This window comes from Pseudomonas sp. TH32, assembly GCF_016650855.1.
In the GTDB taxonomy this organism is placed as follows: domain Bacteria; phylum Pseudomonadota; class Gammaproteobacteria; order Pseudomonadales; family Pseudomonadaceae; genus Aquipseudomonas.
Map to the genome: position 1 here is coordinate 457,344 of NZ_JAEKFA010000001.1, position 57,671 is coordinate 515,014.

The following is a 57,671-nucleotide window of genomic DNA, read 5'->3' on the forward strand; positions in this document are numbered from 1 at the left end:
CCCCGCAGGCGCAGGCGGGTCAGCGGCGCCCGCAGGTCATGGGAAATCGCGGCAAGCATCTGGGTACGGTCCTGGATGAAGTGCTGCAACTGCGCCTGCATGCCGTTGAACGCGAGGATCGCCTGGCGGATTTCGTGGGGGCCGACCGGTTCGATGGGCGGCGCACGAAAGTCGGCGCCGAAGCGCCGCACACCCTGGGCGAAATGTTGAAGCGGCCGAGCCAGGCGCCGGGTGGCGATCAGCGTGACCAACGCAGTGGAGACCAGCACCAGCATCAGCACCACCAGGCTTCGCGGGCCTTCCGCCAGGCCCCAACTGCGCGACGGTGCACTGAACATCAGCCAGGACTGGTCAACCAGTTGCACCACCAGCGCATAGTGCCCGCCGGGGCCTGGCCAGTCGGACGGTTCGTAGGCTTCCATTCGCCGTTCCGGTCCCTTGAGCAGTTGTTTGAACACCTGATCGGAATGAAAACCCGGGTCTTCCAGAATCGGCACATCAATGCCCCCACGGGTGGCCGACCAACTCACACTGAAACTGTCATCGCCCACGGCCTGCGTCAGCTGTGCTCGCTGTGATGGCTCTGCCGCCTCAATCATCCGCACGATCACCGCCACTTTTTCCAGCAGGCCGGTCTCACCCAGCGGCGGCCTGGCCCAAACGCCCGCCAGTTGCACAAACAGCGCGTTGAAGGCCAGCGCCGTGAGCATCGCAATCAGGATGGTCAGGGCGATCCAGCGGGCCACGGTGTCCCGGGGTTTGAAGCGACTCATGAGCGGGTCACGGCGACGGTGAACTGGTAACCACCGTTGCGCACCGTGCGAATCATCGCCGGGCGCTTGGTGTCAAACTCCAGCTTGCGTCGCAGGCGGCTGACTTGCACGTCGATGCTGCGGTCGAACGCGTCATGGCTATGACCCCGCGCCAGGTTGAGCAATTGCTCGCGGGTCAGCACCCGTTGCGGGTGCTCGACGAACACCAGCAACAGGTCAAACTCCCCGGACGACAACGGGATCATCACCTGATCCGGCGAGCGCAGCTCCCGGCGCGTCAGGTCCAGTTGCCAGCCGGCAAAGCGGATCAGCGGGCGCGAAGCGTCACCCAGGGTTGGCCGGTTTTCTCCGGCCCGGCGCAGTACTGCGCGCACCCGGGCGAGTAACTCACGGGCGTCGAAGGGCTTGCTCAAGTAATCGTCGGCGCCCATTTCCAGGCCCACCACGCGATCACTCAACTCGCCCATGGCGGTCAGCATGATCACCGGCGTTGCGTATTGCTGGCGCAGGCGTTGGCACAGCAACAGGCCGTTATCCCCCGGCAGCATCAGGTCGAGGATGATCAGGTCGGCAGGCGTACGCTCCATGGCCGCCCACAGTTCGGTGCCATTGGCGGCGGTCTCGACCGTGTAGCCATGTTGCAGAAAAAATTTCTTCAGCAGGGCGAGGACCTCAAGGTCATCGTCCACGATTAAAAGATGGCTCACCGGCGGGCATCACTTGGTCTTGTCGATGCGCCATCTAAAACCATTCGACGCGGCCCGTCATATATTTCAATCGTGCAATAAAGCGTCAACGGCGCAATAAAGCAGACATCTTTGCGCAAGCTGCGGCTGCCAGCATCGGCCTCCTTTTCCCGGAGACTGACCCTATGCGCTCGCTGACGTATCCCCAGCACCTGGCTCGCCAGGCCGTGTTGCTGCTGACCGTGTCTTACCTCACAGGCTGCGCGAGCCCGGCCAACGTGACGAGTACGACACGCTGCGCACAGGTTTCCTACCCGGTGTATGACCCCGCCGAGCCGGTCAACCGGGGCGTGTTCGCCTTCAACCGCGCCGTCGATGACTATGCCCTGGCGCCTGTGGCTCGTGGTTACCGATACCTGCCGGATTTTTTCCAGCAGGGTGTGCATAACTTCGCCAGCAACTTCAGCGAGCCCAAGGTATTTATCAACGACCTGCTGCAAGGCAACCCACGGCGTTCGATCAATACCCTGGGGCGCTTTGCGGTGAACACCACTGTGGGGATTGTCGGGCTGATCGATGTCTCGGACCCGCTGGGCATCCCTCGCCACACCGCCGACTTCGGCCAGACCTTTGGCGTGTGGGGGATTGGCAACGGGCCGATTGTCGAGCTGCCGTTGCTGGGCACCGGCAACAGCCGCGATGCGGCAGGCAAAGTCCTGAACTTCCTGGTGGCGCCGCTGGGCGACAGCGACACCGTGCAGACCCTGGGCACCATCAGCCTGGTGGGCGGTACCGTCGATACCCGGGCGTCGTTGCTGCCACTGACCGACAGCCTGCAAAAGTTGCCGGACTACTACAGCGCCCTGCGTAATGTGGTGGCCGAACACCGTGCGGCCTTTGTACTGGAAGGCAAGCAGGGAGCGACGTCGCCCCAGGCCGATAGTTGCGCACAGGGAGCCGGCGATGATTTCTGAGTCAGGCTCACTGGTTTTGCAACATCAGGTGCGTAAGCGTGGGGCCCACGCCCTGCTCTGCCGGGAAACCCGCCTGAGCCTGTCGTCGGAACAGGGCCGCCTGGTACTCAGACGCTACGTCGAACAGTACAGCCCGCAGGGCGTGCGCTGGGTTGAGCGGCAGCACAGCGTGGCGCTGGGCGAAGTACTGCGCTGGATGATCGCTGAAGGTGAAACCACAGCCAGCCGGTCATGATTTGAGATGAAAGGTTTATAGCCCGGGCTCGCAGGTGCCGGGTAATTTGCGGCTCGCCCGGGTATCGCGCCTTAACAAAACGCTGACATTCAATGCGTTACCTTTTCGGCCCAACCCTGCCCAGAGCCGTTGCCTTGATGCCGCACCCCGACACACTTCCCGCTGTACTCGCCGGCCCGTTGCTGCGACGCCTGGAACCCCGGCGCCTGGTGATGTGGCTGGTGGGAAGTCGCGCCCTGGCATTGACCCTGAGGCTGCAACCCGCCCACGGCGAGGCGTTCGACATCGAACTGGACGCCAGCCGCTGCCAGGTCGTGCCCGTCGGGCGCCAGGCGTTTATCCACCTGATCGACGTTGAACTGGCGCACGCCCTGCCCCAGGATGTGAGCATCGGCTACGACCTGCTGGTCGAGAGTGCCGGTATCGCCGAGTGGGCGCCCCATCTGCTGTACCCCGGCGCCCAAGGCCCGAACGTTGTCCTGCACAGCCGCATCCACCAGTTGGTACACGGTTCGTGTCGCAAACCCCACCACAGCGCCGACGAAGGGTTGTTGTGTGTCGACCGGCTGCTGGCCGAGTCGACCACGGTCGAAGACCGCCCGGCCCTGTTGATGATGAGCGGCGACCAGGTCTACGCCGACGATGTCGCGGGGCCGATGCTGAGGGCCATTCATGCGTTGATCAGCCGCCTCGGCCTGTTCGACGAACACCTCGACGGTGCCGTCGTCGACAACAGTGCAGCACTCTACGAGCACGCCGCCAGCTACTACCATCGGGCCGATCTGTTGCCCGCCCTGGAAAGCAACGAGACCCTGCGCGAGCGTTTTTTTGGCGGCGTGAAGAAGCCGATTTTTACCAGCAGCAGCGCCGACAACCACCTGGTGACCTTCGCCGAAGTCATGGCGATGTACCTGCTGGCCTGGTCACCCACACCGTGGCAACTGATCACCCCGCAAGCACCGCAACTGCGTGCCGAAGAGCACGTACGCTATGCACACGAGCAGGTGCAGATCGACAAGTTTCGTGACGGCCTGGGCGGCGTGGCCCGGGTGTTCGCTCACCTTTCCTGCCTGATGATATTCGATGATCACGACATCACCGACGACTGGAACCTCAGCGCCCAGTGGGAAGAAACCGCCTATGGCCACCCGTTCTCCAAGCGCATCATCGGCAACGCCCTGCTGGCCTACATGCTCTGCCAGGGCTGGGGCAACAACCCGGATGCGTTTGGCACCGTGTTGGGCGACACCCTGGCGCTGACTACGCAAGCCCATGGCAACTCTCTGGATGCCGTGGCCCAGGATGAACTGGTGGATGAACTGCTGAAGTTCCAGCACTGGCATTACGTGCTGCCCACCACACCCGCGCTGGTGGTGATCGACACCCGCACCCGACGCTGGCGCAGTGAATTCACCCTCAAGCAACCGTCCGGCCTGCTGGACTGGGAAGGCTTGAGCGAACTGCAACAGGAACTGCTGGATCACCCATCGGCAATCATCGTGTCGCCGGCACCGATCTTCGGCGTCAAGCTGATCGAGACCGTACAGAAAGCCTTCAGCTGGTGCGGCTACCCGCTGCTGGTGGACGCGGAAAACTGGATGGCCCACCGCGGCGCGGCACAGGTGATCCTCAACATCTTTCGCCACTCCCGCACCCCGGGTAACTACGTGATCCTGTCGGGGGACGTGCACTACTCGTTCGTCTACGAAGTGCTGATCCGCCACCGCAACGCGGGCCCGAAGATCTGGCAGATCACCAGCAGCGGCATCAAGAACGAATTCCCTCCGCGCCTGCTGGAATGGTTCGATCGCCTCAATCGCTGGCTCTATTCGCCGCGCTCCCCCCTGAACTGGCTGACTCGACGCCGTCCCATGCAGGTGGTGCCGCATATTCCGGAACACGCCGAAGCGGGTGAGCGGTTGTGGAATTCTGCCGGTATCGGGCAGGTGTTTTTTAATCAGCAAGGGCAGCCTGAGGCGATTTATCAGCACAATGCGAATGGGGCGCCACGGACGAGGATGGTGGCACCCAATAAAAGTCCGAGCCCTGGAAGGTAGTGGCTCATAGCCACCTTCCAGCCTAGACCAAAGCCCCCCTTCTAAGCGCCAAAGCGCCGTTGTACAGTACCGCCAGCCACGGAGTATCGGCGTCAACTTAGGCTGGCCATGGGGGCCAGTCCACGCAGGGAGTGCGCAATGGACGATACATCCGCCAGCGAACCGTCAAGGAAGGACTTTTGCGACCTTAACGCCGACATGCTGCACGCGATCATGGAGCTGGTCAGCGACGGGATCTGGGACTGGAACGCCAACACCGGGTTCGTCTACCGCAACCCCGGCTGGTACGAAATGCTCGGCTACGCCCATCATTCCCTGGAAAACAGCGTGTTTACCTGGGAAAACGTGATTCACCCCGAGGACTATCCGAATGTGATGGTGCTGTTTGATGACTACATCAACCGCCGCACCACTCACTATCAAGCCGAATATCGCTGCCGCAAGAAAGACGGCTCCTACCTGTGGATAGAAGACCGGGGCTACGTGATTGCACGTAACGATGATGGCTCGGTGGCCCGTATGCTCGGCGCCCACCGCAGCATCCAGGCACGCAAGCAGTCCATCGAACAGCTGGAGCGACGTAACCAATCCCTGGAAGCCCTGGTGGCCGAGCGCACGCGCGAGCTGTCGCGGGTCAATCAACAACTGCAGTTGCAACTGGATGAAAACCGCTCCCTGGCCGAACGCGACGCCCTGACCCGTGTGGCCAATCGTTACCGCCTGGAGCGGGCCCTGGTGGAAGAATGCGATCGGGCCCAACGGTTTCGCCTGCCGCTGTCGCTGATCGCCATGGACATTGATGACTTCAAACCCATCAACGATCAGCACGGCCATGCCGTCGGCGATGAAGCCCTGGTGCATGTGGTGGAATGCCTCGAAGCCTGCCTGCGTCCCGGCGACTTGCTGGCACGCTGGGGAGGCGATGAGTTTATGGTGATCGCCCCCAAAAGCACGCTGGAAACTGCCCGGGAACTGGCCGAGCAGTTGCGCACGGCACTCAAGGCGCTGCCCGCCGTGGGCGGTTTCAAGGTGACGTTGAGCCAGGGCGTGGTGGAACGGCGCACCGATGAGTCACCCACAAGCCTGATGGCCAGGGCCGATCAGGCGTTGTATCGCTCCAAGGCGGCGGGTAAGGACACTGTGTCTTCGTGACGCCTCAACGAACCGGCGGCGCGTACTGGATCCCGCCGTTGCTCCACAAGGCGTTCAGACCACGCTTGATCTTCAGCACGCTGCCCTGGCCGATATTGCGCTCGAACACTTCGCTGTAGTTGCCCACTTGCTTGACGATCTGCACCACCCAGTCCTTGCGCAGTTTCAGGTCCTTGCCGTAGTCACCGTCTGCACCCAGCAGGCGGGCGACGTCCGGGTTCTTGCTGGACTTGGCCTGCTCCTCGACGTTCTGCGAGGTGATGCCCATTTCCTCGGCATTGAGCATGGCGAACAGGGTCCACTTGACGATGCTGAACCACTCGTCATCGCCTTTACGTACCAGTGGCCCCAGGGGCTCCTTGGAAATGACTTCCGGCAATACGACGAACTCATCCGGGTGAGCCATCTTGATCCGCTGGGCATACAGGCCCGACTGGTCGGTGGTGAGCACGTCGCAGCGGCCGGCTTCGAGGCCCTTGGCGCTTTCGTCGGCGGTGTCGAAGGTGATCGGCGTGTACTTCAGGCCGTTGGAGCGGAAGTAGTCCGAGACGTTCAGCTCGGTGGTGGTACCGGCCTGGATGCAGATGGTCGCGCCGTCCAGGTCCTTGGCACTCTTCACGCCGAGTTTGGTGTTCACCAGAAACCCGATGCCGTCGTAGTAGGTTACGCCGGTGAACACCATGCCCATGCCGGCGTCGCGGGAACTGGTCCAGGTGGTGTTGCGGGAAATCAGGTCGATCTCGCCGGACTGCAACGCGGTGAAACGCTCCTTGGCGGTCAACTGGCTGAACTTCACTTTCGACGCATCACCGAACAGCGCGGCGGCGACGGCGTGGCACACATCCACATCGATGCCGGTCATCTTGCCATTGGCGTCCGGCACGCCGAAGCCCGGCAAGCCGTCGCTGACGCCGCACTGGATAAACCCTTTCTTCTGGATCGCGTCCAGGGTCGCCCCTGCGTGAGCGGTCCCGGCCAGGCCCAATACGGCGGCGGCGGTGAATGCCGCCAAAGTGGATTTCACGTTCTTCATTCAAGGCACTCCCTGTCGATCTTTATTATTCGGCGCCAAAAACCCGCGCCGGTTTATAGTGTTGCCGGTCAGTATCAACGGCTTTACACCTTGGCCACAAACGACGTTTAGGCTTAGGCTCCTTCCGATTTGGAATGAACTCGGCTATTTAAAAGGATCTGCGATCCCGTGATATCCAAACGCTTGACCCCTTCGATGACGGCCCTGCAGTGCTTCGAAGCCGCCGCCCGCCACCTGAGTTTCACCCGCGCCGCCGAAGAACTGCACCTGACCCAGAGTGCGGTGAGCAAGCAGGTGGCGCAGCTGGAAGAGATGCTCTGCCATCCGCTGTTCCAGCGGGTTCGCCAGCGTTTGTACCTGTCGCCGGCGGGCTCGCTGTACCTGGAAGAAGTGCGCAAGATCCTCAACCAGGTGGATATTTCCAGCCGCTACATCCTGACCTACGGTGGCGAGACCGAAGTGCTGCGGATCGCCACCCAGCCGACCTTCGGTGACCGCTGGCTGGTGCCCAAGCTCAAGGACTTTGCTGCGCGCCATCCCACTATCCACCTGGACGTGCGCAACGAACTGGAGCCCTTCGACGTGTTGCAGGCCAAGGCGGATATCGCGTTTTTCTTCGGCCAGGGATCGTGGCCGGGGGCGACCTGCATCGAGTTGTTTCGCGAAGCCGTGGTGCCGGTGTGCGCACCCGGGTTTGTCGCCGCCGGCAGCGACGCCTCCTCCCGCCACACGTTGCTGCAATGCACCTCGCGTCCCGAGGCCTGGCACGCATGGTTTCTGGAACAGGGCCTGCACTCGCAAAACAGTTACCACGGGCCGCGTTTTGACACGTTCTACATGTGCATCCGCGCGGCGCAATCAGGGTATGGCGTGGCGCTGGTGCCGCAGTACCTGGTGGCCGAGGAATTGGCGAACGGCAGCCTGATGATCCCCTGGGACTACACGATGCCCAGTGCCGGTGCGCACTTTATCGCCCACGCCGAACATGCCGGGGAGATCCCGAAAGTGAAGGCGTTTTTGAACTGGATGGTGGAGTACGCCACAGCACATCCCGACTTTTAATAATGACCCGGCGACTTTATTTCGTTTGCGGGGCGAGGCGGCTCACGGCTTAGATAAAAGGACGCATCCCCTTCTTGAGTCCCGGATCCATGAGCCGCGAAACCATCAGCCAGTCGATTTCCATCGTCCACCCCATCAGCCTCAGCCATGGCAAGAACGCCGAAGTCTGGGACACCACCGGCAAGCGCTTCATCGATTTCATCGGCGGCATCGGCGTGCTCAACCTGGGCCACTGCAACCCGCGTGTGGTCGAGGCGATTCTCGAGCAGGCGACAAAGCTCACCCACTACGCCTTCAACGCTGTGCCTCACGCGCCGTACATCGAACTGATGGACCGCCTCACTGCCTTCATCCCGGTGGATTACCCGGTCAGCGGCATGCTCACCAACAGTGGTGCGGAAGCCGCGGAAAACGCCTTGAAAATCGTTCGGGGCGCCACGGGCCGCACCGCTGTGATTGCGTTTGACGGTGCGTTTCACGGGCGCACACTGGCCACCTTGAACCTCAATGGCAAGGTCGCGCCCTACAAGCAGAAAGTCGGCGTGCTACCGGGGCCGGTGTTCCATCTGCCCTACCCCAGCCGCGACAACGGCGTGACCTGCAGCGAAGCACTCAAGGCGATGGACCGGCTGTTCAGCGTCGAAATCGACGTCAACGATGTGGCGTGTTTCATTATCGAGCCGGTGCAGGGTGAAGGCGGCTTCCTGACCCTGGACGTGGAATTCGCCCAGGCCCTGCGACGCTTCTGCGACGAAAAAAACATCCTGCTGATTGCCGATGAAATCCAGTCCGGCTTCGGCCGTACCGGCGAGCGTTTTGCCTTCTCTCGCCTGGGCATCGAGCCGGACCTGATCCTGTTGGGCAAAAGCATCGCTGGCGGCGTACCGCTGGGCGCGGTGGTCGGGCGCAAATCGTTGCTCGACAACCTGCCCAAAGGCGGCCTGGGCGGCACCTACTCCGGCAACCCGATCGCCTGCGCGGCGGCGTTGGCCACCCTGGATGAAATGACTGACGAGCACCTGCAAAATTGGGGCGCGCAACAGGAAGAAGCCATCGTCAGCCGATATGAAGCGTGGCGTTCGAAAAAACTCTCCCCGTATCTCGGTCGATTGACGGGTGTCGGTGCCATGCGCGGCATCGAGCTGGCCAATGCCGACGGCAGCCCGGCGCCACAACAACTCACCCAACTGCTGGCCCTCGCTCGCGACGCGGGTTTGCTGCTGATGCCCAGTGGCAAATCGCGGCACATCATTCGGCTGCTGGCGCCGTTGACCATTGAGGCGGCAGTGCTGGAGGAAGGGCTGGATATTCTTGAGAGTTGTTTGGTGAAGTTGGCTTAGCAACCAAAAAGCCCGGCAGGGAGCCGGGCTTCAAACGCGAGCCGATGAACAGTTTGATACCAAATCCAACGACCCAGCCCACTATTACCAAATCCGAAAGAATCCATCTTCCGTTTAGCCCTTTCTCTCCCCGCGTCAGGGCATTATCCTTGTCAGTAACAAACTGAAACGTTTCATCATTTTCATCCAACCATCGACTGCCCGCGTCCAGCGCCTTTGTGCGAACGCGCCAGGCCGCTGTTTGCGTTTCAAAACCATAAAATATTAAGACCCCATTTTGCCTATGCCTGCTTTCCAAAATCTGCGCCTGTGCGCTGCGCTGCTGCCTTTCAGTCTGGCCACCTGTGCCCAGGCTGCACCTGCCTTTGACGCTGAATCACCGTGGATGCTGGGTGATTTCGGCGGCACTCGGACAGCGCTGTCTCAACAGGGCTACGACTTCAAGTTTGACTACACCGGCGAGATGGGCAGCAACCTGCACGGCGGCTCAAACCATGACCGCACCGCACGCTACAGCGATCAGTTCGGCCTGGGCACGCACCTGGACCTGCAGAAAATCCTCGGCTGGCACGACGCCGAATTCCAGTTGACGGTGACCGAGCGCAGCGGCAACAACATCACCAATGACCGGGTCAACGATCCACGTGTGGGCGGGTTCACCTCGTCCCAGGAAGTCTGGGGCCGCGGCCAGACCTGGCGCCTGACGCAGATGTGGTACCAGCAGAAATTCTTCGACCAGAAGCTCGACATCAAGGCCGGCCGTTTTGGCGAAGGCGAAGACTTCAACAGCTTCCCCTGCGACTTCCAGAACCTGGCGTTCTGCGGCTCGCAGGTCGGCAACTGGGTGGGCAGCATCTGGTACAACTGGCCGGTGAGCCAGTGGGCACTGCGGGTCAAATATCACCTGACGCCCGAGCTTTACGCCCAGGTCGGCGCCTATGAACAGAACCCGTCCAACCTGGATCGCGGCAATGGCTTCAAGCTCAGTGGCAGCGGCACCCAGGGCACCCTGCTCCCGGTTGAACTGGTGTGGACCCCCACGCTCAACGGGCTGCCCGGCGAATACCGCGCCGGTTACTACTACAGCAGCGCCAAGGCCAGCGATGTCTATAAAGACCGCAACGACCAGCCGGCGGCCCTCAGCGGCGAAGCCTACCGCAGCGCCTCCAGCAAGCACGGGGTGTGGCTGGGCGTGCAGCAGCAAGTCACCAGCCTGGCCAGCGACCACTCGCGGGGCCTGAGCGTGTTCGCCAACGGCACGATGCACGACAAGAAAACCAACGCTGTGGATAACTACGTGCAGGCCGGCGTGGTCTACAAGGGCCTGTTCGACGCCCGCGCGAAGGACGATATCGGCTTTGCCGTGGCCCGGGTGCACGTCAACCCGGCCTATCGCAAGAACGCCGAGGCCAGCAACCAGGCCCGCGCCGTCTTCGACTTCGATGACCCGGCCTACCTGCCCCTGCAACACACCGAATACAGCGCCGAACTCTATTACGGCGTGCACGTCACGAACTGGCTGACGGTGCGCCCGAACCTGCAATACATCCGTCATCCCGGGGCCGTGGCCCAGGTGGATGACGCGCTGATCGGCGGGATCAAGCTGCAAAGTTCCTTCTGATTTCTGAATAAACCTTATTTGCCCTGAACCATGCCTGCGCCGGAACGTCATCTACAGTGAACTGTGCGCAATCAATTCAAAACGTAACGGAGAACCACACTATGAGCACTGATGGTGCTTCAAGTCCAAGTCGCCTGCTGCCCAGGCTGCTGGGGATCTTGCTGCTGATAATGGGCCTGGCCTTGTTGGCCGGGGGGATCAAGCTGAGCATGCTCGGCGGGTCGCTGTATTACCTGCTGGCCGGTCTCGGCATCACCGTTACAGGCCTGTTGCTGCTGGCGACACGCCGCGCGGCGCTGGGCTTGTACGCACTGGTGCTGTTTGCCAGCACCGTCTGGGCGCTGTGGGAAGTCGGCCTGGACTGGTGGCAACTGGTGCCGCGCCTGGCCCTGCTGTTCGCCCTCGGCATCGTCATGCTGCTCCCGTGGTTCCGCCGTCCTTTGCTGCGTGGCCAAGCCGCGCCGCTGGGCACTGGCGCCCTGAGCGTTGCTGTCGTGCTGGCAGGCGCCGCTGCCTTGGCCAGCCAATTCACCGACCCGGGTGCACTGGTCAAGAAAGGCCAACTGGACCGCGACGCGGTACCGGGCATGGCGAGCGCTGCTCCCGCCCAGGCTGATGGTGACTGGAACTCCTATGGCCGTTCGGCCTTTGGTGATCGCTACTCGCCTCTGGCGCAGATCACCCCGGAAAACGCCCACAAGCTGGTGCCCGCCTGGACGTACCGTACGGGCGACATTCCTGGCCCAGGCGATCCCGGTGAAACCACCGCGGAAAACACCCCGCTGAAAGTCAACGGCATGCTCTACGTGTGTACCCCGCACAGCCAGGTGATTGCCCTGGACCCGGACACCGGCAAGGAAATCTGGCGTTTCGACCCGAAGATCAGCAGCGAAGGGGCTGCCAACTTCAAGGGTTGGGCGCACATGACCTGCCGTGGCGTGTCGTATCACGATGACGCGGTCTACGCTTCCGAGCAGAGCCCAACTGGCAGCGCCAGCCCGGCTGCCGCGCCGAATGCCTGCCCGAAACGCATCTTCGTACCGACCGCCGACACCCGTCTGATCGCCCTGAATGCCGACACCGGCAAGATGTGCGAAGACTTCGGTGACAAAGGCCAGATCGACCTGCGTGCCAACATCGGCACCTTCGCCCCGGGCGGTTACTACTCCACCTCGCCACCGGCCGTCACCAAGAACCTGGTGGTGATCGGCGGTCACGTCACCGACAACGTCTCCACCGACGAGCCTAGCGGCGTGATCCGCGCGTTCGACGTGCACACCGGCAAGCTGGTGTGGAACTGGGACAGCGGCAACCCGGACGACACCACCCCGTTGGCCGAGGGCAAGACCTACACCCGCAACTCGCCAAACATGTGGTCGATGTTCGCGGTCGACGAAAAACTCGGCATGCTCTACCTGCCGATGGGTAACCAGATGCCCGACCAGTACGGCGGCGACCGGACTCCGGACTCCGAGAAGTACAGCGCCGGCCTCACCGCCCTGGACATCGACAGCGGCCACGTGAAGTGGACCTTCCAGTTCACTCACCATGACCTGTGGGACATGGACGTGGGCGGCCAGCCTTCGCTGGTCGACATCAAGACCGCTGAAGGCGTGAAACAAGCGGTAATGGCGTCGACCAAGCAGGGCAGCATCTATGTGATCGACCGTTCGAACGGTCAGCCTGTAGTGCCGATCAATGAAATCCCTGTACCGCAAGGCGCAGTGGCCGGCGATCACACCGCACCGACCCAACCGAAATCCGACCTGAACTTCATGCCACCGCCCCTCAAGGAGCGTGACATGTGGGGCGTGACGCCGTTCGACCAGATGCTGTGCCGGATTGACTTCAAATCCATGCGCTACGACGGTCCGTTCACTCCGCCATCGCTGCAAGGTTCGATCGTTTACCCGGGTAACTTCGGTGTGTTCGACTGGGGCGGCATCTCCGTCGACCCGGTTCGCCAGATTGCCTTCGTGAACCCGAGCTACATGGCGTTCAAATCGAAACTGATCCCGGCCGCCGATATTGCCAAGCAAGGTCCGCGTGTCAGCGAAACCGAAGGCGTGCAGCCAAACAAAGGCGCGCCATACGGTGTGATCCTCGAAGCCATGCTGTCGCCACTGGGCCTGCCGTGCCAGGCGCCGGCGTGGGGTTATGTGGCCGCGGTCGACCTGACCAACCACCAGACCATCTGGATGCACAAAAACGGTACCGTGCGTGACAGCTCGCCGGTTCCGATTCCACTGACCATGGGCGTACCAAGCCTGGGCGGGACCTTCACCACCGCCGGTGGCGTGTCCTTCCTCAGCGGTACCCTTGACCAGTACCTGCGTGCCTACGACGTGAAAAACGGCAAGCAGTTGTGGGAAGGCCGCCTTCCAGCAGGCGCGCAAACCACACCGATGACCTACACCGGCAAGGACGGCAAGCAGTACGTGCTGGTCATGGCTGGCGGTCATGGTTCCCTGGGCACCAAGCAGGGTGACTATGTGATGGCGTTCAAACTGCCGGATTAAGTAAAACCGGCGGTAAGAAAAAGGCGGCTACCTCATGGGTAGCCGCCTTTTTTTATGTGGGTAATAAAGTAAAGCGAGACGGCCTATGCACTTAAATAAACACTAAGAAAAGTCCTATACCACCCTCCAAATATTTCACTCTACTTTAGTACCGGGCAAATCCCGTTAAATTAAACGTTACCCGCAATATTCAACATGGAGTTATTCATTATGACGGACCTGAACAACAGCGAACTAACGCCCGCCGCATTGCAAATCAAAACACCTGCCATCTTAGAGCTCACACAACTCGACGCAGCCAGCTTAAAAAGACTCATCACGGGTGAAGTACTCGCCATTCGAATAGCTGATTTTGCGAATGAACAAACCAGCGCAGTATTAAATAAATATATAGACGAAACGGCGATTCTTCAGGAGTACAACCACGAAATCTATGAGAGCGGGAAAGTTGTCCAGCAATTCTATGGTGTCCATCGCTGGGGAACACCGTTCAACTCTACCTACGGCAAGAGCGCAGGCAGTGACGCCCAACAGCAATACTATGCCGACGCAGCCCATATGCGCGGCTTGATCGACAGCCTATGCGCCCCGCAGAAGCCGCCCATCCACCTGCTGATGGAGCACCTGCAGCAGGTTTGGCCAGAAGGTGCGACCACCGCCGCATTCCAGGGCCAGCCTATGTTCTGCGGTATTATCCGCGCCATGTTCCCGGAGACAGCTCACCTCTCGGAAACCGTGCCCCATGTTGATTGCCTGCCTATTTCCATTGCCAAACTGGAACATCAATTCAGCGCCAACATTTACATTGATACTCCACCTTCGGGAGGAGAGTTGATCATCTGGGATACCGAAGCGTTTGCCTACGAAGACGTCGAGCGCTTTGAAGGCGCACTACTTCCCGAAGACCGTTTGCAAAAGCCACTGCACATCCAGCCGCGAAAAAACGAACTGATCATCATCAATACCCGCCGTCCTCACGCCATTTGCGGATTCGACTCAGGCAAACGCATCAGTATCCAATCGTTTATCGGCTATACCACTGGTGAGCCGTTTTACTTCTGGTGCTAACGCCCTTATTTCTTTTCCTGATGGACACTCTTATATGACACCTGACGAATTCCGCCAACATGGCCACGCCATGATCGACCTGATTGCAGACTATCGACAAAACATCGAGCAGCGCGGTGTGCAACCCACCACGACCCCCGGCGAAATCAAATCCGCCTTGCCGGCCAGCCCGCCTGAAACAGCCGAACCGTTCGAACAGATCATGGGCGACGTCGAAAAACTGATCATGCCCGGTCTGTTGCACTGGCAGCATCCGAGCTTCTTCGGTTTTTTCCCGTCCAATGTGGAACTGTCCTCCGTCCTCGGCGATTGCTTGAGTACCGGCCTGGGCGTGGTGGGATTGTCGTGGCAATCGAGCCCGGCCCTGACCGAAATCGAGGAAGTCACCACCGATTGGCTGCGCGACATGATCGGCCTGAGCGCCAACTGGAGCGGAGTGATCCAGGATTCGGCCTCGACCTCCACCCTGGTGGCGCTGATCAGCGCTCGCGAACGCAGTTCCAACTACGCGCTGATGCACGATGGCCTGCAAAACAGCGGCGCACCACTCATCGTCTACACCTCGGCCCACGCCCATAGTTCAGTGAACAAAGCCGCCATCCTGGCCGGGTTCGGCCAGAACAATATCCGTACCGTGGCCACCGACGAACACAATGCGATGTCACCGCAGGCATTGGAGCAGGCCATCGAACAAGACCTGGCTGCCGGGAACAGACCCTGTGTGGTGATTGCGACCACCGGCACAACGGCAGCCATGGCCATCGACCCTCTGGAAGCCATCGGCGCCCTGACTCAGCGTCACGGCCTCTGGCTGCATGTCGACTCGGCCATGGCCGGTGCCGCGATGATCCTCCCGGAATGCCGCGTGCTGTGGAACGGCATCGAGAAAGCCGACTCGCTGGTCCTCAACCCTCACAAATGGCTAGGGGCAGCGTTTGATTGCTCGGTGTACTTCGTACGCGACCCCGAGCACCTGATTCGCATCATGACCACCAACCCCAGCTATCTACAGTCCAAGGCTGATGGCCAGGTCAGAAACTACCGCGACTGGCGAATCTCCCTGGGCAGCCGCTTCCGCGCCCTGAAGCTGTGGTTCCTGATCCGCGAGCAAGGCGTCAGCGGCCTGCAGGCCCGGCTGCGACGTGACCTCGCCAATGCCCGCTGGCTGGCAGAACAGATTGAAGGCAGCAAGCACTGGAAACTGGTGGCCGCCGTCGCCCTGCAAACGCTGTGCATCCGGCACGAGCCGCCAGGCCTTGGTGGTGAGGCGCTGGACAACCACACCCGCGCCTGGGCGGAAAAACTCAATCAATCAGGCAAAGCCTACGTCACCCCCGCCATTCTGGGCGAGCGCTGGATGGTACGCGTGTCCATCGGCGCGCTGGGGACGGAGCGCCACCACATCGAAGGCTTGTGGGAACTGTTGCAAACCCTGGTCGATGAAACGGCCTAGCGTTGACAGCACCTGCGTCGGTGTAACCGCCGACGCTCTAAACCGGCACCCGCTCGCGGCGCATCCACATTTCAAACGCCATGGCATTCAATGGCCGGCTGATCAGATAACCCTGGGCCGTGTCGCACTTCCAGAGCTTGAGCAGCTTGAGGCTCGGCTCGAACTCCACGCCTTCGGCCACCACCTTGAGCCCCAGGTTGTGGCTCATCTCGATGGTCGAACGCACGATAACGCCGTCGCCGGAGGTGCTGTCGAGGTTGCGCACGAACGACTGGTCGATCTTCAGCTCCTGCACCGGCAGGCGTTGCAGTTGCGCCAGCGATGAATAGCCGGTGCCGAAGTCGTCCACCGACAGGCTGATGCCACAGCCGCGCAGTTGCTCGAGCACGCTGAGGGCCTGGGCCGGGTTGTGCATGATCGCGCTTTCGGTGATTTCGAAAATCAGTTGCCGGGCCGATACGTGGTAGTGCGCCAACAACTCGGTCACCCGCAGGGCCAGGCCGTCATCGGCCAGGTCGTCCACCGAGATGTTCACCGACAACTGCACCTGCAATCCACGCACCTCCCACTCGGCCAGTTGCCGAATGGCTTCTTCGATCACCCAGTGGGTCAGGCTGCCCATGCTGCCAGTGCGCTCGGCCAGGGGAATGAATTCGGCGGGCGACACCAGCCCGAGGGTCGGATGCTGCCAACGCAGCAGCGCTTCGGCCTGGCGCACATGGCCGTGGGTCAGGTCGAGCTTGGGCTGATAACACAGGTACAACTCGCCCTCCGCCGCCGCCCGGCGCAGGTCGCGGATCAGGCTGATCTGGCGTTGGTGAGCGAGGTCGCGGTCCTGTTGGTAGATCTGCAAATAGCCCGGCAACGCCGCTGCATCGTGACGGGCAATGGCGGCGCGGCTGATCAGTTCTTCAACCTGCTGGCCGTCGGCCGGGTAAGCGGCGATGCCGATGCTCACTTCGTGGCGCAGTTCATCGCCGCCGATGCGCTGGGGCTCGGTCAGCAGCCCATACAAGCGGTCAGCCAGGGCCACGACGCGGTCGATCTCGGTGTTTTCCAGCAGCAGCAAGAACTCGCTGCCGGTGATGCGTGCGGCGGTGTCGCTGGCCGACAGGCTCGACAGCAGGCAGCGGCTGGCCTCGCGGAGCATCTCTTCCACGCCTTCCGGCCCATAGCCTTCGTTGATCACCCGGTAGTTTTCAATGCCCAGGTACAGCAACACCACGGGCCGGCCCGCGCTGATGGCGCTGCCCAGGCGCTCCATGGCCAGCGCCCGGTTGGGCAGGCCGGTAAGCGGGTCGTGCAGGGCGTTGTGGGCCAGTTGCCGCTCGCGCACGGCGATCCCGGTTTGCATGGCGTTGAAGGCCTGGGCCAGCAGGCCGAACTCATCATGGCTGCGAACCCGCACCGGGGTGCGGTAGTCACCGGCGCCGATACGTTCGGCCGCCTCGACCAGCGCATTGAGCGGGCGCGAAACCCGCCGTGCCAGAAACAACGCACCCGCCAGTGACACCAGCAGCACCACCAGGGCGATCGCGAGAAACTGCCGGTCCAGCGGCGCGAAGGATTCGAGGGCGTGGTCCAGCGGACTTTGCAGCAGCACCCGCACTTCACCGCCGTCTGCGGTGTTGCCCAAGGGCAGTACCTGGCTGAGATAACGCTGGCCGTGAAACAGGTTCAGTTGCGGCACCGGGTTGATGTACGGCGCCTGCAAGTCGCTGGCGATCGAGGCCTGGAACGCGTCGGGCTGGGTACTGAACAACTCGCCGGGCTGGCCCTGCTGCACACTGATGAACGAGACTTCCAGGTTGCTCATGGAGCGCAATTCACTGGCAAACACTTCGTCCATGGGAAAGCCCATGGCGACACGGGCAATCGGTGCCAGATCGACCACTTCCTGCTGCACCAGCAGAAAAGGCCGGCCATCGAGGGCCACGATCAACATTTGCAGGCCACTGCGCCGGGCCTGGCGCAAGGCATCGTTGTAGGGAAAGGCCTGGCCCGGCGTCAGCGCCTGTAACGTGCTGATCATCACCTGGCCGTCGAGGCCCAGCACAAACACTTCACTGGATGTCAGGCCGGTGCCGTGCCGGCGCAGGGCAGCGAGAATCGCGGCGGGCTCGCCCTCGGTGATCGACTGGCGGAAGGGCAAGTCAGCGGTGAGCCAGTTCAAACCATATTGCAGGCGCCGGCCCCGCAGGTCGAGCAAACGTTCGAACACCTGGCTGCCGGTTTCCAGTTGCACCTGGGCCTGGTTTTCCACGGCGCGGTTGGTCGCGGTCTTCACCGCGAAATACACCGCGGCCACGACCACCAGCAACAGCAGCGCCAGTACCCCGGCGATCCGGGTTTGAAACGTATGGCGCCACCTCATTTTGTTGCCCTCTGGCAGCGCCTGCCCCCTCCAGCCGAAACGTCCCTTCGTCATGCGCGTCCCTCGCGATAGCTGACCGGCGTCAAATAAATATCCTTTTTGAAGGGATATTTGAATTATCCAGATTAGCTGTGCAAGAGCAGAAGTGCACCCAATAAATACGGGAACTTCAGTGCCATTAATTTGGCGACATAGCGCTGTACTTACGTTCGCGCCCGCATGAAGTCGCCCCAGCGCCGCACGAGGTAGTTGTGCTCGTCCATCACCGAGTTCCACACCGCGATATGCCCCATGCGCTGTTCATAGGAGCCGCCGTCACGCACTTCGCCCACATCGATCAGCGGCAAGCCATCGCTGCCCAACAGCTCCTCCCGCGCAGGCAGGCCGGCGTACCAGTAGTCCCATTCGGCACTGCTCAGGTGATCGCGGCTGCGGGCCGGGTTGCCAATGTAATAACCCTGGCGCGCCATCACCGCGCCGGGCCAGCCGGACAGCCACCAGTTGAGGTAGGCATAGGCCGCGTCCAGCACCGGGCCCTTGGCATGGCGCGACAATGACAACCCGCCGAACCAGGCGCGATAGCCTTCACGAGGCACCGCCAGGCGGTATTTGACCCCGGCCCGGTGCAGGCGCATCAAGGTCGGAGACCACAAACTCTGGATGTCGATGCTCGGGCTGAGCATCAGTTGCGCCGCTTCTTCGTCGTCGGACCAGAACGCCGCGAAGTGCCCTTCCTTCTGCTTGCGCACCAGGATATCGGCCAGCACATCGATCTCTTCGATGCTCATGTTGCCGATGTCCTTGAAGCTCGCCAGCCCCGCGCCCTGCACCGCCAGCGCGGCATCGAGGGCGCCGATGGCGGCGTCACTTTGCAGTGCGGTACGCGCGCCCCAGGCCGGGTCCAGCAGCCAGCCCCAGCTCTCATTGGCGCGGTTGAATCCCTCAGGCAGGCGCTCGGGACGGTAGGCAAAACTGTCGGCGTTGTGGGTCAGGGGCAGCATGCTGATGCGTTCGGTGACGGTGCTGCCGAGGCTGCCGTCGTGCTGCACGAACAAGCGCTCGCTGGGCACACTGCCGCTGCCCAGGCGGTCGTTGGCAGACAGGCGGCCGCGCTTGGGCAGGTCGTTGATCTCGTGCCACAGCGCAATGCGCCGGGTGTCGATCGGCTGGATCGCCCGCGCCGGCCACACGAAGTCGACGTTGTGAAACCACTGGTCGTAGAGGTCGTAGCTGTCAGGCTGCATCACCGCGATGCGCTGGGCCTGCTCGACGTCGTGCACCTGGTACACCAGGCGAATGCCCAACTCCTGTTCGGCGCGCACACGGAAGGTTTCCAGCAAGGTCACCGACGTGCCGAGGACGCGAAGCGTGATCATGCGGCGAACCTTCTGGAGAACACTTCAAAGGAGCGGCGCAGCAACGCCGGGTCGAGGCCACGCAGGATAAACACCAGGCGCGATTGCCGGTCGGTACCCGGCCAGGCGGGCAGGTGAACCGGTGCATGCAGGCAATGCTGCACGCCATGGATAACGATGGGAGCCAAACTTGCGTTCACGTTGAGCAGTCCTTTGACGCGAAGAATACGTTCGCCGTGGCATCTTAACAGCATCGATAACCAGACCCCGAAGCCGACCCAATCCAGCGGCCGATCGAAGGTCAGGCAACAGACCTGCGCCGCGCCATGGTGGGCGGCGGTGGTTTGATGGAGTTTCCAGCGGCTGACTTCCGCCGCCGGTTCGGCGCTGCGCAGGCCTTCGCCGAGCAGCAGTTGTTCACCGCTGTCGATATCGCAGGTATTGAGGATCGGCGTACCGGCGTTCAGTGCCTGCAAGTGCGCGCGCAGCGAGTCGCAGTCTTCGACCAGGTCGGTCTTGCTCAACAGCAGGCGATCGGCGGCGGCCACCTGCGCCAGCCATTCCGGGTGCAGGCGTTCTTGCAAGGCAGCGTGACTGGCGTCTACCAGTGTCACCACCAGGCCGATATGAAAGCGCCCGCGCAGTTGAACGTCGTTGTTCAAGGTGGCGAGGATCGGCGCCGGGTCGGCCAGGCCGGTGGTTTCCAGGATCACCCGCTTGAAGGCGGGAATCTCGCCGCGCTCGCGGCGCTGCAACAGGCCGAGCAAGGCGTCTTTCAACTCGCCGCGAATCGAACAGCAGACGCAACCGCTGGGCAGCAGCACCGTGTCCGGCGCCACTTCTTCCACCAACAGATGGTCGATGCCAACATCGCCGAATTCGTTGATCAGCAACGCCGTATCGCCGAGGCTTTCGCCTTGCAGCAGGCGCTTGAGCAAGGTGGTCTTGCCGCTGCCGAGGAACCCGGTGATGACGTTTAGAGCGATGCTCATATTTCTACCTCAATGATGCCCCTGTAGGAGCCCGGCTTGCCGGCGATGGCGATATGAAGGACGCCATCGCCGGCAAGCCGGGCTCTACAGTTCCAGATGATCCAGCAGGCGCGGGTCCAACGGGTCCAGCGGCCGACCGAGCATGGCCTCCGCCGCCCGCCACAGTTGATCCAGGCCGCTGGCCAGTTCCTGTTTGCCCGTGGCGCCCATCAGCAGATAGGACGCGCCCTGGAAGTCTTCGACCTTGAGCCGGAACACCGCCAGCACCTGATTGATCGCCGCGATTCGGCGCAGGCGTTCGCGCCGGCGCGGCAGTTCATCGCCCAGCGGATCGCTCCAGTGCAGGTCTTCACCCAGCAGGCCGCAGAGTCCGCACATGCTTAGTGCCCGCTCATGGCATGACATCGCCGGAGTTCGGGCCCAGGGTCTGGCCAACGAACAGATTGCCGCCGGGCTCACTGGCCAACAGCACGGCGGTGGGCGCCACTTCGTCTGCCAGGCCGAAACGGCCCAGGGGCAACTCGGCGGCCTTGGCGCGTTTCCAGGTGTCGCTGATGCCGCCTACCAACGGCGTCTCAATCGGCCCGGGCGCAATGGCGTTGACCAGCACGTTGTCCTTGGCTACCTCCAGCGCCAGGGATTTTGTGAAGCCGATGACGCCGGCCTTGGCCGCCGCATAGTGCGTCAGCTCGGCACCGCCCTTGATGCCCAGTTGCGAGGCGACGTTGATGATCCGGCCCCAGCGCTGGGCGATCATGTGGGGCAACGCACGCTGGCTGGCGACGAAGACGCTGGTGAGGTCGATGCGCAGCATGTCGTTCCACATGTCCATGGTCAGGTCGACACAACGGGCCTGGGTCAGCATGCCGGCGTTGTTGACCAGGATATCGATGCCGCCGTAGTGGGCGACGCAGGCATCGACGCTGGCCCGGGCACCGTCGACGGTGCCGACGTCGGCCACGCATTCGAGGACTTCGGCGCCGAGGTTGCGGCAGGTGATGGCGGTTTCGGCGAGGGTTGCGGCGTCGCGGTCGGCCAATAACAGGCGCGCGCCTTCGACGGCGTAGGCGCGGGCGATGGCGGCGCCGATGCCGCTGCCGGCGCCGGTGATCACGGCGCGGCGGTTATGCAGTTGGGACATACAAAAAACTCCTGATGACAACACTGGACCTGTGGTGAGGGGGCTTGTCCCCCGTTGGGCTGCGCAGCAGCCCCAAAAAAGCGGGAGCGCTGCGCACTCCAACGGGGGTCAAGCCCCCTCGCCACAACAAGCCCTCACTGCTTAAGCCTTCATTTCCACGCTGCGTGGGTTAGTCCGGCCAGCGCACGGTCAACCCACCATCAATCACAATGCTCTGCCCGGTCAGGTAACTCGATTCCTCACTGGTCAAGAACCGCACCAGGGACGCCACTTCATCCGCCCGCCCTACCCGGCCCAGCGGAATCGCCCGCGCGGCTTTCGCCAGCCCTTGCGGGCCGAGTGAGTTCTTCGCATCCAGCGACTGCGGCGTCTCGATCAGCCCCGGAATCACCGCATTGCAGCGAATCCCCAGCGGCGCCAATTCCACCGCCAGCGACCGGCACAAGCCCGGCACTCCGGCCTTGGCCGCTGCGTAGTGCGCGTGGTCCTGCCAGCCATACACGCCACCGGCAATCGACGAAATAGCCACCAGCGCGCCGCCTTCCTGCATGTGCCGGGTCGCCGCCCGGAAGGTGCGCATCACCCCGGTCAGGTCGACGTTGAGCATCTCGTTCCACAGCTCGTCGGTCATCTCCAGCAACGGCGCACGCCGCAACAATCCTGCGTTGGCCACCGCGTAATCGAGGCGGCCAAAATGCTGGATCGCCTGCGCGGCCAGGTTATCCACAGAGGCGGTGTCGCCCACGTCCAGCGGCAGCATCAGGCATTCACCGCCGGCTTCTTCCACCAGCGCAACGGTGTGGTGCGGGTCGTGAGGATCGGCCGGGTAATAGCCGCCCACCACCGCCACGCCGCTGCGGGCATACGCCACCGCCAGGGCCTGGCCGATGCCGCTGGCGGCACCGGTAATCAACGCAACTTTACGACTCATCAACTGACTCCTTACTGGACGGTTTCCGGACGCACATGGCGTGCGGCAAACATCAGTGCACCGGACAAAAAGCACGGCACTGCGCCAAACCACAGTGCGGCGGTCTGCCAGTCACTGCCGGCCGACAACACTTGGGTCGCGCCAAACCCGGCGACCACCGCACCAATCGGCCCCATGGCATGAATGATCGCGCCGCCGGTGGCACGGATGCTGGTGGGAAAACTTTCGCTGATGAAAAACAGCGCCGCCGAGTACGGCCCGATCAGGAAGAACAGGCCCAGGCTGTAGAGCCCGACCACCATCGCCATGTTGCTCGGGCCAAACAGCATCCCGGCAAACGACAGCCCGCCGAGCATCCAGCCCAGGCCGATCACGTTGCGCCGACCAATCTTGTCGCCCATCCAGCCGTGGCTGAGGTAACCGCAGTAACCCACCAGGTTCGACAGCACGAGGATGATCAGCGAGTTCTCGAACGAGATGTGGTGCACGCTGACGATCACCGAAGTACCCAGCACGCTGAACACCTGGATCGCCGCCCAGTTGAGCAGCAGCGCCGCACCAATCACCAGGGTTGCACGGCGGGCCGGGCCACGGAACGCGGCCTTGAGGCCGGCCTTGCTGTGTTCGTCATAGTCCACGCCGTAGGTCACGGCGACGTTCTGCGCTTCTTTCACCGAGCCGCTTTTGCGCAGCTCGCTGATGCGCTGGTGAATCTGGAACTGCGGGCTCTCCTTGAGCTTGCGCGCCATGACCGCGATGACAATCGCCGGGATCGCCGCAAACACAAAGCAGCCCTGCCAGCCAATCACCGGCAGCAACAGCGCGGTCAACCCCGCCGCAATCAGCGCGCCCACCGGCCAGCCGCCCTGCACCAGGCTGTAGATAAAGCCGCGACGCTTGGCCAGTTTCGGGTCATCGGAGGCGGCGTACAGCTCGCTCAGATAGGTTGCGTTGACGGTTTCCTCGGCATACCCCAGGCCGCCCAGCGAACGGATCAGGATCAGCGACGACTTGCCCCACGCGCCGCCAATGGCGGTCAGCGCCGAGCAGATCGCCGAACCGGCCACGGTGAAAATAATCCCTTTGCGCCGGCCCAGTTTGTCCACGATCGGACCGATGGCCAACGCGACCACGGCGGTGCCTACCGCCACCCATGTCGCAATCTCCGCTTGCTCCACTTCACCCCAGTTAAAGTGCCGCCCGATTTCCGGCAGCAAGGTGCCGAAAAGAATGAAGTCATACACCGCAAACACCCAGGCGAAAAACGCGATCCAGGTGGCGAAACGCACTTCCTTGGGCGTCAGTTGCCGGGGTTTCCAGCCAGTCAGATCAAGCTTGTTGTAGATAGACATGAATCGCGCCTCGGGAGGTTGGCCAGGGGTTGGTTACAGGTATCAGGTACGCGGTTGGCGGCGGATAAAGTCATCGGCGATTTCGTCGAAGGTGACGAAGCGCACGCCGGCATGGCTCTGGATGTGTTCGATCAGGCGCTCAAGCATCAGCAGCACTTGCGGGCGGCCGGACACGTCGGGGTGGATGGTCATGGTGAACACCGCGTGCTCGTGCTCGCGGTAGACCCAGTCGAACTGGTCGCGCCACATTTCTTCCAGGTGACGCGGGTTGACGAAGCCGTGGCTGTTGGGGGCTTTCTTGATGAACATCATCGGCGGCAGGTCGTCGAGGTACCAGTTGGCCGGGATCTCCACCAGGTCGGTTTCTTCGCCGCGCACCAAGGGTTTCATCCAGGTGTCGGGGTGCTGGCTGTAGTCGATCTTGGTCCAGCTGTCGCCCTTGCGTACGTAGTAGGGGTGGAAGTCGTTGTGCATCAGGCTATGGTCGTACTTGATGCCTTTTTTCAGCAGCAGCTCGTTGGTGACCTTGCTGAATTCCCACCATGGCGCGACGTAGCCGGTGGGGCGTTTGCCGGTGACGTTGGTGATCAGTTCGATGGACTTGTCGAGGACGATTTCTTCCTGCTCGGCCGTCATCGCAATCGGGTTTTCGTGGCTGTAGCCGTGCACACCGATTTCGTGGCCGGCGTCGGCGACCGCCTTCATTTGCTCGGGGAAGGTTTCCATCGAGTGGCCGGGGATAAACCAGGTGGTGCGCAGGCCATAGCGCTCGAACAGTTTGAGCAGGCGTGGCGCACCGATTTCACCGGCGAACAGGCCACGGGAAATGTCGTCCGGGGAGTCTTCGCCGCCATAGGAACCGAGCCAGCCGGCGACCGCGTCAACGTCGACGCCAAATGCACAGAGGATGTCTTTAGCCATGATGTGTCTCCTTAAAAAATGAGTGCTGTTTCGGCTGACAGGGCAGCCCGAAGCAGGCGCGCGTCTTCACCGCTGGGGGCGCTGAGCAGCAGGCCGGTGGGCAGGCCCAGGGCATCGCGGCCGCTGGGCAGGCTGACGCCGGGCATGTCCAGCAAGCTGCCGGGCATGGTCAGGCGCAGGGTGGCGAGGTTGGTGCTGACGAACAGTTGATCGTCGGCTTCCAGTGGCGCCAGGGCCGGGGCCACGTGGGCCACGGTGGGAGTGATGAGAATCGCGCCGTCGAGCTCGTCGACAAGCTGCTGTTGCAGGCGCCGGCGCGCTTCGTACAACGCCAGCAGTTGGCTGGCCGGCAGCGTGCGGGCCGCTTCAAGGCGACGGCGTACGCGAGGGTCGAGCTGGCTGGCGTCGGGGCTGTCGAGCAGGGCTTCGTGGAGCGCGAAGGCTTCGAAGGAGCCGAGCCAGCCCTGGTGCTGGATCAGGTCAAGGGTGGCCTGGAAGGTCTTCAAGGGACGCACATCAATCAGCGCGCCTTCGGCTTTCAATCGGTCCACGCAATACAACAGGTTGTTGCGTACGCCGGGCTCGACGCGAGCGTCTTCCAGCACACTTTGTTCAACCCAAAAACGCTGGCCATTGAGGCTGCGGGCCTGGCGTGGCTGGCGCTGGTCGCGACCGTTGAGCAAATCATCAATGGCCAGCGCATCGCGCACGCTGCGGGTGAGCGGGCCGAGGCTGTCGAGGGTATGGGCCAGCGGGAAAACACCGTCGCGGCTGTAGCGCCGGCAACTGCTGCGATAACCCACCACGCCATTCAGTGCCGCAGGAATACGGATGGAGCCCGCGGTGTCGGTGCCCATGGCGATCGGCACGATATCGGCCGCCACGGCGACCGCCGAGCCCGACGACGAGCCACCGGGGATCCGCGGTTGATCGATGCCGCGCGGATTGTGCGGGGTGCCGAAGTGCGGGTTAAGGCCTAGGCCGGAGTACGCCAGCTCGCTGAGGTTGGTCTTGCCCACGCTGACCATCCCGGCGCGGCACAACAGGCCTACACTCGGCGCGTCCAGCAAAGCCGCCGGCGCGTCGCGACGATGGGCCGCGCCTGCCGTGGTAATGCTGCCGGCCACATCAAACAGGTCTTTCCAGGCCAGGGGCACGCCATCGAACACGCTCAAAGGCTGGCCGGCACGCCAGCGGGCAGCCGACGCTTCGGCCTCACGCCGGGCGCGCTCGGCGGTCAGGGAGATGAATACGCTGGGGGCCTGGCTCGCGCGAGCGAGTGCCTGTTCGAGGGCGTGCACCGGGTCGCTGCGACCGCTGGCGAAATCCTCGGCCAGTGAAGTGGCGTCTGACATGGGAATGACCTTCTGAAAACGTACATATTAATAAAATGTACATTTTACAAAGGCAGCTTTCGTGCCAGTCTCTCAGGGGTGATGTTTGAAGCATCTGGCACTTTGGGTCAGACCCACGGGATAGATGGGTTGTTGACATCAAAAGAAATATTCGGCGGCGCTCAATACTCGCCCACAATGAAATAATGTATCTTTTATTAATAAATACATTTTGGTGCAAAAAAGTAACAACCACCCTCTGAAGGCCCCAAAAAAGTGCCACCGACGTGGCGCAGAGTGACAGGCGCAACTATGAGAGAATCCCCGGCCACCGACCCGTTTGCTCCAGAGAACCCGATGAAAGCAGTGTCAGCCTCGGCTTCCCGTTACGCGATGATTCACCAGGTTTTGCGCGACGCCATCACCCACGGCACTGCCCGTCATGGCCTGGTGTTGCTGGAAGCGCCGCTGGCCGAGCTGTTCGGCACCAGCCGGGTGCCGGTGCGCAAGGCCCTGAACCTGTTGCATGACGAAGGCCTGATTTGCCGCTTCGATGGCCGGGGCTACCTGATCAACCCCGAAGGCCTGGACCTGGAACCGCTGCGACTGCCCTTGAGCCACGCGCACCTGGGCCTCAACGGTGAAGATGAGCTGGTGGACACCCGGCCACTGGGGGAGCGCATCGTCGAGGAAATCGGCGCAGCGCTGTCGACCTGCATCGCTTTCGGCCATTACCGCCTCGACGAACAGTCCGCCGCCGAGCACTACAACGTCAGCCGCGCAGTGGTGCGTGAAGCCCTGATGCGCCTGCGGGACCGTGGCCTGGTGGAAAAAGAACCCTATTCCCAATGGCTGGCCGGGCCGCTGACCGCCCGGGAAGTCACCGAAGACTACGAACTGCGCGCCTGCCTGGAGCCCGAAGCCCTGCGCCAGAGCGCGCCGAACCTCGACCGCGACCTGCTGCAAGCCATGTTGCAGCGCGTGCTCGACGCGCAGAACAGCGCCCATTGCAGCCTGGAAGAGATCGAGCAGATCGAGGAAGACCTGCACCAGCACTGCCTCGCGGGGCTGCAAAACCGCAAGATCGCCGCGCTGATCCGCCAGGGGCAGAGCCCGATGATCATCAGCCGGATTTTCTACCGGCTGCTGGGTATCGGCGCCGATCCGGCGATGCTGGCCGAGCACCGGCTGATCCTTGAGCTGCTGCTGCACGGCGCCTTCGACGCCGCCGCGCTGAACCTGCGCGAGCACCTGCAACGGGCCCGGCAGCGCATGTTGCAACGGTTGAAGGTGCTGTCGGTGCTGCCCGAACAGCCGTTGCCGGCCTACCTGCACAAACTCAGCTGACGAAACGCTCCCACATTGGTCCAGCAGCGTTTCGAAAATAGTGTGCAATTTGTTGCTAACTACCCTCGCCCATTGAAACCACTGCCGACCCGCCCCATCTAACCTGCATACTTCCTTATGCAGGTGCCCCATGAGCGACCAGCAAGAATTCCCGGACATCGACCTCGACGACTACGCCGACCCGGAAAACGCTGAACACACTTCCGCCAACACTGGCTTGGCGCTGCCTGGGCAAAACCTGCCCGACAAGGTCTACATCATCCCGATCCACAACCGGCCTTTCTTCCCGGCGCAAGTGTTGCCGGTGATCGTCAATGAAGAGCCGTGGGCCGAAACCCTGGAACTGGTGAGCAAATCCGAGCACCACTCCCTTGCCCTGTTCTTCATGGAAACGCCACCTGAAGACCCGCGCCACTTCGACACCTCCAGCCTGCCGCTGTACGGCACCCTGGTGAAGGTGCATCACGCCAGCCGTGAAAACGGCAAGCTGCAATTCGTCGCCCAGGGCCTGACCCGCGTGCGGATCAAAACCTGGCTCAAGCACCACCGCCCACCGTATCTGGTGGAGGTCGAATACCCGCACCAGCCGACCCAGCCGACCGACGAGGTCAAGGCCTACGGCATGGCGCTGATCAATGCGATCAAGGAACTGCTGCCGCTCAACCCGCTGTACAGCGAAGAGCTGAAGAACTACCTCAACCGCTTCAGCCCCAACGACCCGTCGCCGCTGACCGACTTTGCCGCCGCCCTCACCTCGGCCACCGGCACCGAGCTGCAGCAAGTGCTGGACTGCGTGCCCATGCTCAAGCGCATGGAAAAAGTCCTGCCGATGCTGCGCAAGGAAGTCGAAGTCGCGCGCCTGCAAAAAGAAATATCCGCCGAGGTGAACCGCAAGATCGGCGAGCACCAGCGCGAGTTCTTCCTCAAGGAACAACTCAAGGTCATCCAGCAAGAGCTGGGGCTGACCAAGGACGACCGCAGCGCCGACGTCGAGCAGTTCGAACAACGCCTGGTGGACAAGGTTCTGCCGACCCAGGCGCAGAAACGCATCACCGAAGAAATGAACAAGCTGTCGATCCTGGAGACGGGTTCGCCGGAGTACGCGGTCACCCGCAACTACCTGGACTGGGCCACCTCGGTGCCGTGGGGCGTGTATGGCGAGGACAAGCTCGACCTCAAGCACGCCCGCAAGGTGCTCGATAAACACCACGCCGGCCTGGACGACATCAAGAGTCGCATCCTCGAATTCCTCGCGGTGGGCGCCTATAAAGGCGAAGTCGCCGGCTCCATCGTGTTGCTGGTAGGCCCGCCGGGCGTGGGCAAGACCAGCGTGGGCAAATCGATTGCCGAGTCCCTCGGCCGGCCGTTCTACCGCTTCAGCGTCGGCGGCATGCGTGACGAGGCCGAGATCAAGGGCCATCGCCGCACCTACATCGGTGCCATGCCGGGCAAGCTGGTGCAAGCGCTCAAAGACGTCGAAGTGATGAACCCGGTGATCATGCTCGACGAGATCGACAAGATGGGCCAGAGCTACCAGGGCGACCCGGCTTCGGCCCTGCTCGAAACCCTGGACCCGGAACAGAACGTCGAATTCCTCGACCACTATCTGGACCTGCGCCTGGACCTGTCCAAAGTGCTGTTCGTGTGCACCGCCAACACCCTGGACTCAATCCCCGGCCCGTTGCTGGACCGGATGGAAGTGATTCGCCTGTCGGGCTATATCACCGAAGAAAAAGTCGCCATCGCCAAGCGCCACCTGTGGCCCAAGCAGTTGGAAAAAGCCGGCGTGTCGAAAAATAGTCTGTCCATCAGCGACGGAGCCCTGCGCGCCCTGATCGATGGTTACGCTCGCGAAGCCGGTGTGCGCCAGTTGGAAAAACAGCTGGGCAAACTGGTGCGCAAGGCCGTGGTCAAGCTGCTGGATGAGCCGGACTCGGTGATCAAGATCGGCAACAAGGACCTGGAAGCGTCCCTGGGCATGCCGGTGTTCCGTAACGAACAGGTACTGTCGGGCACCGGCGTGATTACTGGCCTGGCCTGGACCAGCATGGGTGGCGCGACCTTGCCGATCGAGGCGACGCGCATTCACACGCTCAACCGGGGCTTCAAGCTCACCGGGCAACTGGGCGACGTGATGAAGGAGTCGGCCGAGATTGCCTACAGCTACATCAGCTCGAACCTGAAGTCGTTTGGCGGTGACCCGAAGTTCTTCGACGAAGCCTTCGTGCACCTGCACGTGCCGGAAGGCGCCACACCGAAAGACGGCCCGAGCGCGGGCGTGACCATGGCCAGTGCGCTGCTGTCGCTGGCGCGTAACCAGCCGCCGAAAAAAGGCGTGGCCATGACCGGCGAACTGACGTTGACCGGGCATGTACTGCCGATTGGCGGGGTGCGCGAGAAGGTGATCGCAGCGCGGCGCCAGAAGATTCACGAGTTGATCTTGCCGGAGCCCAATCGCGGGAGTTTTGAGGAATTGCCGGAGTACCTGAAGGAAGGCATGACGGTGCACTTTGCCAAGCGCTTTGCGGATGTGGCGAAGGTGTTGTTCTGACCGTTATGTAGTGTCTGAGCTGGCCCCTGTGGTGAGCGGGCTTGCCCCGCTCACCACAAGCAAGCCCGCTCACCACAATAAACTCACTCACCACTATTAAGTGGTGTTTGCCTTCCTGTCACACCTTGTCTCATCTTCGGTTATGCTCGCCCTTCGTCGCCAAACAACGGAGCCCCCATGACCGCTGCCCGCCTGCTTCTCCCCCTGAGCCTTTGCCTGCTCGCCGCCTGTGCCAGTGCGCCGAAGCAAAACGTCACCGTGGAAAAACAGAGCGCTTGCCCCCTGCAACTCAAAACCGGGCAAAACCTGATCCTGACCCTGCCCAGCAACCCCACCACCGGTTACCGCTGGGCCATCCAGGACTCGGCCGGCGGCGTGCTGCGCAGCCTGAGCCCCGAGGTCTACAGCAACACCGAAGACACCGGCGTGGTCGGCAGTGGCGGTCAATCCACCTGGCGTTTCCAGGCCTTCAATGCGGGCCAGGGCCGGCTGCGCCTCACCTCACAACAACCCTGGGAGCCGGAAGCAGAACCGGCCGAAACCTTCGACTGCGCCATTACGGTGAACTGATATGCCATGGATGATCCTTGCGTTGATGGGGGCGGTGACCTTTATCTACGGCCTGAGCACCCACGCCACCCTGCTCTGCCTGTTGGTAAAGCCATTGCCGGTGCTGGCGTTGCTGGGGTGGCTGCATGATGCGCCGCCCACCGACTATCGACGCTGGATCAGCCTGGGGCTGATTTTTTCCCTGGTGGGCGACGTGCTGCTGGCCTGGCCCGGCGACCTGTTCATCTTCGGCCTCGGGGCGTTTTTGTTCGCGCACCTGGCGTACCTGAAAGCCTACTTGAGCGACTGCCGCCGCCCGGCGATTTTGCCGCTGGTACTGGCGCTGGTGGTGGGCGCGGTCTTGCTGAGCATCCTGATTTCCCACGGCCTGGGCCCGCTGCTGGTGCCGGTGGTGGTGTATGCGCTGGTGATCAGCGCGATGCTGTGGCGAGCGCTGGCACGGTTGGGCAGCGCAGTGCCCAAGCGCTCGGCGTACCTGGCGGCGGCAGGCGCGGTGTCGTTTGTGTTTTCCGACACGCTGATCGGGATCAATCGGTTTGTGGTGGCGTTTGAAGCGGCGCCGTATTTGCTGATCGTCAGCTATTGGCTGGGGCAGTGGGGCATTACCGCATCGGCGTTCCATCAGACAACCCGCGCATCCGAAGGCCAATTTGGCTAAAATGCCGGCCTTTTCCCCCTCGTCGCCGGAACAGCCGTGAGCAAAGAACCCGATCGCCTATTCGCCCAGCCCCTGCCCCAGGTGCCGGACTTCGCCTTCAACGAAGACGTGGTGCGGGTTTTCCCGGACATGATCAAGCGCTCGGTGCCCGGTTACCCGACCATCGTCGAAAACCTCGGCGTGCTCGCGGCGCAGTTTGCCCAGCCCAATAGCGTGCTCTACGACCTCGGTTCGTCCCTCGGCGCCGTGACCCAGGCCTTGCGCCGTCACGTGCGCACCGACGGTTGCCGGGTGATCGCGGTGGATAACTCGGCGGCGATGGTCGAGCGTTGCCGCGAATACCTCAACGGCCAGGACTCGATGTTCCAGGAGTTGCTGCCGGTGGACGTCATCGAGGGCGATATCCTCGCCCTGCAATTCCAGCCGGCTTCGGTGGTGGCGCTGAACTTCACCCTGCAATTTATCGCCCCCGAACAACGCCTGGCGCTGCTGGGGCGGATTCGCCAATCGTTGCTGCCGGGCGGCGCGTTGATCCTTTCGGAAAAGCTGCGCTTCAATGATTCGGAAGAACACGCACTGCTCACCGATTTGCACATCGCCTTCAAACGCGCCAACGGCTACAGCGAACTGGAAATCGCCCAGAAGCGCAGCGCCATCGAAAACGTCATGAAGCCCGACAGCCTCGAAGAACACCGCGAGCGCCTGCTGGCGGCCGGGTTCTCGAAAGTCGTGCCGTGGTTCCAGTGTCTTAACTTTGCCTCGTTGATTGCCTTGCCATGATTGATCTGTCTCCCCTCGCCCGCCATCTGGTCGGCACTCCCCTGGCCGTATGGGCCCAGGGCCTGCAAGCGCAACTCGATGCAAAGATGGAAAAGGGTCACGGCGACCTGGAACGCTGGCAAAGCGCGCTGGACGCGCTGCCGAAGATCATGCCCAGCGAAATCGACCTGCTGAACGGCCTGGTGCTCGACACCGATTGCGACGACGACACCCGCGCGCAAATGCGTACCGCGCTGATGGGCCTGTGCCCGTGGCGCAAGGGCCCGTTCGATCTGTTCGGCGTGCACGTCGATACCGAATGGCGTTCGGACTGGAAATGGTCGCGGGTCGCGCCGCACCTGGACCTCAAGGGCAAGCGCATTCTCGATGTGGGTTGCGGCAACGGTTACTACATGTGGCGCATGCTCGGCGCCGGGGCCGACAGCGTGATTGGCGTCGACCCGAACTGGCTGTTCTTCTGCCAGTTCCAGGCGGTGCAACGCTACCTGTCAGCACCGAAGGCCTGGCACCTGCCGTTCCCGTTTGAAGACCTGCCGCCGAATATGGAAGGCTTCGACACGGTGTTTTCCATGGGCGTGTTTTATCACCGTCGTTCGCCCATCGAGCATTTGCTGGCGCTGAAGGATTGCCTGGTAAAGGGTGGCGAACTGGTGTTGGAAACGTTGGTGGTTGAGGGCGATCAGCAACAAGTGCTGGTGCCGGAAGACCGCTACGCGCAGATGCGCAACGTGTGGTTCCTGCCGTCGGTGCCGGCGCTGATGCTGTGGCTGCGCCGTGCCGGCTTCAGCGATGTGCGTTGTGTGGATGTGAGCGTGACCACGATCGAGGAACAGCGCGGCACGGAGTGGATGAAGTACCAGTCCCTCAGCGACTTCCTGGACCCTGAGGATCACAGCAAGACCGTCGAAGGGCTGCCGGCACCGATGCGTGCGGTGATAGTCGCGAAGAAATAAGACTACTGTTGTGTTGAAGAAATAAGACTGCTGTTGTGGCGAGGGAGCTTGCTCCCGCTGGAGTGCGCAGCGCTCCCCAGATTTTGGGGCCGCTACGCAGCCCAACGGGAGCAAGCTCCCTCGCCACAGGGTATCGCGTCAGCCTTTGGCGCGACGTGCCTTGAAAAACTCGCTCAACACCGTCCCGCACTCTTCGGCCAACACCCCGCCCTCATACAGCACCCGATGATTGAGAAAGCCCTGGGTAAAAAACTGCCCCTGGCTTTGCACGATCCCCGCCTTTGGCTCCAGCGCGCCGTACACCACCCGGGCAATCCGTGAATGCACGATCAGCCCGGCGCACATGCTGCACGGTTCCAGCGTGACGTACAGCGTACTGCCCGGCAGCCGGTAATTGCTCACGGCCTGGGCGGCCGCGCGGATCGCGACCATCTCGGCATGCGCACTGGGGTCGTTGCCACTGATGGGGCAGTTAAAGCCGCGCCCGATGATTTCCCCATCCTGAACCAGTACCGCGCCCACCGGCACTTCACCCAATGCCGCGCCTTGGGCAGCCAGGGCCAGCGCTTCACGCATGAAGTCCTGATCGCGACTGCGGTCGATAATCGCCGTGGGGCGAAACTGGCGCATTACGCCACCTCGATGGCGGCCATCAGGCCGGTTTCCATGTGGTCGATCACATGGCAGTGGAACATCCAGACACCCGGGTTATCCGCCACCAGCGCTACGCGGGCACGTTCGTTCTTGCCCAGCAGGTAGGTGTCGGTGAAGTACGGAATCACCTTGTGGCGGTTCGAGGCGATGACCTTGAAACTCATGCCGTGCAGGTGGATCGGGTGTTGGTACTGGGTCATGTTCTTCAATTCGAAAATGTAGCTCTTGCCCTTTTCAAGCTTGGCGATCGGGCGGTCGGCGCAGGTCTTGTCGGTGATGTCCCAGGCCTGGCCGTTGATCTGCCACAGGCTCGGTGGCTTGCCATTGTCCACGTTCACCGAGACCGATCCAACCCATTCGAAATTGAAGTTGAGTTTCTCGGCATTGGCCAGGTCCGGCTCGGCAATCGGGTTGGCGGGCAGCGCGGGCGGCCACTCGGTGGGCGCGTCGGTGCTGGCCACCGAGCGGAAGGTGCCCAGGCGCACCGGCCCGTTGCGGATCGACAATTCTTCACCGGCGGGAGGCGCCTTGATCGCCAGGCAAATGCGCATGCCCGGGCCCAGCCAGTATTCCTTGCCCAACGGGCGCGGTTCGACGGGATTGCCGTCCAGGGCATAGATCTGCGCTTCAACGTCGGGGATGTTGATGCGATAGGTCAGGGTGTTATCGAGGTTGAGCAGGCGCACCCGGGTGATCTGCCCGGCCGGCAAATCGATCACCGCCTGGGACACGCCATTGATGGTCGACAGGCGCCCGGCGGTGCCGCCCCGGGCTGCTTCGCGGGGAATGCTGAAGGCGACAAAGGCGCCCTCTTCGTCCACGTGCCAGCTTTTCAGGCTCAGGGTGCGTTCGTGTTTGAAACCGGTGGGTTCGCGCTCTTCGATGATCAGCGGGCCCACCAGGCCACGGCCCAGCTCTTCGCTGCTGTTCACGTGGGGGTGATACCAGTAGCTGCCGGCATCGGGCACGCGGAATTTGTAGTCGAAGTATTCGCCCGGCAGCACCGGCAGTTGCGAGACGTACGGCACGCCGTCCATTTCCAGCGGCAGGCGAATGCCGTGCCAATGGATGGTAGTGGCCACCGGCAGGTGGTTGATAAACCGCACCCGCAGCCATTCACCCTGGCGCACTCGCAACTCGGTGCCCGGCGCCGAAGGGCCGAAGGCCCAGGCTTGGGTCTTGTGCCCCGGCACCAATTCCACGTCCAGCGGTGCGGCGATCAACTCGTAATCGTGCCCCGCCTCGGCCTCGGCGACTTTGCCCAGCCAATAGCGGTAGGCGCCACCGGCACCGACGCCCACCACGGCAAGACCGGCAAGACCACCCAGGATTTGTCGACGGGAAAACGATTGGGACACAACAACCTCACGTATCTGCCGCGGGTCCGAGACCCGCAAAGGGCAGATACCATACACCGGCATCACCTAAACAGTAAGGGTTCGCATTGCCACATGTAGGAGCGGGCTTGCTGTGGTGAGCGGGCTTGCCCCGCGTTGGGCTGCGAAGCAGCCCCATCAATCTGTGGTGAACCCGACGGGGGACAAGCCCCCTCACCACAGCCCGCTCCCACATTGGATCTTCAGCGATTTTTTAATGTTTGGCAGCAGCCAGAATCAAGGCTTTCATCTCGGCGACGGCGCCTTTGAATCCGACGAACAGCGCATGGGCCACCAGCGCATGGCCGATGTTCAGCTCGTTGATGCCCTTGATCGCAGCCACGGCTTCGACGTTATGGTAGTGCAGGCCGTGGCCGGCGTTGACGATCAGGCCTTCGCCCAGGCCGCATTTGACGCCGTCGATGATGCGCTGCAATTCATCAGCGACTTCGGTCGGCGTGGTGGCGTCGGCGTAACGGCCAGTGTGCAGTTCGATGGCCGGGGCACCGACACGGCGCGAGGCTTCGATCTGGCGCTCGTCGGCGTCGATGAACAGCGAGACTTCACTGCCGATCTTCGACAGGCGTTCCACGGCGGCCTTGATCCGCGCTTCCTGGCCGGCCACATCGAGGCCGCCTTCGGTGGTCAGTTCCTGGCGGGTTTCCGGCACCAGGCAGATATGCGCCGGGCGGATGCGCTCGGCGAATGCCATCATTTCTTCGGTGACGCCCATTTCGAAGTTCATGCGGGTTTGCAGCACGTCCTTGAGCAGCAGTACGTCGCGTTCCTGGATGTGGCGGCGGTCTTCGCGCAGGTGCACGGTGATGCCGTCGGCACCCGCTTCTTCGGCGTCCAGCGCGGCCTTGACCGGGTCCGGGTAACGGGTGCCCCGGGCCTGGCGCAGGGTGGCTACGTGGTCGATGTTCACGCCGAGAAGAATGCGATTGCTGGTGGTCACGAAAAGCGCTCCTGAAGAGGGAAGGAATCGCTGCACAGCATACACGGGGATGTCAGGGCTTTCGAAACAACTCGCGACTGACCAATGGCCGACCGCCCAAATGCACGGCCAGGGCCTGGCGCATCAGGCGCTTGGCGGCGGACAACGCGCCGGGGGCGGTCCAGTCGGCTTCGCTCATGGCCAGCAACTCGGTGCCCTGGAACAGGCCGGGTTGCAGCAGGTAGACACGCTCCAGGCCCGCGTCGACTTGCAGGCGGTACATGCCGTCGGCGGCGATGGGGTCGCCGTGCAAGTCGCTGCTCAATTCGAAGCCGTAGCCAAGGTCGTCCAACAGGCGCCATTCGAACGCGCGCAGCAGCGGCTCCAAAGGGCGGCCTTCGGCGAGGGCGAGCAAGGTGGCGGCATAATGATCGAAGACGCCGGGGTGCGGGTCTTCGGCGGGGAGCAGGCGAATCAGCAATTCGTTGAGGTAGAGGCCGCTGAACAGCGCCTCACCGTTGAGCCAGTTGGAGGCACCGGCGGCCTCCATGCGGCCGACGTTCTTCAGCTCACCGCGTCCGCGAAACTCCACTTCCAGGGCCACAAAGGGCCGCGCCAGGGTGCCGGCCTTGCCGCGCGCACTGCGCAAGACAGCGCGCAGACGTCCTTGGGGTGTGAGGAAGTCCACCAGGGCGCTGGTCTCGCGGTAGGCGCGGCTGTGCAAGACGTAGGCGGGTTGGCCGGTGGGTGGGGTGGAGGACATGAGACGGGAGCTTTTCCTGTGGCGAGGGGGCTTGTCCCCCGTTGGGCTGCGCAGCAGCCCCAAACAAAGTAGCTGCAGTCTTTCAGAAAGACCTTATTGTTTGCTTTTAGGGCTGCTTCGCAGCCCAACGGGGGACAAGCCCCCTCGCCACAACAAGCCCCTCACCCACAAATCCGGTCAGGGCTTACAGGTCGCCGTAACCCAACGAACGCAACGCACGCTCATCATCAGACCAGCCACCCTTAACCTTCACCCACAGGTTGAGCATGATCTTGGAATCAAACAGCAATTCCATGTCCTTGCGCGCTTCGGTGCCGATGCGCTTGATGCGCTCGCCCTTGTCGCCAATGATGATTTTCTTCTGGCCGTCACGTTCAACGAGGATCAGCGCGTGGATGTGCAAGGTCTTGCCCTGCTGCTTGAACTCTTCGATTTCGACGGTGATCTGGTACGGCAGCTCGGCACCCATCTGGCGCATGATTTTCTCGCGTACCAGTTCGGCGGCGAGGAAACGGCTGCTGCGGTCGGTGATCTGGTCTTCCGGGAAGAAGTGCTCGTTCTCCGGCAGGTAACCGGCGATCACGCGCTCCAGGGCTTCGAGGTTGTGCCCGTGCTGGGCCGAGATCGGCATGATCTGGGCGTTCGGCAGTTGTTCCTGCAGCCAGCTCAGGTGCGGCATCAGCTCGGCTTTGTCTTCGATACGGTCGGTCTTGTTCAACGCGACGATCAACGGGCCGGTGACGTACTGCACGCGTTCCAGAACCATCTGGTCTTCGTCGGTCCACTTGGTGCGGTCGACCACGAAGATCACCACGTCGACGTCTTTCAACGCCGCCGAAGCGGTTTTGTTCATGTAGCGGTTAAGGGCCTTTTCGCCGCCTTTGTGCATGCCCGGGGTATCAACGTACACCGCCTGGACGGCGCCTTCGGTCTTGATGCCCAGCATGTTGTGGCGGGTGGTCTGAGGCTTGCGCGAAGTGATCGCCAGCTTCTGTCCCAGGATGTGGTTCAGCAACGTGGACTTGCCCACGTTCGGACGGCCGACGATGGCAACATAGCCACAGCGAGTTGCGGTTGAATCAGTCATGGCCATTCTCCACGCCCAGGGCAATCAGTGCTGCAGCGGCCGCTACCTGTTCGGCAATACGACGGCTCACACCCTGACCTCGGCTTTTTTCATTCAGTAAGGTGATTTCACATTCGACGAAGAAGACTCGGCAATGCGGCTCACCCTGGATATCCACCACTTCGTAACGCGGCAGGTCGCAACCACGGGACTGCAGGAATTCCTGCAGGCGGGTCTTGGGGTCTTTGTTGGTGTCTACCAGCGTCAGGCTTTCGATCTCGGTCGACAGCCAGGCGACGACGCGCTCTTTGGCCGCTTCCATGCCCGCATCGAGGTAGATCGCGCCGATCAGCGCTTCAAGGGCGTCGGCCAGGATCGACTCGCGACGGAAACCGCCGCTCTTCAGCTCGCCGGAGCCCAGGCGCAGGTAATCACCCAGGTCGAAACCACGGGCCAGTACGGCCAGGGTCTCACCTTTCACCAGGCGCGCACGCAAGCGCGACAACTGGCCTTCGCGGGCCAGGGGGAAGCGATTGAACAGGGCTTCACCGGCGACGAAATTGAGGATGGCATCACCGAGGAATTCCAGGCGCTCGTTGTTACGCCCGGCAAAACTGCGGTGTGTAAGGGCAAGGATCATCAATTCCTGATCCTTGAAGGTGTAGCCGAGCTGACGCTCGAGACGGCTTAGAGAAACGCTCACGGTTTACCCACATTCAGTTCGAGGCACCGGTGGCCTGCGACGATTAACGCTGTGTTCAAATTCAAATCCTGGTGGTTGCTGCATGGAGCCGGACTTTGTCCAAGCCCCAGAAAAGCATTCGGCGCTGTGTTCACAGCGCCGCATGGATTACTTGATCAGCCCGACCCGCGAGAAGTTCGGCAGGTGGCTGAGCTTGGGTTCCGGCCAACTCATCCAGACCGCGAAGGCCTTGCCGACGATATTCTGGTCGGGGACCATGCCCAGCAGGTCCTTGGGAATATTGGGATCATCCCAGTAACGGCTGTCGTTGGAGTTGTCGCGGTTGTCGCCCATCATGAAGTAGTGCCCGGCAGGCACTGTCCACTGGTTGTCAGGCGGCGAACGGTAGCGGCTCATTTCCTTGCGGATTTCGTGCTCTACCGCTCCGAGTTTCTCCTGGTACAGCTCGGCGCTGCCCAGGGTGTTTGGCTCGGAACCGATCAGTTTTTCTGCCACCGACTCGCCGTTGACGAACAGGCGCTTGTCGCTGGTGTAGCGAATCACGTCGCCCGGCAGGCCCACTACACGCTTGATGTAGTTGACGTTCGGGTCGCTTGGGTAGCGAAACACCATCACATCGCCGCGCTGCGGGTCACCGATCTCGATCACTTTCTTGTCGATCACCGGCAAGCGGATCCCGTAAGAAAACTTGTTCACCAGGATGAAGTCGCCCACGTCCAGGGTAGGTTTCATCGAGCCCGAAGGGATCTGAAACGGCTCCACCAGGAACGAACGCAACACCAGCACGATGAACAACACCGGGAAGAACGACTTGCCGTATTCAACCAGCATTGGCTCTTTGTTCAGTTTCTCGATCACCGCCACATCGGGCTGGCTGACGCTGCCCTGATAGGACGCGATGGCTGCCCGGCGACGCGGGGCGAAGAACACCAGATCGAGCAACGCCAATAGACCGCAAACGGCAACGGCGATGACCAGCAACAGCGGGAAATTTAGTGACATAGGACCTAACTATCCAACCTGAGCACCGCAAGGAAGGCTTCTTGTGGAATTTCCACGTTGCCCACTTGCTTCATGCGTTTTTTACCGGCCTTTTGCTTCTCGAGCAGCTTGCGCTTACGGCTGACGTCGCCGCCATAGCATTTGGCCAGTACGTTCTTTCTGAGTGCCTTGACGGAGGTCCGTGCAATGATCTGCCCGCCAATGGCGGCCTGGATCGCGACGTCGAACATCTGGCGCGGAATCAGTTCTTTCATCTTTTCGGTCAACTGGCGACCTTTGTAGTGCGCGTTGTCCTTGTGCACGATCAGCGCCAGGGCATCCACCTTGTCGCCGTTGATCAGCACATCCAGCTTCACCAGATTAGCTGATTGGTAACGATCAAAATGGTAATCCAGCGAAGCATAGCCGCGGCTGGTGGATTTGAGACGGTCAAAGAAGTCGAGGACCACTTCGTTCATCGGCAAATCGTAGGTCACTTGCACCTGGGTACCGAGGAAGAGCATGTCGTGTTGTACGCCACGCTTTTCAATACACAGGGTAATGACGTTGCCCAGGTGCTCTTGCGGCACAAGAATATTGGCCCGCACGATCGGTTCGCGCATGTCCTCGATGGAAGACAGATCCGGAAGCTTGGACGGGTTGTCGACGTAAATCGTTTCACCGGTTTTCAGCGCCAGCTCAAAAATAACCGTCGGCGCGGTGGTGATCAGGTCCAGGTCGTATTCGCGCTCGAGGCGCTCCTGGATGATTTCCATGTGCAGCATGCCCAGGAAACCACAGCGGAAGCCGAAGCCCAGGGCGTCGGAGCTTTCCGGGGTGTACTGCAACGACGAGTCGTTGAGGGTCAGCTTCTGCAGGGCTTCGCGGAAATCCTCGAAGTCGTCTGAGCTGACCGGGAACAGACCGGCGTAAACCTGCGGCTGGATGCGTTTGAAGCCCGGCAGCACGTCGACGTCAGGGGTGGAGCTCAAGGTCAGGGTGTCACCTACCGGTGCACCGTGGATGTCCTTGATACCGGCGATGATGAAGCCCACTTCACCGGCTTTCAGATCAGCGGTTGCGGTGTGCTTCGGGTTGAAAACACCGACGCTGTCCACCAGGTGGATCTTGCCGGTGGATTTGACCAGGATCTTGTCGCCCTTCTTCACACGGCCGTGGCGCACGCGTACCAGGGAAACAACGCCCAGGTAGTTGTCGAACCAGGAGTCGATGATCAACGCTTGCAGCGGATCTTCGTAGTTGCCGGTGGGGGCTGGAATGGTCTTGACCAGGCGCTCGAGCACTTCGTCGACGCCCAGGCCGGTCTTGGCACTGCACTCGACGGCGTCGGTGGCGTCAATGCCGATGATCTTCTCGATCTCTTCCTTGACGCGGTCCGGATCGGCCTGTGGCAGGTCGATCTTGTTCAGCACCGGCATCACTTCCAGGCCTTGCTCGATGGCGGTGTAGCAGTTGGCTACGGATTGGGCTTCAACACCCTGGCCCGCGTCCACCACCAGCAACGCACCTTCACAGGCCGCAAGCGAACGGCTGACTTCATAGGTGAAGTCGACGTGGCCCGGGGTGTCAATGAAGTTGAGCTGGTACTTGATACCGTCTTTGGCGGTGTAATACAGAGTAACGCTGTGGGCCTTGATGGTGATCCCGCGCTCGCGCTCGAGGTCCATGGAGTCCAGCACCTGGGCTTCCATTTCACGCTCGGCAAGGCCGCCGCACATCTGGATGAATCGATCGGCCAGCGTCGACTTGCCATGGTCAATGTGGGCGATGATGGAGAAATTGCGGATATGACTCAAATCACTCACGGATCAACACTCAAAAAGGCTGCAGGCAGACTGCCCGCTGAAAAATAGCCGGGAATTGTACCTGATGCGCAGACCAGACGTCATCCATGGTGACCAAGAACAAAAATGCCCCGATCGTTCGAGCGGGGCATTTTTTGTTCATAAGCGCGGGCTCAACCGGCCCGGCGCAACAGCCAGAAGCCGGCCACGGCGCAGATCGCGGTCGGCACCAGCACCGCAAACAGCGGCGAGAAGCCGAATACCAGACTGGATGGCCCCAGCAGGTCCTGGGCAATACGGAAGGTGAACCCCACCAATACGCCGGTAAACACGCGCTGACCGAGGGTTACCGAGCGCAGCGGGCCGAAGATGAACGAGATCGCCATCAGTACCAGCGCAGCGGTCACCACCGGCTGCAACACCTTGACCCAAAACGCCAGCCAGTAACGACCGTTGTTCAAGCCCTGGTCCTTGAGGTAGTGGATATAACCCCAAAGGCCGGAGATCGGCAGGCTTTCGGGGATCATCACCACGGTGTTCAGCAATTCAGGCTTGAGGGAAATATCCCACTGCTCCGTCGGCACATTGATCACTTCGGTGCTCGACGCCGCGCCCTTGCCGATATCGCGGAAATAGGTGGTGCTCACCTCGCTCAGTTGCCACTTTTCGTCGGCGTACTGCGCACGTTTGGCGAAGCTGGACGACAGAAGGTGACGTTCTTTATCGAAGTGGTAGCGCGTGACACCGACCAACAGGCCGCCCGGTTGCACGGCGTTGATGTGGATGAACTCCTCACCCTGGCGGTGCCACAGGCCATGCTTGGAGCTCTGGGCATCACCCGAGCCCTGGGCCAGGGCACGATTGGCCTGGGCCGTGGATTCGGCCGGAGGCGCCACGTATTCGCCGATCAGCACGCTGACCACCATCAGCAACAGCATGGGCTTCATGACCGCCCACACGATGCGGCCGATGGAAACACCCGCCGCACGCATGATGGTCAGTTCGCTGTTGCTGGCCAGGCTGCCCAGGCCGATCAGGCAGCCGATCAGCGCAGCCATCGGCATCATGTCGTAGAGACGACGGGGCGCGGTCAGCGCCACGTAGCTCAGAACGTCGGTGACGGTGTAGGTATCGCTGACGTTGCCGACCTCGTCAATGAAGGCGAACAACGAGGCCAAACCCAGAATAATGCCCAATACCGCAAGGATTGCGACCAGAACGCTGCTACCAATGTAGCGGTCGAGCTTAACCACGAGCCATCTCCTTCATGCTGCGACGACTCTGCATCTTCAAGCGCAACGGTTCCCAATAAAGCAGGCCCAGGCCAATCGCCAGGAAGATCCCGTGGACCCACCACAGCCCAAGGGCGGGCGGCAGCTTGCCCTTCTCCAGGGAGCCGCGGGCGGAAATCAGGATGGTCAGGTAAGCCATATACAGCAGGATCGCCGGCAACAGCTTGAGGAAGCGGCCCTGGCGCGGGTTGACCCGGGACAGCGGCACGGCCATCAAGGTCACGATAAACACCAGCAGCGGCAGGGAAATCCGCCATTGCAGCTCGGCAATCGAGCGCAGTTCCTTGCTGCCGATCAGGTCTGGCGTCGGGATCGCGTCACGGTCGGTGACTTCGTCGCTGACATCCGGCCGGGCCAGCATCACGCCATAGGTGTCGTATTTGATTGCGCGGTAATCGGCCTGCCCGGGGCTGCCGTCATAGCGATAGCCGTTTTCCAGGATCAGGTAACGGCTGCCGTCCGGACGCACTTCCTGCCGGCCGCTGTCGGCCACCAAGATCGAAATGCCACGGTCTTTCTGGTTCTGGCCGAGGTTTTTCTGGGAGATGAACACGCCGCCCAGGTTGGCACGGTCATCCGACAGTTGTTCGGTGTAGGTCACCCGGGTGCCGTCGTTGAGCGCTTGAAAGCGGCCCGGCTCCAGGGTGTCGAATTCGGTCATGGCGTCCTGTTTATTGAGCACCAACTGGAACTGCAAGGCTCCCTGGGGTGCCAGGCTCAAGCTCAACCAGGCCACGACCAGCGCGATACCGGTGGCAGGAACCATGGTCATGGCCAGCAAACGTTGCTGGCTCATGCCGGTGGCCGACAGTACGGTCATTTCGCTTTCAAGGTACAAGCGACCATAAGCCAGCAGGATCCCGAGAAACAGGCCCAATGGCAGGATCAGTTGCAAGAAACCTGGCAGGCGAAAGCCCATGATCAGGAACAGCGAGCCCGGATCCAGGGCGCCCGAGGCAGCCTGGGCGAGATATTTGACGAAGCGACCACTCATGATGATGACCAGCAATACCGCACTCACGGCACTCAGGGTCAACAGGACTTCGCGGGACAGATAACGGAAGACGATCAAACCAGACACTCCAGGGTTGTCAGGCTAAGGCGGCCAAACAAGCAAGCATATCGAGTCGACCCATTGCTGCAGGCCGGCTAAAAAGATGCCGCATTATCCTGTGATTGACCGCACCTGTCACGGAGCTTGCTCATACGCGTGCACAAAGCTGTCCGCAAGGGTTGTCAGGCTCGGCCGGCGAGGTTCAAACTGCGGCCTTTGTCGCGGGCGGCCTACAGGCTGCCAAGCTTACAAGCCGGAGTACAGACTCCTGGCTCACTGACCTTTATAAGGGACCCGAAAATGGAACTGGTTGTAAAAAGCGTTAGCCCCGAAACGTTGAAAACCGCCACCCTCGTGGTCGCTGTCGGCGAAGGCCGCAAGCTGGGCGTTGCCGCCAAGCAACTGGACGAACTGAGCGGCGGCGCCATCAGCGCGGTCCTCAAGCGCGGCGACCTGGCCGGCAAAGTGGGCCAGAGCCTGCTGCTGCAAAGCCTGCCTAACCTTAAAGCCGACCGCGTATTGCTGGTGGGCGTGGGCAAGGACGCCGAACTGGGCGACCGCCCGTTCCGCAAGATCATCAGCGGCATCCTCAATACCCTCAAGGGCCTGGGCGGCACTGATGCAGCCCTGGCGCTGGATGAAATCGTAGTAAAAGGCCGCGACAGCTACGGCAAGACCCGCCTGCTGGCCGAAAGCCTGCTGGACGGCGAATACGTCTTCGACCAGTTCAAGAGCACCAAAGCCGAACCCCGCGCCCTGAAGAAAGTCACCCTGCTGACCATCAAGGCCGCCCAGGCTGAAGTCGAACGCGCCGTGACCCACGCCCAGGCCATCGCCGGCGGCATGGCGTTCACCCGTGATTTGGGCAACCTGCCACCGAACATCTGCCACCCTACCTACCTGGGCGAGCAAGCCAAGGCGCTGGGCAAGGAATTCAAGGGCCTGAAAGTCGAAGTCCTGGATGAGAAGAAGATCAAGGAACTGGGCATGGGCTCGTTCTATGCCGTGGGCCAGGGCAGCGACCAGCCACCACGCCTGATCGTGATGCAATACAACGGCGGCAAGAAGTCCGAGAAGCCCTTTGCCCTGGTCGGCAAAGGCATCACCTTCGACACCGGCGGCATCAGCCTCAAGCCGGGCCTGGGCATGGACGAGATGAAGTACGACATGGGCGGTGCCGCCAGTGTCTTCGGTACCCTGCGTGCCGTGCTGGAACTCAAGCTGCCGATCAACCTGGTGTGCATCCTGGCCTGCGCCGAGAACATGCCAAGCGGCGGCGCGACCCGTCCGGGCGACATCGTGACCACCCTCAGCGGCCAGACCGTGGAAATCCTCAACACCGACGCCGAAGGCCGCCTGGTGCTGTGCGACGCCCTGACCTACGCCGAACGTTTCAAGCCGCAAGCCGTGATCGACATCGCCACCCTGACCGGTGCCTGCGTGGTCGCCCTGGGCGCCCACACGTCGGGCCTGCTGGGCAACAACGACGAACTGATCGGCCAACTGCTCAGCGCCGGCCAGGCGGCTGACGATCGCGCCTGGCAACTGCCGCTGTTCGATGAGTACCAGGAACAGCTGGACAGCCCGTTCGCCGACATCGCCAACATTGGCGGCCCGAAAGCCGGCACCATCACCGCAGCCTGCTTCCTGTCGCGTTTTGCCAAGAACTTCAACTGGGCGCACTTGGACATCGCCGGCACTGCCTGGACCAGCGGCGGCAAGGACAAGGGCGCCACTGGCCGTCCGGTTCCGTTGCTGACCCAGTACCTGCTGGACCGCGCCAAAGCCTGAAAATGACGATCCCGGGGCGGCGATTTCAACGCCGTCCCAGGCTCAGGAACCGCAATGACCCAAGTCGACTTCTATATCTTGCCCAGCGCCGATCCTTCCGCGCGCCTGGACTTTGCCTGCAAGCTCACCGAAAAAGCCTGGCGCATGGGCCATCGCATCTACCTGCATTGCAGCGACGCCGCCCAGCGTGACGACCTCGACGCCCGCCTGTGGCGCTTCAAGGGCGAAAGCTTCGTGCCACACGGCCCCGCCGAATCAGAGCCGGAAGGCCTGGTGGTGTTGGGTTTGGGCGACAGCTGTGGCGATCACACCGACCTGCTGGTCAACCTCGACCTGAAAGTACCGGCCTTCGCCAAAGGTTTCGCCCGCGTGGCGGAAGTGGTGGTGGAAGATCCGGCTATTCGTCAGGCCGCGCGGGAGAGTTTCCGTTTCTACCGCGAACAGGGCTATTCTCTGCAAGATCACCGGCTACAACGACTTTGAGCATATGATGGATACTCCAAACCCGCTAAAAGACTCTGACCACCTGCTGGATGACCTCGAGTCGATCCGCAAGCTGCTCGGTGATGATGAGCTGCAACCGCCGCTGCTGACCGATGCGGTCAACGGTGACGTACAAATTCCTTTGCTGTTCGACATGGTCGGTGGCAAGCCCGTTGCGCCGCAACCTCTCGAAACGCCCGCGGTACAAGCTGTGCCCGCTGCGGCTGTTGCCGTACCTGCCGCCGAAAAAGCCCCCGACGCCCTGCTGCTGCACTTGGACAACGAACTGCGCGCCGCCGCGCAACTGATCATGCAAGACGTGATCGACGATTTTGCCCCGCATATCGAAACCGAGATCAAGCGCCGGCTGGATGCGCGCATGGAGCGGTTGTTGAGCCAGTACCAGAACTGAGCTTCCATAAAGGAGCGGGCTTTCTCGCTCCTACCCCTGCGCTCCCTCCCCCGCTATACTTGCCGGCTTTCCTGAATTAATGCCAACTAGGGTCCCGCCGCGCATGGATAAGACCTACCAGCCGCACGCTATTGAAACTTCCTGGTACCAGACCTGGGAGTCCGAGAATTATTTCGCTCCGCAAGGCGCGGGCGATTCCTACACCATCATGATTCCGCCACCGAACGTCACTGGCAGCCTGCACATGGGCCATGGCTTCAACAATGCGATCATGGATGCCCTGATTCGTTTCCGCCGCATGCAGGGTCGCAACACCCTGTGGCAGCCAGGCACCGACCACGCCGGTATCGCCACCCAGATGCTGGTGGAACGCCAACTGGAAGCCACCGGCCAGAACCGTCACGACCTGGGTCGCGAGAAATTCCTCGAGAAAATCTGGGAATGGAAGGATCAGTCCGGCGGCAACATCAGCCGTCAGATCCGCCGCCTGGGTTCGTCCGTCGACTGGAGCCGCGAGCGCTTCACCATGGACGACGGCCTGTCGGAAGCCGTGAAAGAAGCCTTCGTGCGCCTGCATGAAGACGGCCTGATCTACCGCGGCAAGCGCCTGGTCAACTGGGACACCAAGCTGCACACGGCGATTTCCGACCTTGAAGTGGAAAACCACGACGAGAAAGGTTTCCTGTGGAACCTGAAATACCCGCTCGCTGATGGCGCCAAGACCGCCGAAGGCAATGACTACCTGATCGTCGCCACCACCCGTCCGGAAACCATGCTCGGCGACGCCGCTGTCGCGGTTAACCCGAACGATGAGCGCTACCAGGCGCTGATCGGCAAGTTCGTTGAGCTGCCGCTGGTCGGCCGCCGCATCCCGATCATTGCAGACGACTACTGCGACCCTGAATTCGGCACCGGCTGCGTGAAGATCACCCCGGCCCACGATTTCAACGACTATGAAGTCGGCAAGCGCCACAACCTGCCGCTGCTGAACATTTTCGACAAGAACGCCGCCGTTCTGCCGGCCTGCCAGGTGTTCAACCTCGACGGCACGCTGAACGACAGCATCGACGGCAAGATCCCGGCCGAATACGCCGGCCTCGACCGCTTTGAAGCGCGCAAGCAGATCGTTGCTGCCTTCGACGCTGCCGGCCTGCTGGTGAGCGTTGACGACCACGGCCTGAAAGTACCGAAAGGCGACCGCTCCGGCACCGTCATCGAGCCTTGGCTGACCGACCAGTGGTACGTGTCCACCAAACCTCTGGCCGAGCCGGCGATTGCTGCCGTGGAAGACGGCCGCATCGCGTTCGTGCCGAAGCAGTACGAAAACATGTACTTCTCGTGGATGCGCGACATCCAGGATTGGTGCATCAGCCGTCAGCTGTGGTGGGGCCACCGGATCCCGGCCTGGTACGACGAGTCGGGCAAGGTCTACGTTGGCCGCGATGAAGCCGAAGTGCGTGCCAAGCACAACCTCGGGCCGGACGTGGCGCTGCAACAGGATAACGACGTACTGGACACCTGGTTCAGCTCGGGCCTGTGGACGTTCTCCACCTTGGGCTGGCCGGAAAAAACCGAGTTCCTCGAGAAATTCCACCCGACTGACGTGCTGGTGACCGGCTTCGACATCATTTTCTTCTGGGTTGCCCGGATGATCATGCTCACCATGCATTTGGTGAAAAACGACGACGGCACCCCACAGGTACCATTCAAGACCGTGTACGTGCACGGCCTGGTACGTGATGGCCAGGGCCAGAAGATGTCCAAGTCCAAAGGCAACGTCCTGGACCCGCTGGACATCATCGACGGCATCGACCTGGAAACCCTGGTGCAGAAACGCACCTCGGGCCTGATGCAGCCGAAACTGGCGAAGAAGATCGAGAAGCAGACCCGCGACGAGTTTGCCGACGGCATCGCCAGCTACGGCACCGACGCCCTGCGCTTCACCTTCTGCTCGCTGGCGTCCACCGGTCGCGACATCAAGTTCGACATGGGCCGCGTCGAAGGCTATCGCAACTTCTGCAACAAGATCTGGAACGCCGCGCGCTACGTGCTGGATAAAGGCGAAGACTGCGGCCAGAACGGCGAGGCCATCGAGCTGTCCCTGGCGGACCGCTGGATCATCTCCCAGTTGCAGCGCACCGAAGCCGAAGTGACCCGTCAACTCGACCAGTTCCGCTTCGACCTGGCAGCACAGGCCCTGTACGAGTTCATCTGGAACCAGTATTGCGACTGGTACCTGGAACTGTCCAAGCCGGTGCTGTGGGACGAAAACGCGCCGATCGAACGTCAGCGCGGCACCCGTCACACCCTGGTCCGCGTGCTGGAAGTGGCCCTGCGCCTGGCGCACCCGTTCATGCCGTTCATTACCGAAGAAATCTGGCAGCGCCTCGCGCCGCTGGCCGGCAAAGACGGCAAGACCATCATGCTGCAGCCTTGGCCAGTGGCCAACGAAGCACGCATTGATGAGGCCGCCGAAAGCGACATCGAATGGCTCAAGACCCTGATGCTCGGCACGCGCAACATCCGCGCCGAGATGAACATCGGTCCGGGCAAGCCACTGGCGGTGTTCGTGAAGAACGCCAGCAGCGAAGACCAGCGCCGTCTCACCGAGAACGATGCGCTGCTCAAGAAGCTGGCGAAGCTGGAGTCGATCACTGTATTGGCCGCAGACGCCGAAGCACCACTGTCCGCCACCGCTCTGGTGGGCGAGATGGAAGTGCTGGTGCCGATGGCGGGCCTGATCGACAAAGGTGCCGAACTGGCGCGCCTGGACAAGGAAATCCTGCGTCTGCAAGGCGAAGTGCAGCGGGTGGGCGGTAAGCTGTCCAACGCGGCGTTCGTCGACAAGGCCCCGGCTGAAGTCATCGACAAGGAACGCGCCAAACTGGCCGAAGCCGAACAGGCTTTGGGCAAGCTGGCCGAGCAACACGCACGGATTTCCAGCCTGTAAGGGGCAACCCGTGTGAAAAAGAGACCTTCGGGTCTCTTTTTTGCCCGCAGAACACTGCTATTTCTCTTTGGAAACCCGATCATTGTGGGAGCTGGCTTGCCTGCGATGGCGTCGCCTCGGTCCGACAGGTACACCGCGTCGCCTGCATCGCAGGCAAGCCAGCCCCCACATTTGGCCGAGTTCGACCAAGGAATGTGTGACAATACCCGCCACTTTTGAAACAACCCCAGAATCGACGCAGCCCATGACCGCCCCCAGCACACCCAAAGCACCGCGCAAGAAGCCAAAATCCACGACCCCGGCCAAGCCCGTCGTTCCGCGGAAAGAGGCCACCTTGCACCCGCGTAACCGCCACCAGGGCCGTTACGACTTCCCGGCGCTGATCAAGACCACGCCGGAACTGGCGCAATTCGTGATCATCAACCCGTACGGCAAGGAAAGCATCGACTTCGCCAGCCCCGACGCGGTACGGGTGTTCAACCGGGCGTTGCTCAAGGCGTTCTATGGCATCAATCACTGGGACATCCCGGCTGACTACCTGTGCCCACCGGTCCCGGGCCGTGCCGACTACGTGCACTTCCTCGCCGACCTGCTGGCCAGCGTCAACGAAGGCGTGATCCCTCGTGGTGCGCCGGTGAAGGTGCTGGACATCGGCATGGGCGCCAACTGCGTCTACCCGTTGATTGGCTACAGCGAATACCGCTGGCACTTCCTCGGGTCGGAAGTCGACCCGACGGCCGTGGCCGCCGCCAAGGCGATCGTGCAGTCCAACGGGCTGAACAAGGCCATCCAGTTACGCCAGCAAACCAACCCCAAGCAGATCCTGCTGGGACTGCTGGAGCCGGGCGAGCGATTTGACCTGACCATGTGCAACCCGCCCTTCCACGCCTCCATGGATGAAGCGACCAAGGGCAGCGAGCGCAAATGGCGTGCATTGGGCAAGGCTGATCCGAAACGCAAGTTGCCAGTGCTGAACTTCGGTGGCCAGTCGGCCGAATTGTGGTGTGAAGGCGGTGAAGCGCGGTTTGTGACCCAGCTGATCGCTGAAAGCGCGCATTTCCAGCATAAAGTGCTGTGGTTCAGCACCCTGGTGTCAAAGGCGTCGAACCTGCCGGCGATCCAGACTGCGCTGAAAAAAGCCGGTGTGCTGGAGAGCCAGGTAGTGGAGATGTCCCAGGGCCAGAAGCAAAGCCGCTTCGTCGCCTGGACCTTCCAGACCCCGAGCGAGCAACAGGTGTGGCGCCAGCGTTGGGCGCGTAAAGACTGATAAATCGCAGGCAACAAAAAACCGCGCCCGGATCACTCCGGAGCGCGGTTTTTTTGCTGCGTCTTACTTGTTAACAGCGTCGGTCAGGCCTTTGGCCACAACCAGCTTGATAACTTTCTTGGCAGCGATTTCGATGGCAGCGCCAGTCGAAGGGTTACGGCCAGTACGGGCAGGACGCTCGGTCACTTTCAGTTTGCCAACGCCTGGCAGAGTGATTTCGCCGCCATTTTCCAGCTGATCAGCAACGATCTGGCTCAGTTGGTCCAGCAGAGCGCGCACGGTGGTTTTCGGTGCGTCTACAGCTTCAGCCAGATCAGCGATCAGTTGGTCTTTAGTAATAGCCATTGTGGTGTTCCTTCCCTATCAAATTCATTTGGATTGCAGAGTGCAGTGTCAGCCATCGAGCCCTGCCATCAAGGCCTGGCACCCAAGGGCTATAACCACGAAGATCGGGGTTATAGATACCTGAAACCGGGTTTGGTTCGACCTGACAAATGCTGAATGCACGCTTAACGCCCAGACTGCGCGTAAGACGGGGCAAAACTAGCACAGAGACGGGGAAATATCCGCCTCAACATACCCATTTGGTCAGCTTTATCGCTCTAAACCGTGAAAAAAAGGCATATGGACCGTCGGAGGGTGCCCAAAATGCCCTCCGAACAGCGCCATCCCCAGCGGGTGCGGTACACTGGCGACTTTTTCCGGGAGCCTCACCACTCCCCTTCAACCAGCCGAGAAGCCCATGCCGATCCGTCATTGCATCGTCCACCTGATCGACAAAAAACCCGACGGCACACCCGCAGTTCTCCACGCCCGCGACTCCGAGCTTGCCGAGTCGGCTGCGATCGAGAACATGCTTGCCGACCTCAACGAGAGCTATAACGCCAAACAAGGCAAGGCCTGGGGCTTTTTCCATGCCGAGTCCGGCGCGCACCCGTTCAGCGGCTGGTTGAAGGAATATTTCGACGGCGGCAAGGATTTCACCGCCTTCAGCCGCATCGCGGTGGAACACCTGCAAAAGCTGATGGAAGAGTCCAACCTCTCCACCGGCGGCCACGTGCTGTTTGCCCACTACCAACAGGGCATGACCGATTACCTGGCGATCGCCCTGCTGCACCACAGCGAAGGCGTGGCGGTGACCGACCAGCTGGACGTGACCCCGTCGCGCCACCTGGACCTGGGCCAGTTGCACCTCGCCGCGCGGATCAACGTCTCCGAGTGGCAGAACAACAAGCAGTCCAAGCAGTACATCTCGTTTATCAAGGGCAAGAACGGCAAGAAGGTCTCGGAGTACTTCCGTGACTTTATCGGCTGCCAGGAAGGCGTCGACGGCCCGGGCGAGACCCGCACCCTGCTCAAGGCCTTCAGCGACTTTGTGGAAAGCGAAGACCTGCCGGACGAGTCCGCCCGCGAAAAAACCAAGACCCTGGTGGACTACGCCAGCAGCCAGGCCAAGCTCGGCGAGCCAATGGGCCTGGAAGAGCTGTCGGGGCTGATCGACGAAGAGCGGCCAAAAGCCTTCTACGACCACATCCGCAACAAGGATTACGGCCTGTCGCCGGAAATCCCGGCGGATAAACGCACCCTGAACCAGTTCCGCCGCTTCACCGGGCGCGCCGAAGGCCTGTCCATCAGCTTTGAAGCGCACCTGCTGGGCGACAAGATCGAATACGACGAAGCCGCCGGCACCTTGATCATCAAGGGCCTGCCGACCCAGTTGACCGACCAGCTCAAGCGTCGCAACTGATGCTGGGCGGGGTTCTGAAGAAAGTCCTGCTGGTATTGCTGGTGGTGGTGGTTTTCCAGAACTGGGGCAAGATCGAGCGGTTGTTCAACCCCTCGCAGGTAGTGCCGGAGCAGACACGCGCAGCGGCGCGCGTGGTGCTGTATTCCACCGAGTGGTGCGGCTACTGCAAACAGATCCGGCGCTTTCTGGATTCCAAAGGGATTCCCTACCAGGCGTTTGATATCGAGAAGGACGCCCAGGCGCGCAAGGCGTACGAGGCGTTGGGGGGTGGCGGAATTCCGTTTGTGGACGTGAACGGCACGCTGATTCGGGACTACAACCCGGAAGCGATCATGGCGGCCTTGAAGTAATCCAGCCCCACCCAGTGTGGGAACAGGCTTGTGTGGGAGCTGGCTTGCCTGCGATAGCATCACCTCGGTGCAACTGACTGACCGAGGCGCCTGCATCGCGGGCAAGCCCGGCTCCCACACAAGCCCATTCCCACCCAGGAAGGTGTGTGGCTTAGAAATTGGCCTCCAGGGAAACCATCGCCGTACGTTCTTCACCCACGTTGTAGTACGCCGAACTGGCCGCCAGGCCATTCACCGGCGCCGAGTTGAACGACACGGTACGCGCCGAGCTCAGGTATTCCTTGTCGAACACGTTGAGCATCGAGAACCGCAGCGCGGCCGACTTGAAGACCTTTTTGTCCACCGGCAGGTAAATACCGGCGTTGAGGTCAAACACCGTGCGCCCGGAGATTTTCTCGTTGTTGGTCAAGTCGCCGTAGAACGCACCGACGTACTTGCCGGCAATGTTGCCGTAGTAGCGCTTGTCGTCATACCCGAACACCAGGTTCAACATGTTCTCCGGGACGTTGGCCAACTGGTTGCCCTTGGTCGGCAACAGTACGTTCTTGCTGACAAAGTCGTCTTGCTGCTCGGACTTGGTGTAGGTGTACGACGCGTAGTAGTTGAAGTTGTACGGCAGCAGGCCGCTCCACTCCAGCTCCAGGCCTTTGTTGGTCACGTCACCCACGTTGGCCATCACGTAGTCACCGTTCAAGTCGGTGGTCGACAGCTGACGGTCCTTGAAGGTGATGTAGAACAGGGTGGCGCTCAGGGCCATTTTCTCTTCGGTGTAGCGCCAGCCCAGCTCCTGGTTCCAGCTCAACTCGGGGTTGAGGTTGAGGGAGTCACCCTTGTTGTACAGCACGTAGTTCTGCGGGGTACGCATGTTGCGGGTGACGTTGTAGAACGCCTGGTTGCTCTCGTCGACCTGGTACTTGGCACTGAAGTTCGGCAGGAACTGATGGTAGCGGGCGTTACGTTTTTCCGGCGCGTCGTACAGGCTGCCGAGGTTGTCGCCGTCACGCTCGACGTACTGGTACGCCAGGCCGCCGACAAAGCTCAGGTCTGGCGTGGCTTGCCAGCTGTCCTGCACCCACAGTTTCTGGGCCGGGGTGACGGTGTATTGATGACGACCCTGGACAGTCTTGCCGTTCTTGTCGACCACCTGGCCGCCGCTGTTGTAATCGCCCCAGACGTCGTCCGGTGCCCCCTCGCTGTTGATCCCGATATACGGCTGGGTCTGGCGCTGGCGAGCGCGCTCGTACCAGTAGCCGTAGTCCAGGCTGTGCTCCTCGTTGATGTCCCATTTCATTTTGACGGTGACGCCAGGGCGCCAGGTCTCGGTCCATGAAGGGCGATAGTAGTTGGCCGACTTGAGGTTGCTCAGGTCGTAGTTGCCGGCCTTGTCGGACTTCGGCCCCAGGTTGGTCGCGGTCTGGCCGCTGAAGCTGCCGCCGTTGCCCCAGTAGTAGTAAGGCGCAACCGTCAGGGCCAGGTCATCACGCAGGCGCCAGCGCTGGGTGAAGGTGGTCATGACACTTTCGAACGGGTTGCGGTTGAGCTTGTAGGAGGACGACAGCAAGCCGTTCTTGTAGACCGGCGTTTCCGCGTAATCCAGACGGCGACCCTGTTGCTGGAACTGGCTCTTGCTCAGGGTGTTGTAGTTGTAGTTTTCCTGGGTGTTGTACTTCATGGTGAAGTTGCTGGTGTTGCCGTTGTCGTCTTCGAACAGCGTGCTCCACTCCACCTTGTCGCCGCGCAGGGTGCCCTTGCCGCGCCACTTGTCGCCCTCGGTGTGAGAGGCCGACACCCAGGTCTTGAAGCCGCCCAGGTCGCCGGTGTTGATACGGGCGAAAGACTTTGTCAGGTTGTTCGAGCCCATGGACTGCTTGACGAATAACCCTGGCTCTTTGGTCGGCCGGATCGTGACCATGCCGATGTTGCCGCCGCTGGAACCGATGTGCGGGCCGTCCGCTTCAGAGGAGCCCTGGGTGACAAACACTTCGCCGACGTTTTCCGGGTCGCCCAACTGGTTGGCGTACACGCCATAACTGCCGGAGTCGTTGATCGGTACGCCGTCCATGGAAACCCCGACCTGGTCGGAGTTCATGCCACGCATGGTGAAGCTGGTGCCGCTCATGCCGCTGGCGTCATCGTTGGAAACGTTGATGCCCGGCGTGTATTTGAGCTTGTCGATGGCGTTGGCCGTCGGGGACATTTCGTCCATGGCTTCCTTGGTCACGGTGGACCGGGCCTTGGCACTTTCTTCCTGAATCATGTGGCCGGTACCCAGGGTACGTTCGCCGGCGACGTGCACCGAACCGACGTCCTGGGAGTCGTCTGCCAAAACCAGCGGCGCAAAGCCGCCCAGGCCCGATGCTAAAAGCAGGGCATAGAGTTTGTTGTAGGTCACGAGTAGATCCCTTACATGCATCTATCTGTTGTTATGGGGGAGGTATTGGCGATTTCGGCCGGGTGAACAGCGCCGCCAATCTTCCTGACCACCTGCTCAGGAATCCGAGGATCATCCGTGCATCACGTAACGATTTGGTTACAGGTTTTGGCGATTGCGATGAAGGTTAAATGAAAGGTCCGCAAACACGGATGTGCCAAGGCAGGGGGATTTTCAAGGGAAATCGGTGCAAGTAATGACAGCGCTACGCCATTGCAGCGTAGCGCTCTGTATCTAGCGCAATACGATCATCCGACCGAGCAGCGAGTGTTGTTCGAACCCCAACACCGCCTGCAGGGCATTGAGCACCGCCTGGGGGTCCTTGCTCGGGAAACTGCCGCTGACACGCCGGGCGGCGAGGTCGTCATTGAGTAGGAGAATACGCCCGGGGTAATAACGACCGAGGTCTTGCACCACATCGGCCAGGGGCGCCTTGTAATAATTGAGCCAACCGTCACGCCAGGCCAGTCGCGATTCGCTGTCGACCGCGTGCAGCTCATCGGCGACACCGTCGGCGTAGGCCACTTGCTGGCCGGCGGTCAGAATCTGTTGCTGGCCATCTTTGGACGGCGTCACGCCGACCCGCCCGGACAACACCGTCACCTGGGCGCCCGCCGGCTGCAGGCGCACTTCGAATTGCGTGCCCAGCACCCGCGCTTCGCCACTGCCGGCCTCGACCACAAAGGATTCGCCGGTGTGGGTCACGCTGAAAAAGCCGGCGCCACGGCGCAGCTGGACATGGCGCTCGCCATGCTTGAAATCCACTGCGATGGCGCTGTCCGCGTCCAGGGTGACCTGGCTTTGGTCGGCCAGGGTGACGGTCTTCACCTCCCCGGCGCGGTGACGTAATCGGCACCGAAGTCATCGACCCAGCGCGACGGCTGCCACCCGGCCCCCATCGAGAGCATCACAAGCAGGCAGGCGGCCATCGCCAGCGCGCCGGACCAGCGCCGCACACCGGAGCGCTTCGAGGTGTTCATCGCGTTCAAGTAGCCCTGCAACGCCAAGGCGTCCTCACCGGCCAACTTTCTCGCCGGCACTTCACTCAGTTCCCACAGCACCTGAGCCTGGGCGTAGGCCTCCACGTGCGCCGGGTCGGCCCGCAGCCAACGGCTGAAGGTGGCCTGGTCGCCGCTGCTGGGCTGGTCGTGCAACAGACTCAGCCACGCCAGTGCGGCCTGTTCCTGGTCGGGCGTCGGGGTGACGCTGGCAGTGGAATTCACGGTGCTTTCCTTGGCGATGGGTCACGAAGGCTGGCCTTGCAGGCTTCGAGGGCACGCATCATATGTTTTTCCACGGCACTTTGGGACAGCCCCATGGCCTTGGCGATTTCCGCGTACTTGCGGCCATGGATGCGGTTGAGCAGGAAAATCTGCCGGGTCCGTTCCGGCAGGCTGCGCAAGGCCGCTTCGACATGGCGCAAGTCATTGCCCGCTTCCAGCGCGGCCTGGGGTTCGGAACCCTGGTTGTCTTGCTGCTCGGGCAGCCAGCCTTCATTGCTGCGCACCCGGGCGCCTTCGCTGCGCAGGTGGTCGATGGCGATATTGCCCGCGCAGCGCAGCAAGTAGGTGCTGAGTTCCTCGACCTGCACCAGCGGCCGGCGCCAGAAACGCAGGAACAAATCCTGCACCAGGTCCGCCGCCGTCGCACGGCAACCCACGCGACGGCTGACCAAGGCTTCCATCTGCGAACGCTGGGACAGGAACACCTGCAGAAAATGCGCCCGCCCGCCTGCCGCGTCTGCGTGCTGTTCGTTGGGTTCGGGTGGCGTGGTGATCATCAAGGATGAGCTCAAAGGGTGGCGAAGGCCGCAACCGGGCTGGCCAGCAGGCCGACGCCCGCCAGAATCAAGGCCAGCCTTGGCCGATACGGCAACAGCAACACCAGCAGCAACCCGCTGAGCATCAGTACCGCGCACCACTCCACCAAACCCTGGCTCCAGCCAGTCGCGCGCACGGCGGGCCAGATCGAGACGATCAACAGCAGCCAGCCGCCCACGCGCAAACCCAGGCGCCGACGCGGCGAGGGTTTACTGTGCAGCAGTTCGCCATGGTGGCGGTCCATGGACAGGCACAACGCGGTAAACCCTGCGTAACACAGCAGCAGCGCCAACAGCATTCAGTTCACCTCGCCCTTGAGGGTCAACGGCCGGGCACGTTCGGCCTTGGGCTGAGGGGCGCGGCGGTGCTGCATTTTCCAGGCAGCCCAGGCGAGGAACACGCCGCTGCCCAGGCACGTCAGGTCGAAACCGGCCATGGCCCAGTCGCCGTTGGCCAGCGACACACCCAAGTGCTGCGATGTGGTCAAAGCGTTGAGCACCGGCACACCGATAAACAACATCGCGCCCACGCTCAATTGCTCGATCCAACCGCGGCGC

50 protein-coding genes and 1 pseudogene (2 of these 51 cut by a window edge) are annotated in these 57,671 nt (G+C 61.8%); 23 read left to right on the forward strand and 28 right to left on the reverse strand.

The features are described 5' to 3' along the window. Both JFV30_RS02135 and JFV30_RS02140 read right to left on the reverse strand, forming a co-directional pair. Positions 1–773, reverse strand: the 5' portion of a protein-coding gene (locus JFV30_RS02135) for an ATP-binding protein (protein ID WP_201121662.1). Its footprint begins 547 nt before the window's first position; 773 of the gene's 1,320 nt are visible here — the first part of the coding sequence; its start codon is at positions 771–773; its stop codon lies beyond the left edge, outside the window. Next, entirely contained in the window at positions 770–1,480 is a 711-nt protein-coding gene (locus tag JFV30_RS02140) for a response regulator (RefSeq protein ID WP_029616173.1), read from the reverse strand. Before JFV30_RS02140 ends, JFV30_RS02135 begins: the two co-directional genes overlap by 4 nt. 164 nt (positions 1,481–1,644) lie before the next feature. Between JFV30_RS02140 and JFV30_RS02145 the strand changes: the two genes are divergently transcribed. The 4 genes from JFV30_RS02145 (at position 1,645) to JFV30_RS02160 (ending at position 5,877) form a co-directional block, all read left to right on the forward strand. Further along, positions 1,645–2,433: an MlaA family lipoprotein gene (locus JFV30_RS02145; protein ID WP_010176902.1), complete on the forward strand. Its 789-nt coding sequence runs from the start codon at positions 1,645–1,647 to the stop codon at positions 2,431–2,433. Further along, positions 2,423–2,668 carry a hypothetical protein gene (locus JFV30_RS02150; RefSeq protein ID WP_201121664.1) on the forward strand — a complete coding sequence of 82 codons (246 nt, stop codon included), beginning with the start codon at positions 2,423–2,425 and terminating at the stop codon, positions 2,666–2,668. Before JFV30_RS02145 ends, JFV30_RS02150 begins: the two co-directional genes overlap by 11 nt. A gap of 137 nt (positions 2,669–2,805) precedes the next feature. After that, entirely contained in the window at positions 2,806–4,725 is a 1,920-nt protein-coding gene (locus JFV30_RS02155) for an alkaline phosphatase D family protein (protein ID WP_201121968.1), read from the forward strand. 138 nt (positions 4,726–4,863) lie between these two features. Further along, positions 4,864–5,877 (forward strand): sensor domain-containing diguanylate cyclase, encoded by a 1,014-nt coding sequence (locus tag JFV30_RS02160; protein ID WP_201121666.1) that lies wholly within the window; start codon positions 4,864–4,866, stop codon positions 5,875–5,877. Positions 5,878–5,881: 4 nt separating this feature from the next. Here the strand turns inward: JFV30_RS02160 and JFV30_RS02165 are convergent, their stop codons facing one another. Next, positions 5,882–6,910 carry an amino acid ABC transporter substrate-binding protein gene (locus JFV30_RS02165; protein ID WP_201121667.1) on the reverse strand — a complete coding sequence of 343 codons (1,029 nt, stop codon included), beginning with the start codon at positions 6,908–6,910 and terminating at the stop codon, positions 5,882–5,884. Positions 6,911–7,105: 195 nt separating this feature from the next. Here JFV30_RS02165 and JFV30_RS02170 point away from each other — a divergent pair, with 195 nt between their 5' ends. The 6 genes from JFV30_RS02170 to JFV30_RS02195 all read left to right on the forward strand — a co-directional run bounded on the left by JFV30_RS02170 (position 7,106) and on the right by JFV30_RS02195 (position 15,973). Next, on the forward strand, positions 7,106–7,972 hold the full coding sequence (locus JFV30_RS02170) for a LysR substrate-binding domain-containing protein (RefSeq protein WP_207201799.1): 867 nt from the start codon (positions 7,106–7,108) through the stop codon (positions 7,970–7,972). A gap of 89 nt (positions 7,973–8,061) precedes the next feature. After that, positions 8,062–9,312 carry a 2-aminoadipate transaminase gene (locus tag JFV30_RS02175; RefSeq protein WP_201121668.1) on the forward strand — a complete coding sequence of 417 codons (1,251 nt, stop codon included), beginning with the start codon at positions 8,062–8,064 and terminating at the stop codon, positions 9,310–9,312. Between the two features lie 283 nt (positions 9,313–9,595). Next, entirely contained in the window at positions 9,596–10,933 is a 1,338-nt protein-coding gene (locus JFV30_RS02180; protein ID WP_201121669.1) for a carbohydrate porin, read from the forward strand. A gap of 101 nt (positions 10,934–11,034) precedes the next feature. After that, positions 11,035–13,452 (forward strand): glucose/quinate/shikimate family membrane-bound PQQ-dependent dehydrogenase, encoded by a 2,418-nt coding sequence (locus JFV30_RS02185; RefSeq protein WP_201121670.1) that lies wholly within the window; start codon positions 11,035–11,037, stop codon positions 13,450–13,452. A 210-nt stretch (positions 13,453–13,662) separates the two neighbouring features. Then, complete coding sequence (locus JFV30_RS02190) at positions 13,663–14,520, forward strand: 2OG-Fe(II) oxygenase (RefSeq protein WP_201121671.1); 858 nt, start codon at positions 13,663–13,665, stop codon at positions 14,518–14,520. Positions 14,521–14,554: 34 nt separating this feature from the next. Then, positions 14,555–15,973 carry a pyridoxal phosphate-dependent decarboxylase family protein gene (locus JFV30_RS02195; RefSeq protein WP_201121672.1) on the forward strand — a complete coding sequence of 473 codons (1,419 nt, stop codon included), beginning with the start codon at positions 14,555–14,557 and terminating at the stop codon, positions 15,971–15,973. Positions 15,974–16,010: 37 nt separating this feature from the next. On the opposite strand, the gene JFV30_RS02200 is transcribed toward JFV30_RS02195, so the two are convergent. The 9 genes from JFV30_RS02200 to JFV30_RS02240 all read right to left on the reverse strand — a co-directional run bounded on the left by JFV30_RS02200 (position 16,011) and on the right by JFV30_RS02240 (position 26,394). Next, positions 16,011–18,347, reverse strand: a complete 2,337-nt coding sequence (locus JFV30_RS02200; RefSeq protein ID WP_201121673.1) for a putative bifunctional diguanylate cyclase/phosphodiesterase — start codon at positions 18,345–18,347, stop codon at positions 16,011–16,013. A 203-nt stretch (positions 18,348–18,550) separates the two neighbouring features. After that, entirely contained in the window at positions 18,551–19,723 is a 1,173-nt protein-coding gene (locus tag JFV30_RS02205) for an ABC transporter substrate-binding protein (protein WP_201121675.1), read from the reverse strand. Next, positions 19,720–20,694: a CobW family GTP-binding protein gene (locus JFV30_RS02210; RefSeq protein ID WP_201121676.1), complete on the reverse strand. Its 975-nt coding sequence runs from the start codon at positions 20,692–20,694 to the stop codon at positions 19,720–19,722. The genes JFV30_RS02205 and JFV30_RS02210 overlap by 4 nt, the downstream gene beginning before the upstream one ends. Before the next feature lie 84 nt (positions 20,695–20,778). Continuing rightward, positions 20,779–21,072 carry a hypothetical protein gene (locus JFV30_RS02215; RefSeq protein ID WP_201121678.1) on the reverse strand — a complete coding sequence of 98 codons (294 nt, stop codon included), beginning with the start codon at positions 21,070–21,072 and terminating at the stop codon, positions 20,779–20,781. A 13-nt stretch (positions 21,073–21,085) separates the two neighbouring features. Further along, complete coding sequence (locus JFV30_RS02220; protein WP_201121680.1) at positions 21,086–21,835, reverse strand: SDR family NAD(P)-dependent oxidoreductase; 750 nt, start codon at positions 21,833–21,835, stop codon at positions 21,086–21,088. Positions 21,836–22,004: 169 nt separating this feature from the next. Beyond that, a complete protein-coding gene (locus JFV30_RS02225; protein WP_201121682.1) occupies positions 22,005–22,766 on the reverse strand; it encodes an SDR family NAD(P)-dependent oxidoreductase in 762 nt (253 codons plus the stop codon). An 11-nt stretch (positions 22,767–22,777) separates the two neighbouring features. Next, the gene (locus tag JFV30_RS02230; protein ID WP_010176919.1) at positions 22,778–24,118 is read right to left on the reverse strand and encodes an MFS transporter; all 1,341 of its coding nucleotides are present in this window, start codon (positions 24,116–24,118) and stop codon (positions 22,778–22,780) included. A 42-nt stretch (positions 24,119–24,160) separates the two neighbouring features. After that, positions 24,161–25,039: a polysaccharide deacetylase family protein gene (locus JFV30_RS02235; protein WP_010176920.1), complete on the reverse strand. Its 879-nt coding sequence runs from the start codon at positions 25,037–25,039 to the stop codon at positions 24,161–24,163. Positions 25,040–25,050: 11 nt separating this feature from the next. Then, positions 25,051–26,394, reverse strand: a complete 1,344-nt coding sequence (locus JFV30_RS02240; RefSeq protein WP_201121684.1) for an amidase — start codon at positions 26,392–26,394, stop codon at positions 25,051–25,053. A 336-nt stretch (positions 26,395–26,730) separates the two neighbouring features. Here JFV30_RS02240 and JFV30_RS02245 point away from each other — a divergent pair, with 336 nt between their 5' ends. The 6 genes from JFV30_RS02245 (at position 26,731) to cmoB (ending at position 33,232) form a co-directional block, all read left to right on the forward strand. Continuing rightward, a complete protein-coding gene (locus JFV30_RS02245; protein ID WP_201121970.1) occupies positions 26,731–27,720 on the forward strand; it encodes a GntR family transcriptional regulator in 990 nt (329 codons plus the stop codon). Positions 27,721–27,850: 130 nt separating this feature from the next. After that, on the forward strand, positions 27,851–30,271 hold the full coding sequence (gene lon, locus JFV30_RS02250; protein WP_010176923.1) for an endopeptidase La: 2,421 nt from the start codon (positions 27,851–27,853) through the stop codon (positions 30,269–30,271). 177 nt (positions 30,272–30,448) lie between these two features. Further along, positions 30,449–30,841 carry a protease inhibitor I42 family protein gene (locus JFV30_RS02255; protein WP_010176924.1) on the forward strand — a complete coding sequence of 131 codons (393 nt, stop codon included), beginning with the start codon at positions 30,449–30,451 and terminating at the stop codon, positions 30,839–30,841. Position 30,842: 1 nt separating this feature from the next. Continuing rightward, positions 30,843–31,499: a lysoplasmalogenase gene (locus tag JFV30_RS02260; RefSeq protein WP_201121686.1), complete on the forward strand. Its 657-nt coding sequence runs from the start codon at positions 30,843–30,845 to the stop codon at positions 31,497–31,499. A gap of 36 nt (positions 31,500–31,535) precedes the next feature. Beyond that, positions 31,536–32,279 (forward strand): carboxy-S-adenosyl-L-methionine synthase CmoA, encoded by a 744-nt coding sequence (gene cmoA / locus JFV30_RS02265; RefSeq protein WP_177083401.1) that lies wholly within the window; start codon positions 31,536–31,538, stop codon positions 32,277–32,279. Then, entirely contained in the window at positions 32,276–33,232 is a 957-nt protein-coding gene (gene cmoB, locus JFV30_RS02270; protein ID WP_201121688.1) for a tRNA 5-methoxyuridine(34)/uridine 5-oxyacetic acid(34) synthase CmoB, read from the forward strand. Before cmoA ends, cmoB begins: the two co-directional genes overlap by 4 nt. 138 nt (positions 33,233–33,370) lie before the next feature. Here the strand turns inward: cmoB and tadA are convergent, their stop codons facing one another. The 10 genes from tadA to lptF form a co-directional block, all read right to left on the reverse strand. Continuing rightward, positions 33,371–33,862: a tRNA adenosine(34) deaminase TadA gene (tadA, locus tag JFV30_RS02275; RefSeq protein ID WP_010176928.1), complete on the reverse strand. Its 492-nt coding sequence runs from the start codon at positions 33,860–33,862 to the stop codon at positions 33,371–33,373. Further along, positions 33,862–35,244, reverse strand: a complete 1,383-nt coding sequence (locus tag JFV30_RS02280; protein WP_201121690.1) for a multicopper oxidase family protein — start codon at positions 35,242–35,244, stop codon at positions 33,862–33,864. Before JFV30_RS02280 ends, tadA begins: the two co-directional genes overlap by 1 nt. 232 nt (positions 35,245–35,476) lie before the next feature. Next, positions 35,477–36,220: a pyridoxine 5'-phosphate synthase gene (pdxJ, locus tag JFV30_RS02285; protein ID WP_010176930.1), complete on the reverse strand. Its 744-nt coding sequence runs from the start codon at positions 36,218–36,220 to the stop codon at positions 35,477–35,479. A gap of 52 nt (positions 36,221–36,272) precedes the next feature. Beyond that, a complete protein-coding gene (gene recO / locus JFV30_RS02290) occupies positions 36,273–36,962 on the reverse strand; it encodes a DNA repair protein RecO (RefSeq protein ID WP_201121692.1) in 690 nt (229 codons plus the stop codon). Between the two features lie 184 nt (positions 36,963–37,146). Further along, a complete protein-coding gene (era, locus tag JFV30_RS02295; protein ID WP_003210432.1) occupies positions 37,147–38,049 on the reverse strand; it encodes a GTPase Era in 903 nt (300 codons plus the stop codon). Further along, positions 38,042–38,731, reverse strand: coding sequence for a ribonuclease III (gene rnc / locus JFV30_RS02300; protein ID WP_003210434.1), 690 nt, complete (start codon positions 38,729–38,731; stop codon positions 38,042–38,044). The genes era and rnc overlap by 8 nt, the downstream gene beginning before the upstream one ends. A gap of 147 nt (positions 38,732–38,878) precedes the next feature. Beyond that, the gene (lepB, locus tag JFV30_RS02305) at positions 38,879–39,733 is read right to left on the reverse strand and encodes a signal peptidase I (protein WP_003210437.1); all 855 of its coding nucleotides are present in this window, start codon (positions 39,731–39,733) and stop codon (positions 38,879–38,881) included. A 5-nt stretch (positions 39,734–39,738) separates the two neighbouring features. Then, the gene (lepA, locus tag JFV30_RS02310; protein ID WP_029616179.1) at positions 39,739–41,538 is read right to left on the reverse strand and encodes a translation elongation factor 4; all 1,800 of its coding nucleotides are present in this window, start codon (positions 41,536–41,538) and stop codon (positions 39,739–39,741) included. Positions 41,539–41,690: 152 nt separating this feature from the next. Next, positions 41,691–42,770: an LPS export ABC transporter permease LptG gene (gene lptG, locus JFV30_RS02315; protein WP_201121695.1), complete on the reverse strand. Its 1,080-nt coding sequence runs from the start codon at positions 42,768–42,770 to the stop codon at positions 41,691–41,693. Beyond that, positions 42,763–43,881, reverse strand: a complete 1,119-nt coding sequence (lptF, locus tag JFV30_RS02320) for an LPS export ABC transporter permease LptF (RefSeq protein ID WP_010176934.1) — start codon at positions 43,879–43,881, stop codon at positions 42,763–42,765. The genes lptG and lptF overlap by 8 nt, the downstream gene beginning before the upstream one ends. Positions 43,882–44,163: 282 nt before the next feature. On the opposite strand from lptF, the gene JFV30_RS02325 reads away from it, so the two are divergent. The 5 genes from JFV30_RS02325 to rlmF all read left to right on the forward strand — a co-directional run bounded on the left by JFV30_RS02325 (position 44,164) and on the right by rlmF (position 50,766). Next, entirely contained in the window at positions 44,164–45,654 is a 1,491-nt protein-coding gene (locus tag JFV30_RS02325) for a leucyl aminopeptidase (RefSeq protein WP_010176935.1), read from the forward strand. A 54-nt stretch (positions 45,655–45,708) separates the two neighbouring features. Then, positions 45,709–46,137 carry a DNA polymerase III subunit chi gene (locus JFV30_RS02330; RefSeq protein ID WP_102605183.1) on the forward strand — a complete coding sequence of 143 codons (429 nt, stop codon included), beginning with the start codon at positions 45,709–45,711 and terminating at the stop codon, positions 46,135–46,137. Positions 46,138–46,144: 7 nt separating this feature from the next. Beyond that, the gene (locus JFV30_RS02335; protein ID WP_201121696.1) at positions 46,145–46,549 is read left to right on the forward strand and encodes a DNA polymerase III subunit chi; all 405 of its coding nucleotides are present in this window, start codon (positions 46,145–46,147) and stop codon (positions 46,547–46,549) included. A 103-nt stretch (positions 46,550–46,652) separates the two neighbouring features. Further along, a complete protein-coding gene (locus JFV30_RS02340) occupies positions 46,653–49,499 on the forward strand; it encodes a valine--tRNA ligase (RefSeq protein WP_201121698.1) in 2,847 nt (948 codons plus the stop codon). A 244-nt stretch (positions 49,500–49,743) separates the two neighbouring features. Next, positions 49,744–50,766, forward strand: a complete 1,023-nt coding sequence (rlmF, locus tag JFV30_RS02345) for a 23S rRNA (adenine(1618)-N(6))-methyltransferase RlmF (protein WP_010176939.1) — start codon at positions 49,744–49,746, stop codon at positions 50,764–50,766. Positions 50,767–50,829: 63 nt separating this feature from the next. Here rlmF and JFV30_RS02350 read toward each other — a convergent pair whose 3' ends face one another. After that, positions 50,830–51,111, reverse strand: a complete 282-nt coding sequence (locus JFV30_RS02350; protein ID WP_003212743.1) for an HU family DNA-binding protein — start codon at positions 51,109–51,111, stop codon at positions 50,830–50,832. Between the two features lie 397 nt (positions 51,112–51,508). Here JFV30_RS02350 and yejK point away from each other — a divergent pair, with 397 nt between their 5' ends. Both yejK and JFV30_RS02360 read left to right on the forward strand, forming a co-directional pair. Then, positions 51,509–52,513 carry a nucleoid-associated protein YejK gene (gene yejK / locus JFV30_RS02355; protein ID WP_010176940.1) on the forward strand — a complete coding sequence of 335 codons (1,005 nt, stop codon included), beginning with the start codon at positions 51,509–51,511 and terminating at the stop codon, positions 52,511–52,513. Continuing rightward, positions 52,513–52,863 carry a glutaredoxin family protein gene (locus JFV30_RS02360; RefSeq protein WP_003212747.1) on the forward strand — a complete coding sequence of 117 codons (351 nt, stop codon included), beginning with the start codon at positions 52,513–52,515 and terminating at the stop codon, positions 52,861–52,863. Before yejK ends, JFV30_RS02360 begins: the two co-directional genes overlap by 1 nt. 151 nt (positions 52,864–53,014) lie before the next feature. On the opposite strand, the gene JFV30_RS02365 is transcribed toward JFV30_RS02360, so the two are convergent. From JFV30_RS02365 to JFV30_RS02385, 5 genes and pseudogenes are all read right to left on the reverse strand, one after another. Continuing rightward, complete coding sequence (locus tag JFV30_RS02365) at positions 53,015–55,255, reverse strand: TonB-dependent receptor domain-containing protein (RefSeq protein ID WP_201121701.1); 2,241 nt, start codon at positions 55,253–55,255, stop codon at positions 53,015–53,017. A gap of 273 nt (positions 55,256–55,528) precedes the next feature. After that, positions 55,529–56,517, reverse strand: a pseudogene (locus JFV30_RS02370) (FecR family protein). Continuing rightward, positions 56,514–57,077, reverse strand: coding sequence for an RNA polymerase sigma factor (locus tag JFV30_RS02375; RefSeq protein ID WP_446739846.1), 564 nt, complete (start codon positions 57,075–57,077; stop codon positions 56,514–56,516). Before JFV30_RS02375 ends, JFV30_RS02370 begins: the two are co-directional and overlap by 4 nt. Positions 57,078–57,085: 8 nt before the next feature. Continuing rightward, complete coding sequence (locus tag JFV30_RS02380; protein WP_201121705.1) at positions 57,086–57,412, reverse strand: DUF3325 domain-containing protein; 327 nt, start codon at positions 57,410–57,412, stop codon at positions 57,086–57,088. Then, positions 57,413–57,671, reverse strand: the final stretch of a protein-coding gene (locus JFV30_RS02385) for a PepSY-associated TM helix domain-containing protein (RefSeq protein WP_201121707.1). 1,316 nt of this gene lie beyond the right edge of the window; 259 of the gene's 1,575 nt are visible here — the last part of the coding sequence; the start codon falls outside the window, past its right edge; the stop codon is at positions 57,413–57,415.

What these genes read in the sequence shown, in the direction of transcription:
- JFV30_RS02145 (WP_010176902.1), top strand. Translation starts at nt 1,645, where the DNA reads ATGCGCTCGCTGACGTATCCCCAGCACCTGGCTCGCCAGGCCGTGTTG.
- JFV30_RS02150 (WP_201121664.1), top strand. Translation starts at nt 2,423, where the DNA reads ATGATTTCTGAGTCAGGCTCACTGGTTTTGCAACATCAGGTGCGTAAG.
- JFV30_RS02155 (WP_201121968.1), top strand. Translation starts at nt 2,806, where the DNA reads ATGCCGCACCCCGACACACTTCCCGCTGTACTCGCCGGCCCGTTGCTG.
- JFV30_RS02160 (WP_201121666.1), top strand. Translation starts at nt 4,864, where the DNA reads ATGGACGATACATCCGCCAGCGAACCGTCAAGGAAGGACTTTTGCGAC.
- JFV30_RS02165 (WP_201121667.1), bottom strand. Translation starts at nt 6,910, where the DNA reads ATGAAGAACGTGAAATCCACTTTGGCGGCATTCACCGCCGCCGCCGTA.
- JFV30_RS02170 (WP_207201799.1), top strand. Translation starts at nt 7,106, where the DNA reads ATGACGGCCCTGCAGTGCTTCGAAGCCGCCGCCCGCCACCTGAGTTTC.
- JFV30_RS02175 (WP_201121668.1), top strand. Translation starts at nt 8,062, where the DNA reads ATGAGCCGCGAAACCATCAGCCAGTCGATTTCCATCGTCCACCCCATC.
- JFV30_RS02180 (WP_201121669.1), top strand. Translation starts at nt 9,596, where the DNA reads ATGCCTGCTTTCCAAAATCTGCGCCTGTGCGCTGCGCTGCTGCCTTTC.
- JFV30_RS02185 (WP_201121670.1), top strand. Translation starts at nt 11,035, where the DNA reads ATGAGCACTGATGGTGCTTCAAGTCCAAGTCGCCTGCTGCCCAGGCTG.
- JFV30_RS02190 (WP_201121671.1), top strand. Translation starts at nt 13,663, where the DNA reads ATGACGGACCTGAACAACAGCGAACTAACGCCCGCCGCATTGCAAATC.
- JFV30_RS02195 (WP_201121672.1), top strand. Translation starts at nt 14,555, where the DNA reads ATGACACCTGACGAATTCCGCCAACATGGCCACGCCATGATCGACCTG.
- JFV30_RS02200 (WP_201121673.1), bottom strand. Translation starts at nt 18,347, where the DNA reads ATGAGGTGGCGCCATACGTTTCAAACCCGGATCGCCGGGGTACTGGCG.
- JFV30_RS02205 (WP_201121675.1), bottom strand. Translation starts at nt 19,723, where the DNA reads ATGATCACGCTTCGCGTCCTCGGCACGTCGGTGACCTTGCTGGAAACC.
- JFV30_RS02210 (WP_201121676.1), bottom strand. Translation starts at nt 20,694, where the DNA reads ATGAGCATCGCTCTAAACGTCATCACCGGGTTCCTCGGCAGCGGCAAG.
- JFV30_RS02215 (WP_201121678.1), bottom strand. Translation starts at nt 21,072, where the DNA reads ATGTGCGGACTCTGCGGCCTGCTGGGTGAAGACCTGCACTGGAGCGAT.
- JFV30_RS02220 (WP_201121680.1), bottom strand. Translation starts at nt 21,835, where the DNA reads ATGTCCCAACTGCATAACCGCCGCGCCGTGATCACCGGCGCCGGCAGC.
- JFV30_RS02225 (WP_201121682.1), bottom strand. Translation starts at nt 22,766, where the DNA reads ATGAGTCGTAAAGTTGCGTTGATTACCGGTGCCGCCAGCGGCATCGGC.
- JFV30_RS02230 (WP_010176919.1), bottom strand. Translation starts at nt 24,118, where the DNA reads ATGTCTATCTACAACAAGCTTGATCTGACTGGCTGGAAACCCCGGCAA.
- JFV30_RS02235 (WP_010176920.1), bottom strand. Translation starts at nt 25,039, where the DNA reads ATGGCTAAAGACATCCTCTGTGCATTTGGCGTCGACGTTGACGCGGTC.
- JFV30_RS02240 (WP_201121684.1), bottom strand. Translation starts at nt 26,394, where the DNA reads ATGTCAGACGCCACTTCACTGGCCGAGGATTTCGCCAGCGGTCGCAGC.
- JFV30_RS02245 (WP_201121970.1), top strand. Translation starts at nt 26,731, where the DNA reads ATGAAAGCAGTGTCAGCCTCGGCTTCCCGTTACGCGATGATTCACCAG.
- lon (WP_010176923.1), top strand. Translation starts at nt 27,851, where the DNA reads ATGAGCGACCAGCAAGAATTCCCGGACATCGACCTCGACGACTACGCC.
- JFV30_RS02255 (WP_010176924.1), top strand. Translation starts at nt 30,449, where the DNA reads ATGACCGCTGCCCGCCTGCTTCTCCCCCTGAGCCTTTGCCTGCTCGCC.
- JFV30_RS02260 (WP_201121686.1), top strand. Translation starts at nt 30,843, where the DNA reads ATGCCATGGATGATCCTTGCGTTGATGGGGGCGGTGACCTTTATCTAC.
- cmoB (WP_201121688.1), top strand. Translation starts at nt 32,276, where the DNA reads ATGATTGATCTGTCTCCCCTCGCCCGCCATCTGGTCGGCACTCCCCTG.
- tadA (WP_010176928.1), bottom strand. Translation starts at nt 33,862, where the DNA reads ATGCGCCAGTTTCGCCCCACGGCGATTATCGACCGCAGTCGCGATCAG.
- recO (WP_201121692.1), bottom strand. Translation starts at nt 36,962, where the DNA reads ATGTCCTCCACCCCACCCACCGGCCAACCCGCCTACGTCTTGCACAGC.
- era (WP_003210432.1), bottom strand. Translation starts at nt 38,049, where the DNA reads ATGACTGATTCAACCGCAACTCGCTGTGGCTATGTTGCCATCGTCGGC.
- lepB (WP_003210437.1), bottom strand. Translation starts at nt 39,733, where the DNA reads ATGTCACTAAATTTCCCGCTGTTGCTGGTCATCGCCGTTGCCGTTTGC.
- JFV30_RS02325 (WP_010176935.1), top strand. Translation starts at nt 44,164, where the DNA reads ATGGAACTGGTTGTAAAAAGCGTTAGCCCCGAAACGTTGAAAACCGCC.
- JFV30_RS02330 (WP_102605183.1), top strand. Translation starts at nt 45,709, where the DNA reads ATGACCCAAGTCGACTTCTATATCTTGCCCAGCGCCGATCCTTCCGCG.
- JFV30_RS02335 (WP_201121696.1), top strand. Translation starts at nt 46,145, where the DNA reads ATGGATACTCCAAACCCGCTAAAAGACTCTGACCACCTGCTGGATGAC.
- JFV30_RS02340 (WP_201121698.1), top strand. Translation starts at nt 46,653, where the DNA reads ATGGATAAGACCTACCAGCCGCACGCTATTGAAACTTCCTGGTACCAG.
- rlmF (WP_010176939.1), top strand. Translation starts at nt 49,744, where the DNA reads ATGACCGCCCCCAGCACACCCAAAGCACCGCGCAAGAAGCCAAAATCC.
- JFV30_RS02350 (WP_003212743.1), bottom strand. Translation starts at nt 51,111, where the DNA reads ATGGCTATTACTAAAGACCAACTGATCGCTGATCTGGCTGAAGCTGTA.
- yejK (WP_010176940.1), top strand. Translation starts at nt 51,509, where the DNA reads ATGCCGATCCGTCATTGCATCGTCCACCTGATCGACAAAAAACCCGAC.
- JFV30_RS02360 (WP_003212747.1), top strand. Translation starts at nt 52,513, where the DNA reads ATGCTGGGCGGGGTTCTGAAGAAAGTCCTGCTGGTATTGCTGGTGGTG.
- JFV30_RS02380 (WP_201121705.1), bottom strand. Translation starts at nt 57,412, where the DNA reads ATGCTGTTGGCGCTGCTGCTGTGTTACGCAGGGTTTACCGCGTTGTGC.